The sequence below is a fragment of the Caldimonas sp. genome, assembly GCF_046291045.1.
Lineage (GTDB): Bacteria > Pseudomonadota > Gammaproteobacteria > Burkholderiales > Burkholderiaceae_C > Caldimonas.
This window is the reverse complement of record NZ_JBKBSL010000025.1, coordinates 1-52640: the sequence shown is the minus strand read 5'-3', so window position 1 is coordinate 52640 and position 52640 is coordinate 1. Positions and strand designations below refer to the sequence as shown.

The following is a 52640-nucleotide window of genomic DNA, read 5'->3' as shown; positions in this document are numbered from 1 at the left end:
GTTCGCACCGTCCTTGGCGCGCAGCAGTTTGAGGCCGATCCAGCAGAGGTAGGCGGCGCCGGCGTACTGCACCGCCTGGAAGACGCTGGGGTGGGTGGTCAGGAGCGCGGCCACGCCGGCCACGGCCAGCCACAGCAGGATCTGGTCGCCCACGATCAGCCCGGCGGTCGCGGCAGCCCCGGCGCGGAAGCCGCCCTTGCCGGTGGCCGTGAGCAAGGCAAAGGTGCCGGGGCCGGGCAGGGCCAGGAAAACGAGGATCGCGGCGCAGTAGGCGCCGAAGTCGGAGATGCCGAACATCAGGGGGCTCCGGTGGGAGAAGGGGTATCGGTTGAGCGTGGGCGCATCCAGACCAGGCAACGCTCTGCGTCCAGGCCGGGCACGGTCAACGGTTCCACGTGAAACACCTCGACATCATCCGGCAAGTCGGCGGTCTCTGCCTCCGGGGGCTTGCCTTTCATGGCCATCCAGACACCGTCGGGGCGCAGGTGCTGGCGGGTCAGGGCGACGAAGTCGGCCAGCGAGGCAAAGGCCCGTGAGGTGACCACATCGGCCTGCTGGGGTGGCAGCGCTTCGACTCGGGCGTGTTCCGCGCGGAGGTGTTTCAAGCCCAGTTCGGCCGCGACCTGGCGGATGAAGCTCGCCTTCTTGGCGACCGTGTCCACGCAGATGACCTGGGCCTGCGGCAGGGCGATGGCAATGACCACGCCCGGCAGCCCGGCGCCGGCGCCGACGTCGAGCAGCTTGAAGGGCTGCTTAGCGAAGCGGGCTGCGAGTGCAGGGACCACCGCGAGGCTGTCGAGGAGGTGGTGGGTCAGCATCTCCTCGGGGCTGCGGACGGCGGTGAGGTTGTAGACGCGGTTCCATTTGGCGATGAGGGCCTGGTAGGCGAGGAGGAGGTCGACTTGCGTCGGGCTCAGAGGGAGGCCGAGCTGGGTGAGGCCGGATTGGAGGGTGGGTTTCATGGGGCTTGTGAGTGTGCCTGAGTGGCGGTGGTGTGGCGACGGTTGCCGTTCACCCGTGCCGGGTCCCGCCCCGGCGGGCGGGTAACTTTCTTCTGTTGGCCCAGAAGAAAGTCGCCAAAGAAGAGGGCCTCAAATACAAAACCATGCGGTTCGTTCTGCGCGCTCCGGATGCACAGTCCGGTGGGCGGTTGGTCACCGCCAAGGCGGATCGAACACTGGCGCGTCCAAGCCCTTCCCAAGCGCTCTGAAGGCCCAAGCCGCCTCGTCGGTCATCAGCCGCCCGCCGGACCGCGCGTCCGAAGCTCAACGGTCGACATCGAATGGTGTTGCATTCAGGCCCTTTGCTTTGGTGACTTTCATTTGGGCCAGCAAATGAAAGTTACCCGGCTGCCGGGCCGGGACCCGGCCATGCTGAAAGGTAGCTGCCGTCCCGAGACGCGGGCTGAGCCTTCAGGCCGCCCGCTCCTCCCCAAACCCCTTGACCCGCCCCTTCTTCAGATGAATCAGCAACAGCGAGATCGCTGCCGGCGTGATCCCCGAGATCCGGGAGGCCTGGCCCAGGGTCTCGGGCCGATGCTTGCTGAGCTTTTGGCGTACCTCGTGGCTCAGCGCCGTGACCTGGGTGTAGTCCAGATCGGGCGGCAGCTTGAGGTGTTCGTAGGCCAGTGCCCGCTGCACTTCCTCGTTCTGCTTGTCGATGTAGCCGGCGTACTTGACGCTGATCTCCACCTGCTCGATCACCGCGTCGGCCAGAGCCTCGCCGAGTTCGGCGCGCAGCGTTTCACGTGAAACACCGGCCTCGGGCTTGGCGATCGCGGCCACCTCGACCAGGGTGTCGAAGCTCACACCGGGCCGGCGCAGGAGGTCGCAGAGGCTGTACTCGTGCTCCAAGGCCTTGCCGACCAGGCGCTCGGCGTCGCTGGCGGGCAGGATCTGGGGATTCACCCAGGTGGATTTCAGGCGTTCGGTTTCACGTGAAACCGCATCGCGCTTGCGGTTGAAAGCGTCCCAGCGGGCATCGTCGACCAAACCGAGCTGCCGACCGATCTCGGTGAGGCGCAGGTCGGCGTTGTCCTCGCGCAATTGCAGCCGGAATTCGGCTCGGCTGGTGAACATGCGGTAGGGCTCGGACACCCCCTTGGTGACGAGGTCGTCGACCAACACCCCGAGGTAGGCCTGGTCGCGACGGGGCACCCAGGGTTCGCGGCCCTGCGCTTGCAGAGCGGCGTTGAGGCCAGCGTACAGCCCTTGGGCGGCGGCCTCCTCGTAGCCGGTGGTGCCATTGATCTGACCGGCGAAGAACAAGCCGCCAATGGCGCGGGTCTCGAAGCTGGGCTTCAGCTCACGGGGGTCGAAATAGTCGTACTCGATCGCGTAGCCTGGCCGCAGGATATGGGCGTTCTCCAGCCCAGGCATGGAGCGCACGGCGGCCAGCTGGATGTCGAAGGGCAGGGAGGTCGAGATGCCGTTGGGGTAGAACTCGTTCGTCGTGAGGCCTTCGGGTTCCAAGAAGATCTGGTGCGAGGTCTTGTCGGCGAAGCGGTTGATCTTGTCCTCGATGCTAGGGCAATAGCGTGGGCCCACGCCCTCGATGACGCCGGTGAACATCGGGCTGCGATCGAAGCCGGAGCGGATGATCTCGTGGGTGCGCTCGTTGGTGTGGGTGATCCAGCACGGCACCTGACGCGGATGCTGCGAGGCGTCGCCCAGAAAGCTGAACACCGGCACGGGGTCGAGATCCCCGGGTTGCTCGATGAGCTTGGAAAAATCGATGGAACGGCCGTCGATGCGCGGTGGCGTGCCGGTCTTCAAGCGACCCTGTGGCAGCTTCAACTCCTTCAGCCGGGCCGACAGCGAGACGGCCGGCGGGTCACCGGCGCGGCCGGCGCTGTAGTTTTGCAGGCCCACATGGATGCGCCCGTCCAGAAAGGTGCCGGCCGTGAGCACCACGGTTCGGCCGCGAAAGCGCACGCCCACTTGCGTCACTGCGCCCACCACACGGTCCCCTTCGACCATCAGGTCGTCGACGGCTTGTTGAAAGAGCCAGAGGTTCGGCTGGTTCTCCAGTCGGCGGCGGATGGCCGCCTTGTACAGCATGCGGTCGGCCTGGGCGCGGGTGGCGCGCACCGCCGGCCCCTTGGAGTTGTTGAGAATACGGAACTGGATGCCAGACTCGTCGGTGGCCGCGGCCATCGCCCCGCCCAGGGCATCGACCTCTTTGACCAGGTGGCCTTTGCCGATGCCGCCGATGGAGGGGTTGCAGCTCATCTGACCCAGCGTCTCGATGTTGTGGGTCAGCAGCAAGGTGGCGCAGCCCATGCGGGCGGCCGCCAGTGCCGCCTCGGTGCCGGCATGGCCGCCACCGACGACGATGACGTCGAATTCCTGGGGATAGAGCATGGGCAGTCTCCGCGGGCGCGCCCCCGCGCCCGGCCCCACACCACGGAGCGCGATGCCGGCCACGCGGGCAAACCGCCAATTTTAGGCGGGTCCGGTGGCCGTCACTCAGGCAGGGTTGACCGGGCCGGCCCGTGAGCCCGGTCTCGGACGCGCTCCCCCCAAAGGGGGGGTCAAGGGTAAACCCGAGTGATCGCCGCGGATCGATGTCCACAATGGGGGGCTTTATGGTGCCCGGCCCAACCGATGGCCTGAAGATCCATGACAACGCTCCCGTCGAGTGCCTCGTCATCGTCCCTGATCCGCCAGAGCCTGGGGCAGTGGGCGGTGGGCGCCGATGAGCTGGCCCGGGCCTGGCGTGTGTTGTACGACTCGCAGGCACCCCGGCTGCCTTGGAGCCAGCGGCTGCTGGCCCTGTCCTCGCTGTTCCCGGCGCGGCCCTCGGCTTGGCTGTTGGCGCTGGAGGCCCGGCTGTGCGCGCTGGACGACCAGGTCCGCCGACTCGGCCTGGTCTTGGACGACCAGGCCTTCGTGGCGGCCGCCCAAGCCCCCCTGCTGGTGCACGAGGACGCCTATTCGTTCCCCGCGGACACCCGTTGGTGAGGCTGCGCGCTCAGCCGCGCAGGCCGGCGGGGGCGTCGGTCGGTCGAATCTGCAGCGGCCAGGGTGGGGCGCTGCCATCCTTGGCCTGGCCCGCATAGACGGTGAGGTGCGGGTAGGGGATCTCGATGCCGGCCTGATCGAAGGCCTTTTTCAGGCGGCGCAGGTATTCGCGGCGCACGCCCCATTGCTCGATGGGCACGCAGCGCAGCCGGCAGCGGATCACCACGGCCGAGTCGGCCCATTGGTCCACGCCCGCCATCTCCAGGTCGCCCAGGATGCGCGGGCCGTAGGTCTCGTCTTGGCGCATCTGCTCGGCGACTTCGTGCATCACGGCCATGACTTGGTCCACGTCCTCGCGGTAGGCCACGCCGATGTCCATCACCGCGTTGGCATAGCCGCGAGTCATGTTGGTCACGGTGGAGATGGTGCCGTTGGGGATGAAATGCACATTGCCGCTGTAGTCGCGCAGTTGCACGAAGCGCAGGGTCACTTCCTCGACCACGCCGGCGTGGCTGCCCAGCTGGACCACGTCGCCTTGGCGGATCTGGTTTTCCAGCAGGATGAAGAAGCCGGTGAAGTAGTCCTTGACCAGGCTTTGCGCGCCAAAGCCGATGGCCAGACCCACCACGCCGGCGGCGCCGAGGATGGGGGCGACCGACACGCCGAGCTCCGACAAGATGAGCATGGCCGTGATGAGCGTGATGACCACACTGACGATGTACCGGAACACCCGGCTGAGCGTTTCGGCCCGCTTGAGGGCTTCGCGGTCGTCGATGCGCGCCGTCAGGCGCTCGCGGAAAAGCCGAATGGCCCGGTGCAGCACGCCCACAGCGAGCCAGGCGACGAGGGCAATGATCGTGATGCGCACGGCGATGGTGGTGTACTGCCCCAGACTGCTCCACAGGGCGCCGGCGCTGGCGATCAGGTCTTCGTTCATGCGGGAGGATTCCTTTCGGTCGAGGTCAGTCGCCGCACTGGGCGAGGGTGTCGAGGAAGCTGCGGCGCCACCAGTGCACATCGTGTTCGCGCAGGCGCGCGAGCAAGGCCTGGTGGCGGCGCTGGCGTTCTTCCAGCGGCATGCGCAGGGCCTGCTGAATGGTCTCAGCCGTGCCGTGTACGTCGTAGGGGTTCACCAAGAGCGCCTCTTTCAACTGCTCGGCGGCACCGGCAAAGCGAGAAAGCACCAGCACGCCGGGATCGTCGGCGTTTTGCGCGGCGATGTATTCCTTGGCCACGAGGTTCATCCCGTCGCGCAGCGGGGTGACCAGGCCGACGTCAGCCGCACGGCACAGGCCGGGGATGCGCTTGCGCGCCACGGTGCGGTGGATGTAGCGCACCGGCATCCAGTCGAGGTCGCCATAGTCGCCGTTGATCGCGCCACACAGGCCTTCGAGCTCGTGGCGAATGTCGGCATAGGCGTCCACGCTTTCGCGGGTGGGCGAGGCGATCTGGATCAGCGTGGCGCTGTGGCGGTTTTCGGGGTAGTGCTTGAGCAGTTCGCGGAAGGCGCGCACGCGGTGCGGGATGCCTTTGGAGTAGTCGAGCCGATCTACCCCGATCAGCAGCCGTCGGCGCGAGTATTGCTCTCGCATCGTGTCGTAGGTCTCACAGGCTTCGCGCGCATGGGTCAGACGCATGAACTCATCCACATCGATGCCGATGGGAAAGGCTCGGGCCACCGTGGTGCGGCCGAAAGCGCGGTAGCGGTCTGCGCCCAGCACTTGGGCGTCGGCCTCGTTGCGCACGTAGCGCGAGAAGTGCTGCACGTCCACATTCGACTGGAAACCCACGAGGTCGTAGGCGAACAGGGCGCGGATCAGCCACTCGTGCTGCGGGATGGCTGCCAGCATCTGCGGCGGCGGCAGCGGGATGTGCAGGAAGAAGCCGTTGCGTTGCGTGCAGCCCATCGCGCGCAGCTCGGCCGCCAGCGGGATGAGGTGGTAGTCGTGCACCCAGATCACGTCGTCGGGCTGCAGCAGCGTCATCAGCTTCTGCGCAAACAGCCGGTTCACGCGGCGGTAGCCCGCGATGTAGCCGGCATCGAAGTCGGCCAGATCGAGCCGGTAGTGAAACACCGGCCAGAGCACGCCGTTGCTGTAGCCCAGGTAGTAGCTGTCGTGGTCCTCGCGCGAGAGGTCCAACGTGGCCAGCGTGACCCGCCCGACGCGTTGCAGTTGCGGGCCGCCGCCTTCGGACTGGCCGGGCTCGGCGATCCGCCCGCTCCAGCCGAACCACAGCCCCCCGGTGTCGTTGAGGGCCTCGCCCAGCGCCACGGCCAGGCCGCCCGCGGCACTCTTGCGCGGGTCGGCCACGCGGTTGGACACCACCACAAGACGGCTCATACGACCGAATCCCAGGGGGCGGACAGTCGCACCGCCCCGTTGATGATGCCCACCATCGAATAGGTCTGCGGGTAGTTGCCCCACAGCTCGCCGGTGCGTTCGTGGGTGTCTTCCGACAGCAGGCCCAGGTGGTTGCGCGTGGCCAGCATGGCCTCGAAGATCTCGCGGGCCTGCGGCTTGCGGCCGATGCGCGCCAGCGCGTCGATACGCCAGAAGCTGCAGATGTTGAAGGCGGTCTCGGGCTTGCCGAAGTCGTCGGCGGCTTCGTAGCGTCGCATGTAGGGGCCGTCGCACAGGTGCTTTTCCAGCGCATCGACGGTGGCGATGAAGCGCGGGTCCTTGGGGTCGATGAAGTTCACCTCGGCCATCAGCAGCACGCTGGCATCGAGGTCGCGTCCGCCGAAGCTTTCGACGAAGGCCTGGCGCTCCTGGCTCCAGCTCTCGGCCAGGATGCGCTCGCGCAGCCGCTTGGCGTGCATCGACCAGTAGCCCGCGCGATCGCTGAGCTGCAGGGTCTGCGCGATCTTGGCCAGCCGGTCGCAGGCGGCCCAGCACATCAAGGCCGAGGAGGTGTGCACGCGCGCGCGGGTGCGCAGCTCCCACATGCCGGCGTCGGGCTGGTCGAACACGCGCACCGCCTGCTCGCCCACGGCCTCGAGGTGCTCGAACTCGGCCAGGCCGGCGCGGTGCAACAGGCGCGCATCGTGGAAGGCCTGGGCGGCGCCCAGCACCACGTTGCCGTAGACGTCGTGCTGGAAGTGTTCGGCCGCCTGGTTGCCCACGCGCACCGGCCCCATGCTGCGGTAGCCGGGGAGATGGTCGAGCGTGGACTCGGGCAGCTCGCGTTCCAGGCCCACGCCGAACAGGGGTTGGATGTGCCCGCCGCGCGCTTGCGCCACGACGTTGGACAGCCAGCGCAAGTAGTCCTCCAGGGTGCCGACCTCGGACAGGCTGTTGAGCGCGCGCACGACGAAGAAAGCATCGCGCAGCCAGCAGTAGCGGTAGTCCCAGTTGCGACCACTGTGCGGTGCCTCGGGGATGCTGGTGGTCATCGCCGCGACGATGGCGCCCGTGTCCTCGAAGAGCGAGAGTTTGAGCGTGATGGCCGCGCGGATGACCGCGTCCTGCCACTCCAGCGGGATGTGCAGGCGCTGGCTCCAGTGGCGCCAGTAGGCGGCGGTCTCCTGCTCGAAATGCCGCGCAGTGTCGCCGATGCCCTCGGCCAGGGTCTCGTCGGGGCCGAGCAGGAAGTTGTACTCGCGCGTGACGATGAAGGGCTGTTGTGACAGCACGTAGGCCAGCGGCGCGTCGGTGGTCAGGCGCAGCGTCAGGGCCTCGCCCACGAAGCGCAGGTGGTTGCTGCCCTGGGTGAGCCCGGGTGCGCGCCGGCCCCAGTCGAAGCGCGGGTTCAGACGCACGCGCAGGCGCGGCGCACCGATCAAGGGGCGCACGCGGCGCACCATCATCATCGGCCGGAAGTAGCGCGAACGCGACTGGAAGCGCGGCGCGAAATCGGTGATCTCCAGGCGCTGGCCGTGGGTGTCGGTGAGCACGGTGCGCAAGATGGCCGTATTGCGCACATAGGCCTGCTCGGCCGAGGCAAAGTCCTCGATGTCCAAGGCCCAGTCGCTGCCGCGCTCAGAGGGGTCGAGCAGGGCGTTGAAGACCGGGTCGCCGTCGAAGCGCGGCAGGCAGCACCACACCACGCGGGCGCGCTCGTCGATCAGTGCGCTGTAGGCGCAGTTGCCGATCACGCCCAGGCGCAGCGAGGGCGGGGCCGGAGGGGCGAATCCGTTCATGCGGGGCTCCCTTCGGAACGGCCGGCCAGGTGCTGCGACCACTGGGCCAGGGCCCGGTGGAGCTCGGCCGGGCCGGCCAGGCGCTGGGGCGCGCAGGTCGGGCCTTCGCCGACCTTGCATGCCTGGCCGCCCAGGCGCAGCACGGTCTCGAAACCAGCCTCGTCGGTGACGTCATCGCCGGCGAACGCGGGCTCGCGGCCGGCAAATGGCGGTTCGGCCAGGAATCGCTCGATCGCCTGCCCCTTGTGGACACCCGCGGGCTTGACCTCGAGCACGCACTTGCCGTGCAGCAGCTCCAGCCCGGGCTGGGCGGCGACCGCCTCGGCCAGGCGCTGCCGGCAGGCGTCGGCGGCCTGAGGGGCGTGGCGGTAGTGCAGGGCCAGGGCCCCGGCCTTGCGCTCGAGCTGCAGGCCGGGGTGCTCGGCTTGGAGGGCCCGAGCGACGGCCTCGACCAGGGCCAGCGGCGGGGCGGCCAGCTGCCAGCGTCGCCCATCGGCCCGGCGACCCTGGGCCCCGTGGATGCCGGCCACCGGCAGGCGCAACGGGGCCAGGAAGCGGTCGATGTCGTCCACCGGGCGGCCGGTGACGATGGCCAGGGCGCCGTCGAGCTGGTCGAGCAGCCGGCGAAGCAGCGCCACCAAGCCAGGCTCGACGCGCACGTCCTGGGGCTGGGCGGCCAAGTCGGCCAGCGTGCCGTCGAAATCGAGGAAGAGGGCGACTGCGCGCCCATTGAATTTGGGCCAATGCATCGTCCCCAACCTTAACAGACCTTGCCGGGCCAGCCCGTCAGTGTTCGACTGACAGACCTTGCCAGGCCTCAATGGGCCTCGGCCGGGATCCCTTGCCGCGACCTGGTGCGCTTGAAATAGAAGTATGTCCTTGCTCTCTCGATGAGCTGGCGCCACAGCGGATGGCCCCAGTAGCGATCGAAGAAATAGAACGCCACGGTGTTGGCCAGGGGCTCGAGCAGGCTGATCGCCCCGGCAATGGCCACGTTCCCGGTGAGCGCATAGCCGACACCAAAGGCGACGGCCAAGTGCAGGACGCCGAAGCTGACGGTCTTGATCATGGGCATCTCCGTTGCGAATGGTTCTCGTTTGATAGTTTGCAACTTTGAGAGCTCACCAACCAATTGGTTCGATCAATGTTCAAGATAGGGCGCTGCCGGCAGGTCCAGGGTGAAGGTGCTGCCCTGGCCGGGCTGGCTGTCCACGCGGATCTCGCCGTCCATCAACCGGGCCAGGCCTTGGGACAGCGCCAGGCCCACGCCGGCACCGTCGATGCGTCCGTGCTCGCGGCCCAGGCGGTTGAAGGGGGTGAAGAGCTCGCCCAGGCGCTCGGGCGCGATGCCCGGCCCGGTGTCGCGCACCGACACGGCGACGCGTTGAGGCCCGGCTTGCGCGCGCACCCAGACCTGGCCGCCGGGATGGTTGTACTTGATGGCATTGCCCACCAGGTTGAGCAGCACCTGGCGCAGGCGCTGGCGGTCGCCTTGCACCATCAGACCACCGGGCGGCGGGGCGTGCAGGAGCACGCGCGCCGCACCCGCCTGGGGCCGCAGCATGCTCAGGCATTCGTCGAGCACCTCGTCCAGCGGCACCGCGTCCCGGCGCACCAGCAGGGCGCCGGCCTCGATGCGGGTGAGGTCGAGCAAGTCGCTGATCATGCCCAGCAGGTGCTGGCCGGCGGCGTGGATGTGGTCTACCCACTGGCGCCGCGACGGCGGCAAGTCCAGGCCCGGGTCGTCGCGCAGGAGCTGGGCAAAGCCCAGCACGGCGTTCAGCGGGGTGCGCAGCTCATGGCTCATGTGCGACAGAAACAAGGTCTTGGCCCGGTTGGCGGCTTCGGCCGCCGCCCGTTCGCGTCGCATGTCCTCGAAGCGGGCGAGCTCGGCTTGCATGTGCTTGCGCTCGGTGATGTCGGTGAGAAAGCCGTGGAAAAGCACGCTGCCGTCCGCCTCGCGTTCCGGGCTCGAATGCCCCTGCACCCAGCGTATCGAGCCGTTGGGGTGCAGGTAGCGAAACTCGCGCATCCAGGGCTGCACGCCGCGGCTGGCCTCGAAGATGGACTCGATCAGGCCCGGGCGGTCCTCGTCGTGCACGCGCTCGATGAGCCGCAGCACATCGTCCTGGACCTCGGCCAGCGGCACGCCGAACAGGGCCTCGAAGTTCTCGCTGGCGTAGGGGAAGCTCATGCGGGCGTCGGGGTGGAGACGGAACTGGTAGAGCACGCCCGGGGCCTGGCGTGCGAGCTTGCGCAGCCGCGACAGCGCCTCCTCGGTGGCGGCCTGCTGGGCCAGCGTGGCGCTCATGTCGGTGATGATGCCCACCGAGCGGCGGGCGCGGCCCTCGGGCCCGCGGTCGATCACCTTGCCGCGCAAGAGCACCCAGCGGTAGCTGCCATCAGCCGCGCGCACGCGGTGGCGGCTGAGCATCATCGGGGCTTCGCCGCGCAGGTGGCGCCGGATCGCGGCGCGGCAGCCGGCCAGGTCGTCGGGGTGGATCAGGGCCTCCCAGTCGGCTATGCTGGGGCCCACGTCACCCTCGGCGTAGCCGAGCACGGCCAGGCCCACGCGCGAGTAGTACACGCGGTCGTGTTCGAGATCCCAGTCCCACACGCCGTCGCCGGCGCTTTCCAAGGCAAACTGCCAGCGCGCCTCGCTCAAGCGCAAGGCGTCCTCGGCCCGGCGCCGGCCTGCCTCGCTGCGGGCGGCCACGGTCAGCGCCGCACAGGTGGACAGCAGGGGCTGCAGGATCTGGATCAGGCTGTCGTCGTAGCCGCCAGGGCGGTTGGCCACGCCCACCATGCCCAGCAGCTGGTCGGCACGGAAAAAGGGCAGGCCTAAGAAGTTGTCCATGGCCCGGTGGCCCGCAGGCAGGCCGCCGGCGCGAGGATCCCGGCCCGGGTCGTTGGACAGCACCGGCTGGCCGGTGGTCACGACCCGGCCGACCAAGGTGTCGAGGTTGCGAAAAAACAAGCCCTCGGCGCTGGCTCGCCGCGCGTACATCGCCCGCGAGGCCTCATCCCAGGCGATGTCCGAGAGGGCCAGCATGCGCACGACGGGTTGGTCTGACTCATCGCGCAGCACTTCGCCGATGAAGCCGTACTCGCTGGCGGTCACGTCGAGCAGCACGCCGAGCAGCCGGTCGAAGGCCCGCGGCAGGTCGGCCTCCTCGATGAACTGCCTTTGCACTTGGCCGATGGCCCCCAGCAGCGCTTGGGCCGAGGCCGCAGCGGCAGGAATGGGGCGGTGGGGCCCGGACTTCACGGGGACGACTCGCAGGCAGCCGATCTGCGTTGCACTGTAGCGGGCCAGGCGGCCGGCCGGGCAGGCGGCAAAACCCCAGGACACCCCCCGCCGTCCGTGAGATCCGGCCGCCGGCAGGGTGATTTGATCGCCGTCAAGCCGACCGATCGGGGCGCGCGCACACTGGAAGGCCCGGGTCCGTGGGGACCACCGGGGGTGACAAGAGGTGGTTTCATGAAAGTCAATGAGGGTGGTTTCGATCGCATCGCGCGCATCGTGGTCGGCCTGGTGCTGATCGTCCTGGCCTTGACCGGGACGGTGGGCCTGTGGGGCTATATCGGAGTGGTGCCGGTTCTGACGGGCCTGGTCGGCGTGTGCCCGCTGTACAGCCTGATCGGCGTCAACACCTGTTCCGCGCCGCGGCGAGACTGACGGCGCGCGCCCGGGTGGCGCGACATTTGCTAAGCGCGACGGGACCTCTCACGCAAGGAGACCCGTCTTGAGCCTGTCTGAGAATGAGCGCATGGCCATCGCGGCCCATCTGCATGTCTTGTTGCGACGCAAGCTGGGGCGCGTGACCGATACGGAGTGGATGGCCACCAACTGGGAGTATGCGCAGGAGATTCTGCGCAGGTGTCGCGCCGAGGGCGATGCCGAGCTTCAAGGCTGGGCGGACAAGCTCGAGCAGGCCATGCAAGCATCGCGCCCCAAGCCGGTGCACGCGCCGAAGCCCTGGGCCCACGGCCCCTTGCCCGGCGATGGGGCAGGCCCCGCCGACGCAGGCGGCCGCGGCGCGGTCGGGCTTGCGCAACGCTACGTCGGTCGCCTGCGCTGACGCCAGTCCCCAGGGGGCGCCATCCGCGGGCACCCGACCGTAGGGTCGCCGGGCTCCCCGGCCCGCTCAGATCGCCATGTTCTGCGGCGTCAGCCGCGTCTTTTTCACGTGCACGCTGATGACGGCCAGCACCTCGTCGGGCTGGGCCGGGCGCAGGAGCTGCTCGGACTCCACCGTGACCTTGGTCACCAGCGAATCGTCTTCGAGCAGGCAGAAGAAGGGGGCGGGGTCGGGCACGTCGGGGCGCTCCTGGCGCCCCTCGTTCGCGCCGCGCGGGATGCGCAGACCATCGAGCAGGGTCTTGAGCCGGTTGTCGATGTCGCCGCCGTCGGTGATGAGTGTGCCGCGCGGCTGCTGGCGAAACAGCAGCACCGAGATCTCGGCGTAGAGATCCAGGGTGCGGGTGACCAGCGGCGCAAAGCGTAGCCCGTCCTTTTCCATCACCACCGAGGCCTGCCCTGCACGCGCCGGGAAGGCCAGCAAGGTGTCGGCCACGTCCTTCAGCGGCGGCGCGCGCCACAACTGCTGCAACTGCGGATGCAGGGCGCGCCGAATCTCCCATTTGTGCGGCGCTTTGGCGCCCTGGCCGTGCAAAGGGCCTTCGTAGAGCAGTCGGAATTCCATGGCGAGGGTCGGCGTCAACAGAAGACCCTAGCTTGCCATGCCGCCGACCGGACAGCCGCTGGCCGTGACGACATGGATGAACTTCCCATTCAGGGCTGACATCCGCGGGCGCTTGCTCGGTGTCGTCCCGTGGGTGGTGCCGTGGGGCTGACGGCCTTGGTCGCCCTTGTTGCCAGTTGCAACTGCGCGTCCAGGGAGTGGTGAGGCCGAAGGGTGCGGATTTGTGACCGATTGAAAAGCTTGTCGCAGCCGGCCGGCTCTGGGCTACGTGGCCTGGCGGGTGCTCCCTAAGATGAGCTGAAACCCAGGCTCGGCGCGGCCTGCGGGCCGGGCGACCGCCGTGCTCGGCCCCGGCGGCGTGCGGGCCGGGGACGAGGGGTTGCGCCGCGGGGGCGGCGGGCGATGGCACGCCGCTTGCCTTTCCCCGGCCGTCACGAGGGGGAGTTCGATGTCCACCGGCTTGCTCAGTGCCAGCCATCGCCAACGCTTGGGCGCCTACGCGCGGGTGCCGCGTCGCGCCGTCCGCGGCCGCTGGTGGGTGCGCGAGGCCGCCATCATGGGCACGCGGATTCGCGCCGAACTGTGGGCCGATGACGAGCGCCAGGCCGAGGCGGCGCTGGCCGCCGTGATGGCCGAGATGCATCGCATCGACGCGGCCATGAGCCCGCACAAGCCCGGCTCCGAGCTCTCGCGCATCAACCGCGAGGCCGGCGAGCGCCCCGTGCCACTGAGCGACGAGATGTACACGCTGATCGAGCAGGCGCTGGCCTGGTCGGCGCGTTCCGATGGGGCCTTCGACATCAGCTATGCCGCCGTCGGCCGCCTCTACGACTACCGCAGCGGCCGTCGCCCCGACGAGGCCTCGCTGGCGCGTGCACGCGAGGCGGTGGGCTGGCAGCACCTCGAACTGGACGCGAAGCGCCGCACCCTGCGTTTTGCCCGCCCGGGCATGTGCATCGACCTCGGCGGCTTTGCCAAGGGCCACGCCGTCGATGGGGCGGTGGCCCGCCTGCAGGCCCTGGGCATCGAGCATGCGATGGTGGCCGCCGGTGGCGACAGCCGGGTGCTGGGCGATCGCCGCGGCCGGCCCTGGACGGTGGCGATCCGTCATCCGCGCCGCACCGACGCGCCCGCGGCAGTGTTGCCGCTGCAGGATGTCTCGATCTCCACCTCGGGCGACTACGAGCGCTATTTCATCGACGCCGAGGGTCGGCGCCACCACCACCTGATCGACCCGGCCTCGGGCCGCTCACCCGAGCGCGTGCACAGCGTCACGGTGATCGCGCCGGACGGACTGAACGCCGAGGCGCTGTCGAAATGCGTGTTCGTGATGGGCGTCGAGCGGGGGCTCGCGCTCGTGCAGGCCCAGCCTGGCGCCGACGCGGTGGTCGTCGATGCGCAGGGGCGACTGCATGTGTCGGCCGGCCTGCAGGCCATAGGCCCTGACGGGCCGCCGCCCACGGTGTCCGACGGTCGATGACGCCCTCTTGCTCGGGGCCCCACGGAGAAAAATCATGCCCACCCACGAGAAACCGATGAGCCTGAAGGTTCTGGCCCTGTGGCTGCCCCTGCTGGGCCTGGCCGCCTGCAGCGGCAGCGGCGGCACGGACGGCAACGACGTCACGGTCGAGGGTGACGTGCCCATCGCCTACGTGATGCGCTCCAGCAGCGTGAGGCTGGATCCGACCAACGGCACGCCCTTCGCCCCCGGTGGCGATCTGATGCTGCGCGAGCGCTCCTCGCCCAGTGCCCGGGAGATCAACCTGACGCGCCGCTTCACGCAGGGGCAGGGCGACGTGTCCGATCCCGAGGTGTCCTACGACGGCCGCAAGATCGTCTTCTCGATGCGCTGCCCGCGCAGCAACACGTCCACGATCGACGGCCAACCGGCCTGCACCGGCCGCTGGAACCTCTGGGAATATGACATGACGACCGGGGGGCTCACGGGCGGCCGCTTCCGGCGCATCACCGCTTCGACCGACCACGACGACGTCGACCCCTACTACCTGCCGGCCGGCCGCGGCTTCGTGTTTGCCTCCAACCGCCAGGCCAAGTCCTCGCAGGACCAGGCCCTGGATCGCCGTTACTTTGCCCTCGATGAATACGAGCGCGAGCGCGTGCTCAATCTGCACACCATCGACGCCGACGGCGGCAACCTCCAGCAAATCACGTTCAACCAGAGCCACGACCGCAACCCGGTGGTGCGGCCCAACGGCGACATCATGTACGCGCGCTGGGAGCACATGGCGGACCGCAACCGCTTCGCGATCTTCCGCTCCAAGCCCGACGGCACCGACACCTTCGTGCTCTACGGCGCCCACAGTCCGGGCAACAGCTTCCTGCACCCGCGCGACATGGACCCGCGCGGCCGCTATGCCGGCTTCCTGGCCTCCTCGCTGATGCCGCTGCAGCGCACCGACGAAGGCGGTGCGCTGATGTTCATCGACGCGGCCAACTACTCCGAGCAGAACACCCCGGCCAACACCACCGTGCCCACCCAGGGCGGGCAGGTGCAGGGGACGGCGCCGGCGCAGGCGCTGAACATGGATCGCGGCTTGTCGCTGCACGGCCGCATCACCACGCCCTACCCGCTGTGGGATGGCACCGACCGCGTGTTGCTCGCCTACCGGCCCTGCGAGGTCACGCGCGCCGGCCGCACGGTGTCGTGCAGCACCCTCACGAACGAGGAGATCGCGCGGCTGTCCGACCGCAGCCGCACGATGGAGGCGGTGCAGTCCGACGAGCTGCAGGACAACGTGCCGCCCAACTATGCGATCTACATGTTCAACCCGGCCAACCAGACCTGGCGCATCGTCGCCGCGCCGCCGCCGGGCTTCATGTACACCGACCCGATCGCGCTGCAGGCCCGCCCCGAGCCTCAGGCAGCCGACCCGACCACCATCGACCCTGCCCTGGCCGAGCGCGGCATGGCCCTGATCGAGGTGCGCAGCATCTACAACACCGACGGCCTGGGCCGCATGGCCGAGATGATGCTGGTGAGCGACGACCTGCCGCCCGGTTGTGCGCGCGGCATCGCGATGACGGCCAACACCGACCCGACCAGCCCCGCCACCCAGGTGGCCGACCTGCGCCGCCTCAAGGATCCGGCCGACCCGGCCTACCACTGCACGCCGGTGCGCTTCGTGCGCGCCACGCGGGCCATTGCGCCGCCCTCCGCCTCGATGGGCCTGCGTCAGGCCATCGGCGAGACCGAGTTCGAGCAGCAGCAGATCCTGGGCTATGCGCCCATCGAGCCCGACGGCTCCTTCAAGCTCGAGATCCCGGCCGACGTGCCGCTCGCCCTCGCGGTGGTCGATGCCCAGGGCCGTGCCTTCCAGACGCATGCCAACTGGATCCAGGTGCGCCCGGGCGAGCGCCGCACCTGCAACGGCTGCCACAGCCCGCGCCGCGGCGCCTCGCTGAACTCGGGCGCCATCGTCGATCATCAGCCCCAAGCGCTGCGCCAGGCCATGGTCGCGGCCCACCAGAGCGGCCAGACCATGGCTTCCACCCGCACCCTGCTCGACCCGGACGCGCTGCGCCTGGTGGCCGACATGCTCTACACCGACGTGTGGGCCGACACCTCGCGGGGCTACACGGCCCGTCCCTCCATCCTCGTGCGCTACACCGGCAACACCGACCCGGCCGACGACCTGGCCACGCCGGCGCCGGTCAACGGGGTCATCAACTACCCCGAGCACATCCAGCCGCTGTGGGAGCGCGCCCGCCCGGCCGGCGCCTGCGTGTCCTGCCACAACGACCCGACGCGCCTGGACCTGCGCGGCACCCTGGGCGGCACCGGCCGCATGACCTCCTACGAGGAGCTGCTGGTGGGCGACCCGCTGCTCGACGGCAACGGCCGGCCCGTCACGCGCATCCGCGATGGCGTGCCCATGCTCGAACGCCAGCCGCCGCGCGTGCAGGCCAGTTCCAGCGCGGCCAACACGGCCGGCATCGCGCGCAAGAGCCGGCTCACCGAGATCCTGTGGGGCCACACGCTGCTGGCCGGCACCGGCCCGCGTACGGTCTACCCCGACCCGCCGGCGGGCGCCCCGAACCACGCCACGATGCTCAACGCGGCCGAAAAGCGCCTGCTGGCCGAGTGGATGGACCTGGGCGCCCAGTACTACAACGACCCCTTCAACGGGGCCAGCGGTGTGCGCACGGTGCGCATCCTCAGCCAGAGTGCCTTCGACGCCAGCGTCCACCCCGTGCTGCGCGCCCAGTGTGCGAGCTGCCACCAGGCCGGCGGCAACAACACCGGCGCCACGCTGGGCGAGGCCCTGGCGGTGAGTTTCGCGGGCAACCGCTACGTGCTCACCGGCGATCCCGAGGGCGACTTCAACGTCACGCTCACCCTGATCAACGACACCTGCAACCCCGCGAACAACCTGCTGCTGTCGCGTCCGTCCACCGCGCCCCATCCGGCCGGCGGCAGCGGACCGGCGGTGCTGCCGGTGGGCGGCGCGGGCTACACGGCGATCGCCGATTGGATCCGATCGGGCTGCACCCCATGAGCTGGCTTGCAAAGTCCTTGCCCCTGTTCCCCCGGTGGCTGCCGACGGGGGCCGCGGCGCTGCTGGCGGCCTGCGGCGGCGGCTCCAACCCGCTGGACAACCCCCCCGTGGTGAACAACCCGCCGGGGGCCTCGGGCCAGCGCCTGTCCTTCGTCTACTTCCAGAAGTGCATCAACCCCATCTTCCTGGCGCCGCTCACGGTCAACCAGAACGGGGTGATCTCGACCAACACCTGTGCCAGTGCCGGCTGTCACGACGACCGCGCCGGCACCGGGGGGGCCTTCCGCGTGCTGCCCGAAGCGCAGGCGGTCGATCTGAGCGATCCGGCCAACACGACCGAGGCGGTGCGCACCACGCCGATGTACCGCAACTTCTACTCCGCCCAGGGCGAGGTGGTCTTCGGTGCGCCGCTGCAAAGCCGCCTGCTCACCAAACCCATGGTGCTCAACGTGCTGCACGGTGGCGGCCTGATCTTCCAGAACGAGAACGACCCCAACGCCCGACGAATCCGCTACTGGATCAGCCGCCCCATGCCGGCCGGCCAGGACGAGTTCAGCGCCGCGGCCCACACCATGTTCACCCCGCCCGACCCCGAGACCGGCACCTGCAACACCGAATGAGACGTCCGATGCCTTTTGCAGTTCCTGGGCGCCGGATTTGCGCGCAGTGCCTTCTGACCACCCTCCTGTGCCTGACCGTGGCCCTGCCCGTGGCGGCGCAGGCCGGTGCCGCGGCGGTCGACGAAGGCCTGGAGCGCGTGCAGGTGGCCGATCCCTACATCGAGCTGCGCACCGGCCCGGGCCGCGGCTACCCCATCTTCCATGTGGTCGACCGGCATGAGTGGGTCGCCATCACGCTGCGCCACACCGACTGGTACCAGGTGCGCGCCGACGACGGCAAGGAAGGCTGGGTGCACCGCCGCCAGCTCGAGCGCACGCTCACGGCCGCGGGCAGCGCACGAACCTTCCGCGACATCGTGCTCGACGACTACCTCAGCCGCCGCATGCTGGCCGGCGGCAGTTGGGGGCGCTTCGACGGTGAGCCCATGCTCAAGCTCACGGCCGGCTACCGGCTGTCGACCTCGCTGAGTGTGGACGCCCACGTGGGCCAGGTGCAGGGCACCTTCTCGGGCACGAGCTTCTGGCATGTGGGCCTGGCCGCCGAGCCCTGGTCCGACCGCCGGCTCTCGCCCTTCTTCAGCGTGGGCGTGGGGCGGTTCTCGAACGTGCCCAACAGCAGCCTGGTCAGCGCGATCCGCACCGATGCCAACCTGGGCCAGGCCACCCTGGGCCTGCGCTGGCACCTGAGCGAGCGCTTCATGCTCACGGCCGATTACAGCCTGTACACCGCCTTCGTGGCCGACGAGCGCTCGATCGAGTACCGCGCCTTCAGCGCGGGCCTGGCCTTCTTCTTCTGAACGGATGCCCCATGCCTTCCAAGCCCACCCTCCACCCCTGGCTGACCCTGGCGCTACTGGCCACGGCCCTGCTGCTCACGCCGCTGCTGGCCGCCGCGCAGTCGACGCCGCCGCGTCCGGCCAACGAGCAGGTCATCGTCCCCGAGGTCGAGCGCCGGGAAGTGCGCCTGCCCCGCATCCCCTCGAAGGACCTCATCGCCGGGCTTTTTGCCGGCATCTACTCCACCGACAGCTTTGGCGCCAGCCCCGTGGTGGGCCTGCGCCTGGGCTACCACCTCACCGAGGACTTCTTCTTCGAGGCCGCTTACGGCCGCACCCGCGTGAGTGACGAATCCTTCCGCCAGATTCTGCCCGGCGGTGTGTTCTCGAGCGAGAAGTCCACGCTCAGCTACTACAACGTCTCGCTGGGCTACAACATCCTGCCCGGCGAGGTCTTCCTGGGCGCCAAGCGCGCCAAGGCCACCGTCACCTACCTGATCGCGGGCATCGGCAGCACCGAACTCGACGACCAGCGCAACCAGACCCTCAACATCGGCCTGGGCACGCGCTTCCTGCTCGGCCAGCGCTCGGCCGTGCAGCTCGACCTGCGCGACCACATCTTCTCGTTCGACCTGCTGGGCGAGCGCCGCAGCACCCACAACCTCGAGCTCACGCTGGGGCTGAGCTTCTTCTTCTGAGCCGCATTTTCGTGCACGCCCTGGAGTTCCGCATGCACCCGACCCCCGCCTTCCGTCGCCTGGTGGCCCTGGCTGCCTTCCTTTTCGCCGCGCCGGCCCTGGCCACCCAGCCCAACGCCCCTGCGCCCGACTTCACGCTGGGCACGCTCCAGGGCCCCAACCTGCGCCTGCAGGAGCAGCGCGGCAACGTGGTGCTCGTGAACTTCTGGGCCACCTGGTGCGGGCCCTGCCGCGAGGAGATGCCTCACCTGAACCGCCTGTACGACAAGTACCGCGCCTCGGGCTTCACGGTGCTGGCCGTGAGCATCGACGACGACCCGGCCAAGGCCGCGAGCATGGCCTCCAAGCTGGGCCTGACCTTCCCGGTGCTCTTCGACGCCGAGAAGAAGGTGAGCCGCCAGTACGACCTCAAGGCCATGCCCTACACCGTGATCGTCGACCGCGACGGCCGGGTGCGCCACCTGCACCGCGGCTACCAGAGCGGCTACGAGAACACCTACGACCAGCAGATCCGCGCCTTGCTGAAGGAATGACGACGATGCGCTGCCTTCCCGTCCTCGCCCTGGCGGCCCTCCTGTCGGCCTGCGCCACCGAGCCCTGGGTCAAGCCCTACGAGCGCGAGCGGCTGGCCGATCCGATCATGCAGGTGAACCGGGACGCGCTGTCGGCCCGCCACACCGAACACGTGCGCGAGGTGCGCGAAGGCGGCCGCGGCGCCAACGGCGTGCAAGGAGGTGGCTGTGGCTGCAACTGACACCGCGGCGCGCAGCGCCCGCTGGCTGCGTGGCTTCATGGCCCGGTGGCGTGCGCGCAGCCCGCGGGCGCTGCGTGCGGCCGCCGGGCTGGCCCTGGCTGCCGGCGCCGCCCAGGCGGTGACGCTGCCCGAGGACAAGGCCGAGGCGATGTACCACCTCTATGACGGCGGCGGCACCCGCGCCCATGGCCCGGCCCTGCTGGTGCGCAAGGGCCTGGGCGACCGCTATGCCGTCTCGGCCTTCTACAACGTCGATGCGGTCAGCAATGCCTCCATCGACGTGGTCACCACCGCCAGCCCCTACTCCGAGCGTCGCACCGAGTACGGCCTGGGGCTGGACTACGTCCACCGCGATTCGCTGATGTCGCTGTCGACCACGCGCAGCACCGAACCCGACTATGAGGCCAACTCGCTGGGGCTGGACGTGTCGCAGGACGTGTTCGGCGGCATGACCACCGTGAGCCTGGGCTTCACCCGCGCCTGGGACAAGGTGGGCCGCTCCGACGTGGGCTTCTTCGACGAGGCGCGCCACTGGCGCTACCGCGTGGGCGTCACCCAGATCCTCACGCCGCGCTGGATCGCCAGCCTCAATGCCGAGGCGGTGTCCGACAGCGGCTACCTGGGCAACCCCTACCGCGTCGCACGGGTCTTCGGCGCGGCCGTGCCCGAGCGCCATCCGCGCACCCGCACCAGCCGCGCGATCAAGGGCCGGGTGACCGGCGCCATCGGCAGCGATGCCGCGGTGCATGCGGAATACCGCTACTTCTGGGACACCTGGGACATCACGGCCCACACCCTCGAGGTCGGCTACAGCCGCTATGTGCGCGAGGACACGCTCGTCGACGGCTTCCTGCGCTACCACCGCCAGTCCAAGGCCCTGTTCTACAGCGACAACGCCACGGCCGAGACCACCTACATCTCGCGCAACCGCCAGCTCAGCACCTTCCAGTCGCCCTCGGTGGGTGTGAAGCTGAGCTACCGTGCCAAGCGGGTGCCGGGACGGTACGAGCTCAAGGCGCATGCCGCCTACGAATACAAGCTCTACGACTTCAAGGACTTCACCGACATCCGCACCGGCCGGCCGTACTCGTACAACGCCAACGTCTTCCAGGTCTACCTGTCGGCCACTTTCTGAGCGAGCGTGCCCATGAGAGCCCCCCTGCCGTACCGACACCTCCTTCGCCTGCTGGCCGCCAGCCTCGGCCTGTGCGTCAGCCTGGCCGGGGCCAGCCCCCCGGCGAGCGCCGAGCCTGCCGCGGCCGCTCCCGCTGCGGCCGCGTCGCTGGATGAGCGCGTGCAGACGCTGAAAAACGACCTCATCCAGCTCAACCGCGACCTGCTCGTGCTCGAGGAGGAGCTGCTCTTCCCCGCCAGCACCCAGGTGGCCGTGTTCGTCTCGATGGACGTGGGCAAGCTCTTCGAACTGGAGTCGGTGCAGATCAAGCTGGGCGACAAGCTCGTGGCCAGCCACCTCTACACGCCGGCCGAAGTGCAGGCCCTGCACCGCGGCGGCGTGCAGCGCCTGTATCTGGGCAACCTGCGCACCGGCACCCACGAACTCGTCGCCATCTTCACCGGCGGCGGGCCGCACCAGCGCGACTACCGGCGTGGTGCCACCGTGAAGTTCGACAAGGGCGCCGATCCGAAGTACATCGAGCTGCGCATCCAGGATGCCGCCGGCAAGCTGCAGCCCGAGTTCAACGTGAAGGTCTGGTAGTCGGGGCCTGTCCATGCGTCGTCCATTCCTGGCCTGCCGACCCCTGCGCCGCGTTCTTTGCGTCGGCTTGGCGGCGGCCCTGCTCAGCCAGGGCGCTGGCGCGCAGACCACGCGCGGCCCCGGCCCGGTGAAGGACCCGCACTACGGTGACGCACTTTTCCACTTCTTCCAGCACCGGTACTTCAGCGCGCTGAGCACGCTGATGGTCTCGCAGCACTTCGAGCGGGTGCCCCAGCATGCCGAGGAGGCCGAGATCCTGCGCGGCGGCCTGCTGCTGTCGTACGGCCTGCACCGCGAGGCCGGACGCATCTTCGAAACCCTCATCGAGCAGGGCGCCCGCCCCGCGGTGCGCGACCGAGCCTGGTACTACTTGGCCAAGATCCGCTACCAGCGCGGCCACCTCGACGAGGCCCAGGCCGCGCTCGACCGCATCGGCCAGGAGCTGCCCACCGAGTTCCGCGAGGACCACGCCTTGCTGAGTGCCCAGGTGCTGATGGCGCGCGGGCAGTACGCCCAGGCGGCCGCGCTGCTGCGCGCGCAGGTCGAGGAAAGCCGCGCCCAGGCCCGCCGCGACGATCCCGAGCCCGCGATGCGCGCCGCCTATGCCCGCTACAACCTGGGCGTGGCCCTGATCCGCAACCACGACACGGAGGCCGGCACGCGCTGGCTCGACGAGATCGGCCGCTCCGGCGCCCACAGCGAGGAATACCGTGTGCTGCGCGACCGGGCCAACGTGGCCCTGGGCTTTGCTGCGCTGCAGGCCGAGCAGCCCCAGCAGGCGCGCCAGTACCTCGAACGCGTGCGCCTGCGTGGCCCGCAGTCGAACCAGGCGCTGCTGGGCTTTGGCTGGGCCGCCGCGGCGCTCGAGCAGCCGCGCGAGGCCCTGGTGCCCTGGATGGAGCTGGCCGGCCGCGAGGGCGACGATGCCGCCGTGCTCGAAGCCCGCATCGCCGTGCCTTATGCCCAGGCGGAACTCGGGGCCCTCGGCCTGGCGCTGCAGGGCTACCAGGACGCGATCGCCGCCTACGAGCGCGAGCATGCGGCGCTGGGCGAATCCATCGGCGCCATCCGTGCCGGCAAGCTGGTCGAGGGCCTGATGACGCTCAACCCCGGCGTGGAGATGGGCTGGTTCTGGCAATTGCGCGAGCTGCCGCAGATGCCGCACGGCCGCCACCTGGCCCGGGTGCTGGCCCGCCATGAGTTCCAGGAGGCCTTCAAGAATTACCGCGACCTGCAGTTCCTGGCCCACCAACTGGCCCAGTGGCGCGACAAGCTCGCCGCCTTCCGTGACATCCTCGAACACCGCCAGCAGGCCTTTGCCGAGCGGCTGCCGCGCATCCAGGCCGCCGCGCGCGAAAGCGAAACCGGCGTGGCCGCGCTGCAGCGTCGGCGCGATGCCGCGCAGGCCGAGCTCGACCGCGTGATCGCGCAGCGCGATGCCGCCGCCCTGGCCACGCCCAAGGAGCGCGAACTGCTGGAGCGCCTGGCCCGCGTGCGCGAGACCCTCGCGCGGGTGGGCGATGCCCCGGAGGCCGCCCCCTTGCGCGAGCGCCATCGCCTGGCCGAAGGCGTGTTGCGCTGGACGCTCGATGAAGACTACCCCGTGCGCCTGTGGGAGGCCCGCAAGGCCCTGCGCAGGGTGGACGAACAACTCGCCCGGGCCCAGGCGCGCGAGGCGGCCCTGGCCCAGGCCCAGCGCGACGAACCCGCCCGCTTTGCGTCCTTCGAAGGCCGCCTGCCGGCCCTGGCCGGCCGCATCGAGGCCCTGGCCCCTCGCGTGGCCGCACTCGCCCGCGAGCAGCAGCAAGCGGTCGAGGCCTTGGCCGTGGATGAACTCACCCGCCAGCAGCAACGCCTGGCGGTGTACGCCACCCAGGCCCGCTTTGCCGTGGCCCAGTTGTACGACCACGCCACCCGGGTCCCGGGCGGTGCACAGGAGCGATCCGATGCGGCGCCGCGCTAGTGTGCTGCCCCTGCTCCTGGCCGCCGTGCTGGCGGCCTGCTCGGGGCCGCGCAAGGGCAGCCCCGACAACGAGCCCACGCTCAAGAGCCTGGCCGGGCGCAAGGTCGAGCTGGCCGCCGACCCGGGCATCCGCAGCACCGAAGAGCAGACCATCGCGGCCTACCAGAAATTCCTGGAGGTGGCCCCGAAGGCGCCCCAACGCGCCGAAGCGATGCGCCGCCTGGGCGACCTGGAGATGGACCTGGCCGACCGCCGCATGGCCGAAGGTGCCAGCGCGGGCACGCCGGCCGACTTCCGCGCCGCCATCGCCCGCTACCAGGACTACCTGCGCACCTACCCCAAGGCCCCCGACGCCGACCGCGTGCTCTACCAGCTGGCCCGCGCCCATGAGCAAAGCGGCCAGCTCGAAGAGGCCCTGGCCGTGCTCGACCGCCTGGTGGCCGCCTACCCGGACACCGCCACACGCGACGAGGCCCACTTCCGCCGCGGCGAAATCCTCTTTGCGGCCACGCGCTACCCGCAGGCCGAAGCCGCCTACACCGCCGTGCTGGCCGGCGGCGACGACACCCCTTACCGCGAGCGTGCGCTCTACATGCAGGGCTGGTCGCGCTTCAAGCAATCGCGCCTCGACGAAGCCCTGGCCTCCTTCTTCGGCGTGCTCGACCTCACCCTGGCCGGCCGCGGCGGCGAGGCCGGGCTCGATGGCATCGAAGGCCTCACGCGGGCCGAGCGCGAGCTGATCGAAGACACCTTCCGCGTGGCCAGCCTCTCGCTGGCCAACCTGCAGGGCGCGGACTCCATCCCGCCGTACATCGAAAGCGAGGTGCGCCGCGGCTATGAGTTCCGCGTCTACGAACAGCTCGCCGGGCTCTACCTGCAGCAAGAGCGCGTGAAGGACGCCGCCGACACCCTGGGCGCCTTCGCGCGCCGACAGCCGCTGCATGCGCAGGCGCCGGTGCTGCAGGCCCGCGTGATCGACATCTACCAGGCCAACGGCTTTGCCACGTTGGCGCTGGAGGCCAAGAAGGAATACGTGGGCCGCTACGGCGTGGACAGCGAGTTCCGCCGCGCCAACCCCGAGGGCTGGGAGCGTGCGCAGCCGCTGGTCAAGACCCACCTGAGCGAGCTGGCCCGCCACCACCATGCCAGCGCGCAGAAAACCAAGGCCTCGGCCGACTACCAAGAAGCCGTGCGCTGGTACCGTCTCTACCTGGTGTCCTTCCCCGACGACCCGCAGGCGCCGCAGAACCACTTCCTGCTGGCCGAGCTGCTCTTCGAGGACAAGCGCCACGCCGACGCCGCGGTCGAGTACGAAAAGACCGCCTACGGCTACCCGCCCCATGCCCGCAGCGCCGACGCCGGCTACTCGGCCCTGCTGAGCTACGCCGAGTTGCAAAAGGCCGCGCCGCCCGAGCAGGCCACGCCGCTCAAGCGCGAGTCGGTGGAAAGCAGCCTGCGCTTCGCCAAGGCCTTCTCCACCGACCCGCGCACCGGCGCCGTGCTCACGACTGCCGCCGAAACCCTGTTCGCGCTGAACGACGCCGAACGGGCCGAGGCCGTGGCCCGGCAGGTGCTGGCCCTGCAGCCGCCGGCCACCGACGCGCAGCGCCGGGTGGCCTGGACGGTGCTCGCCCACACTGCTTTCGACGGCGGCCGCTTCGACATCGCCGAGCGCGCCTACGGCGAGGTGCTGGCGCTCACGCCCGCACAGGCGGCCGGCCGCCACGAGCTGGTCGAGCGCCAGGCCGCAGCCATCTACAAGCAGGGCGAGGCCGCGCGCGACGCCGGCCGGGCCCGCGAGGCCGTGGGCCACTTCGAGCGCGTGGCCCAGGTCGCGCCGCAGTCGGCCGTGCGCGCCACGGCGCAGTACGACGCCGCGGCCGTGCTCATCGGCCTGAAGGACTGGGACGCTGCCGGACGGATGCTCGAGGCCTTCCGCCAGCAGCACCCCCAGCACCCGCTGCAGGCCGAGGTGCCCGCCAAGCTGGCCGTGGTGTACCTGGAGCAGGGGCGCTGGGCCCAAGCCGCCGCCGAGTTCGAACGCGTGGCCGCGACCCACCGCGATCCGGCCGTGGCGCGCGAGGCCCAGTGGCAGGCGGCCGAGCTGCATCACCAGGCCAGCGAGCGCGGCGCCTCGCGCGTGGCCGCCACACGCGCCTACGAGCGCTACCTGCAGCAGCATCCGCAGCCGCTGGAACGCGCGGTGGAGGCCCGCCATCGCCTGGCTCGCTTGGCCCAGGCCGATGGCAACGCGGCACGCGAGCAGCACTGGCTGCGTGAAGTGATGCTGGCCGATCAGCGCGGCGGCGCCGACCGCACCGACCGCACCCGTTTCCTCGGTGCCACCGCGGCCCTGGCCCTGGCCCGGCCGGCCGACGAGGCCTACCGCCAGGTGACCCTGGTGGAGCCGCTGGACCGCAACCTGCGCCTGAAGAAGCAGCGCATGGAAGCGGCCCTCAAAGCCTATGCCGTGGCGGCCGATTACGGCGTGGCCGGTGTCACCACCGCGGCCACCTACTACACGGCGGCGATCTACGAAGACTTCGGCAGCGCCATGCTCAAGTCGCAGCGTCCGCGCCGCCTGTCCAAGCTGGAACTGGAGCAGTACGAGGTGATGCTCGAAGAACAGGCCTACCCGTTCGAGGAAAAGGCCATGGAGTTGCACGAGATCAACACGCAGCGCGCCAGGGCCGGCGTCTACGACGAGTGGGTGCAGCGCAGCTTTGCCGCGCTGGCCAAGCTGCGGCCGGTGCGCTACGGCAAATCCGAAAAGAGCGAAGGAGCGATCGATGCGATCCGCTGACGTCGCTTCCCCCCTACGCGCTGCGCGCGTGCCCTCGAGGGGGCAACACCGGCGGCCCGGCGGAGCCGGTTCCGCGGTGTTCACTGGCACCTTGCTGACGTGGGCGGCTTTGCTGGGAGGGTGTGCCGCGGTCAGCCTCGACACCCCCCCTGTGGCGCCGGCTCCCGCGGCTGCAGCAGCAGCGCCGGCGCCTGCCCCGGCGGCCCCGCCAGCGCCGCCGGCCGTGGACCCGGCCGCGCAGCGGGCCTTCGACGAAGCCCGCCTCCAGCTCGTGGCCGGCCGCGCCGACCTGGCGCAGCGTGGCTTCGAAGCCCTCACACGCAGCCACCCCGACCTGCCCGGCCCCCACGCCAACCTGGGCCTCATCGCCCGCCAAGCCGGCCGCCTGGACGAAGCGGCCCAGGCGCTCGAAACCGCCACGCGCCTCGGCCCCAAGCAGCCGTCCTACTGGAACCAGCTGGGCATCACCTACCGCCAGCAGGGCCGCTTTGTGCAGGCGCGCGAGGCCTATGAACGGGCGCTCGACGCCAATGCAGACTACGCCCCGGCGGTGCTCAACCTGGGCATCCTGCACGACCTCTACCTCGGCAATGCGGCCCAGGCCCTGGGCCTGTACGAGCGCTACCTGAGCCTTGTGCCCGGCGGCGACGCCGAGGTGAACAAATGGGTCATCGACCTCAAGAACCGCAAGCCGGCCCCCGTGGCCGCGAACCAGAAGGAGCCGCGATGAGAACGCTCACTGCCTCGCTGCTGCTGGGCCTGATGGCCGGGTCCGCGCTGGCGCAGGATCGCGCCGAACTCGACCGCACCCAGATCATCGGCCACCGCGAACTGCCCAAGGTGCTCTACATCGTGCCCTGGAAGAAGCCCGTGCCCGGCGAGCGGGTCGGCCGCCCGGTCGAAGGCGTGCTCGACGAAGCCCTGACGCCGCTGGACCGCGATGTCTTCCGCCGTCAGCTCCACTACGAGCGCGTGCTCCAGGCCCCGGCCGCGGCACCGGATCGCTGACCCTTCAACACCCTCACCCCCTTTTAGTCGTTCCCCGGAGAGACGTCCATGAACACCTTCGAATTCATCGTCAAGTTCGTGCAGGACAGCGGTGCCTTCATCTACATCAGCATGCTGATCATGGCCCTGGGGCTGGCCATCGCCATCGAGCGCTACACCTTCCTGCGGCGCGCCCGCGCGCAGAACCGGAAGCTGTGGGCCCAGCTGCTGCCGATGCTGCAGGGCGGCCGGTTCAAGGAGGTCTACCAGCTCGCCTCCGAATCGGACGCCGCGATCGGCAAGATCGTGGCCAACGGCCTGCAGCGTATGCAAAGCCCCGGCCGCCGCGAGGACATCGACGCCGCGATGGAGGAAGGCATGATGGAGATCGTGCCGCGCCTGGAAAAGCGCACCCACTACATCGCCACCTTCGCCAACGTGATCACGCTGGTGGGCTTGCTCGGCACCATCGTGGGCCTGATCAAGGGCTTCACCGCGGTGGCGCAGGTCAACCCGGCTGAAAAGGCCGAGATGCTCTCGGCTTCGATCTCGATCGCGATGAACAACACGGCGTTTGCGCTGATGGTGGCCATCCCCTTCCTGCTCATCCACGCCTTCCTGCAGGCGCGCACCAGCGAGATCGTCGATGGCCTGGAGGCCGCCAAGATCGCCTTCCTGAACCTGGTGCAGCGCGTGCGCGCCGAGGCCGCCGCCGGTGCCTCGGGCACGAAGTGAAGCGGCCCGCCAACGCGGCCAAGGAGCCCTCATGCGTGTCAGACGCCTTCGAAAGCACCCGGCGGAGCTGGAAGTCACCGCCTTCATCAACCTCATCGTGGTGCTGCTGCCCTTCCTGCTGTCCACCGCGGTGTTCACCCGCATGTCGGTGCTCGAGCTGAGCCTGCCGGCACGCCACACCGGAGGGGTCGAGCAGCTCCAGGCCAAGGACTTGAAGCTGGAGATCGTGATCCGCCGCGAGGCCCTCGAGGTGGGCGACCGCATCGGCGGCCTGATCCAGCGCATCCCGGCCGTCAACGGCGCGCACGACCTGCGCACGCTCGCGGCCCTGATGCTCGAGCTCAAGCGCCGTTTCCCCGAGTCCACCCGGGCCAGTATCCTGGCCGAGCCCGACACCTCCTATGACCTGCTGGTGCAGGTGATGGACGCCACCCGCGCCACCTACACCGCGCAGGGCGTGAACCTGGTGCGCACCGATCTCTTCCCCGACATCGCCATCGGCGACGCGCCGCTGATCAAGCGCTGAGGGCCTGTGATGAAACTCACCCCGTTGCAGAAACGCGCGCAGCGCAAGGCCCGCCACCAGTCGAACGTCGACCTGAACCTGGTCGCGCTGATCGACATCTTCACCATCCTGCTGTTCTTCCTGCTCTCGGCCGCCTCGGGCATCGAGATCCTCTCGGCCCCGCGCAGCGTGAAGCTGCCGCAGTCCACCGCGGAGACCGCCCCGCGCGACACCGTGGTGGTGGTCGTCAGCCCCGAGGACATCCTGGTCGAAGGCCGCCGCGTGGCCACCGTGGCCGAAGCCATGAACACGCCCGGCGACCTGATCGCCCCGCTCCAGGCCGAGTTGGACCTGATCGCCAACCGCCAGGTGGTCCGCGCCGAGAACGCTGCCCAGGGCCGCACGCTCACCATCATGGGGGACAAGACCATCCCCTACGTCCTGCTGCGCAAGGTGATGGCCACGGCCGCACGGGCCAACTTCGCCGACGTGTCCTTTGCGGTGACCCGAAAGTACGAGGTGTCGTCATGAGTGCGGCCACCGCGATCTCTTTCCGCGGCCCGGTCCTCGCCTGGTCCATCCCGCCCGAGGACATCGCCCGCTTCCGGCGCGTGCTGCGCTGGGTGCTGGGCCTCACGGCGCTGCTGTGCCTGCTTTTCCTGCTGTGGCCCACGCCCCAGCCCGACCCGCGCCAGGCACCGCCCGTGCCCGAGCGGCTGGCGCGGCTGATGATCGAACGCGAGGCCACGCCGCCACCACCGCCTCCGGCGGTGCAGCGCGAGACGGCGCCCAAGCCCGAGGCAGCTCCCACCTCGGCGCCCCAGCCGCCGGCGGCCTCCACCAGCGTGCCGCGCGACCACCGCCGGCCCGATCCGTCCAAGCCCGCCACCGTGCGCAACCCCGTGCCCGAGGCGCGCAACCCCATCGAGGGCCGCCCGCCGGGTGAGGTGGGCGAAGCGCGCCGGCGCGCCGCGGGTGTGGGCCTGCTCGCGATGAAGGACGACCTCGCCGAGTTGCGAGGCGCCCCGGTGGCCGTGCAGCTGCAAAAGGACATCCAGCCCGGCCCCGGCGTGGGCAGCGGCAAGGGGGTGGGCGTGGGAGCCGGCACCGAGCCCGGCCTGCCCGAACGCTCGATGATCACCTCCAACGCCACCGGCGGCAGCGGCGGCATCAACACGGCCGCCTACAGCCGCCACACCGGCGGCGGTGGCCTCGCAGGCCGTGCCACCACCCTGGTGGAAGGCGTGGCCGGCGGCGGGGGCGGTGGGGGCCCCGGCGGGGGCGGCGTGCGCGGCGACGGCACAGGCACCGGCGTGGGCTCGGGCAAGGGCGGCGCGGGTGGCACGCTGCAGCGCGCCGGCTCGGGCAAGGCCTCGCGCTCCATCGAGGAGATCAAGCTCGTCTTCGAGCGCCACAAGGGCGCCATCTATGCCCTCTACAACCGCGCGCTGCGCGAAGACCCGTCGCTGCAGGGCAAGGTGGTGCTGCGCCTGACCATCGCGCCCTCGGGCGAGGTGGCCGATGTGCGCATCGTCTCCACCGAGCTCAACGCCCCCGATCTGGAGAACCGCCTGCTCGCGCGCGTGCGGCAGTTCGACTTCGGTGCGAAGGAAGTCGAGCAGATGGTCGTCACCTGGCCCGTCGACTTCCTCCCTTCGTGATGGACCCCTCCGCGCCCCTGCTGCAACTCAATGCCCTCGCTGGCCGGCGGGGCACGCGGCTGCTCTTTCGCGGCGTGAACCTGACGCTGGGGGCGGGTGAATTCGTCTGGCTGCGCGGGCGCAACGGCAGCGGCAAGACCAGCCTCTTGCGCCTGGCCGCGGGCCTGGGCCGCCCGGCGCAAGGTGAGGTGGTGCGCGCTGGCGGCACCCCGGTGCTGCTGGGCCACACCAACGCACTGAAGGACGAGCTCACGGTGGCCGAGTCGCTGCACTTCCTGCTGGGGGTGCAGGGCCTGGCGCAAGACGCCGCGACTGTCGATGGGGCACTCGATCGTTTTGGCCTCGCCGCCCGCCGCCACCAGCGCATCGGGCAACTGTCGCAGGGCCAACGCCGTCGGGTGGCCCTGGCGCGCCTCGCGGCCAGCCGCACGCGGCCGCTGTGGTTGCTCGATGAGCCGCATGACGGGCTGGATGCCGACGGCGCACAGGTGCTCGATGCCTTGCTTGCCGAACACCTGCGCTCGGGCGGCAGTGTGCTGATGGCCAGCCACCAGGCGCCGTCCTTGCCGGGTCGCGTGCTCGATCTCGACGCCCATTAGGTGCGGCCCATGCGCTCGCTGATCTGGAGCTTGGTTCAACGCGACCTGCGCCTGGCGGCGCGGCGGCGGGTCGATCTGCTGCTGCCCCTGGGCTTCGCCGTGGCGGCCGTGAGCCTCTTCCCGCTGGCCGTGGGGCCCGAGACGGCCCTGCTGCGCCAGATCGCCGCGGGCGTGGTCTGGGCCTGCGCCTTGCTCTCGGCGTTGATGTCGGTGAGCGCACTCTTTGCGAGCGATGCCGCCGACGGCACGCTCGACCAGTTGCTGCTGGCCGCACCCAGCCCCAGCGTCATCGCTGCCGCACGTGCCCTGGGCCACTGGCTGCTGCACGGTGCGCCGCTGGTGCTGTTGTCTGCGCTGCTGGCGGCGGCTTTGGGCCTGCAAGGGGTGGCGCTGGCGGTGCTTTTCGCTGGCCTGGCCTTGGGCACGGTGATCTTCAGTCTGTGGGGGACGGTGGCCGCCGCGCTCACGGTGGGCCTGCGCCAGGCGGGCCTGCTGGTGATGCTGATCGTGCTGCCGCTGGCCGTGCCGGCGCTGGTGCTGGGCACGGGTGCCGTATCGGCGGCGCTGGGCGGCCTCTCGCCGCTGCCGCACCTGGCGCTGCTGGCGGCCTGGATGCTGGTGAGCGCCGTCGTGGCCTTGCCGCTGGCCGGTGCGGCCTTGCGCCTGGGGCTGGATGCCGGCGGCGATGCGCCCGTGCGCTGGACGGGCCTGGCGGCACCGCCACGCTTCTTTGCCTTCACCGGCCGGCTGCTGCCGGCGCTGTGGGCGCTGGCCGCGGTGCTGGGCGCCGTGGGCCTCGTGTGGGGCCTGGGCCTGGCGCCCACCGACGCGCAGCAGGGCGAGGTCTATCGCATCGTCTACCTGCACGTGCCCTCGGCCTGGGTGGCCATGCTGCTCTACCTCGTGATGGCCTTCTGGGCTGCGCTGGGCTGGGTGGCCCAGGTGCGCACCGCCGGCGTGCTGGCGCGCGCGCTGGCGCCCACGGGGGCCTGGGCGGCGGCGGTGTGCCTCGTCACCGGCGCGATCTGGGGCCAGCCCACCTGGGGCACCTGGTGGGTGTGGGATGCGCGGCTCACCTCCATGCTCATCCTGCTGCTGCTCTACCTCGGCGTCATCGCGCTCACCGCTGCGATCGACGATGTGCAGCGTGGCGATGCGGCCGGCGCCATGCTGGCCGTGGTCGGCGTGGTCAACGTGCCCGTCATCTATTTCTCGGTGCAGTGGTGGTCCACACTGCACCAGGGCGCCACGCTGCCGGTGGGTGGCAGCCCGCGCATGGCGGCGGCCATGCTCACGCCGCTGATCATCATGGTGTTGGCCTACTGGGCCTATGCCGCGGCGGCCAGCCTCACACGCGCCCGCGCTTTGCTGATGCAGCGCGAAGCCGGGGCTGCATGGCTGAAGGCGCATCTGAAGGCGAGGGCCGCATGAGCGACCCCACACCCTTCGTCTGGGGCGCCTACGGCGCGGCCGGGGTGATGCTGCTGGTCGAGATCGTGCGCCTGTGGCGCGCGCTGCAGCGTTCCCGCGCGCAGGCGCTGCAGGCCGATGATGAGGAGACGGCATGACCGCCCGCCAACGCCGCTTGGCCGTGGTCGTGGCCGTGCTGCTCACCGTGGGCGTGGCGGCGGCGCTGGTGCTGTACGCCCTGCGCAGCGAGATCGTCTTCTTCCGCACGCCCACGCAGGTGCTGGCCGGTGAGGCGCCGGTGGGCCAGGCCTTCCGCCTGGGCGGCCTGGTGGAGGCGGGCAGCGTGCAGCGCAACGGCCTGCAGGTGCGCTTTGCCATCACCGACACCGCGCAGCGCGTGAGCGTGGTCTACCAGGGCCTGCTGCCCGACCTCTTCCGCGAAGGCCAGGGCGTGGTGGCCCAGGGCCGGCTCGATGCGCAAGGCCTCTTCCATGCACAGCAGGTGCTGGCCAAGCACGACGAGAACTACATGCCGCCCGAAGCCAGCGAGGCGGTGTCGCGGGCGGTTCGGCCGTCCGTGGAGGAGGGCGCACGATGATCCCCGAGCTCGGCCAGGTCGTCTTGCTGCTGGCCCTGGCCACCTCGGCCGTGCTGGGTGTGCTGCCGCTGTGGGGCGCCGCGCGCGGGCAGGGGCCCTGGATGGCCCTGGCGCGGCCGGCCGCCTATGTGCACCTGGCCCTCATCGCCGTGGCCTATGCCCTGCTCACCGTGAGCTTCGTGCAGCTCGATTTTTCCGTGGCCTACGTGGCCGAGAACACCAACCGCCAGTTGCCCTTGGTCTACCGTGTTGTCGGCGTGTGGGGCGGGCATGAAGGCTCGCTATTGCTGTGGCAGCTCATCCAGGCCGCGTGGATGGCCGCGCTGGCACGCTTCAGCCGCTCGCTGCCCCTGCCGCTGGTGGCGCGCAGCCTGGCCGTGCTGGGCTGGATCGCGACGGGCTTTGCGCTCTTCGTGCTCATCACCTCCAATCCCTTCACGCGCCTGAGCCCCGTGCCCCTGGACGGCCACGACCTCAACCCGCTGTTGCAAGACCCGGGCATGGTGGTGCACCCGCCGTTGCTCTACATGGGCTATGTGGGCTTTGCGGTGGCCTTTGCGCTGGCGCTGGGCGCCTTGCTGGGCGGCCGGCTCGATGCCGCCTGGGCACGCTGGATGCGCCCGTGGACGACGGTGGCCTGGCTCTTTCTCACGCTGGGCATCTCGGTGGGCAGCCTGTGGGCCTACCAGGTGCTGGGCTGGGGTGGCTGGTGGTTCTGGGACCCGGTCGAGAACGCCTCCTTCCTGCCGTGGCTTGCCGGCACCGCGCTCATCCACTCGCTGGCCGTCACCGACAAGCGCGGCGCCTTCCGCGCCTGGACGGTGCTGCTGGCGCTGCTCACGTTCTCACTCTCGCTGCTGGGCACCTTCCTCGTGCGCTCTGGCGTGCTCAGCTCGGTGCATGCCTTTGCCACCGACCCGCAACGCGGCCTGGCGCTGCTGCTCTTCCTGGCCGTGGTGGTGGGCGTGGCGCTGGCGGTGTATGCCTGGCGCGCGCCCACGCTGGGCCTGGGCGGGCGCTTCGCCCCCGCGTCGCGTGAAACCGTGCTGCTGCTGGGCAACGTGCTGCTGGTGGTGGCTGTGGCCTCGGTGGGCCTGGGCACGCTCTACCCCCTGGTGCTCGACGCCCTGACCGGCGCCAAGATCTCGGTGGGCCCACCCTACTTCGAGCGGGTCTTCGTGCCGCTGATGCTGCCGCTTGTGTTCCTGATGGGGCTGGGCCCGCTCGCACGCTGGAAGGAGACCGAGTTGCCCGCGCTGGCCCGCCGGCTGCGCTGGGCCGCGGGCCTGTCGGTGGCCAGCGCCTTGGGGATGGCCTGGTGGGCGGGGCAGCTGTCCCTCGGTGCCGTGCTGGGCCTGTGGATGGGGGCGTGGATCCTGTGCACCATCGCCACCGACATGGGCGGCCACGGCCGACGGCTGGGGCAGGCCCCGCGTGCGCTGTGGGGCCTGTGGCTGGCGCATGCCGGCGTGGCCGTGTTCGCCGTGGGTGTCACCATGGTGGGCAGCTACGAGCTGGAGCGTGACGCCGAACTGTCGGCCGGCCAGCAGGCCGAACTGGGCCCCTACACCTTCCACTTCCGTGGCGTGCGTGAAGTGCTCGGCCCCAATTACCGCGCCGCGCAGGCCTGGGTGGAAGTCACGCGCGATGGGCAGCCGGTGGCCCAGCTCTATCCCGAAAAGCGCCTCTACGCCAGCCAGGACGCCGCCTTCACCGAACCCGCCATCGTGCACGGCCTGCTGCGCGACTTCTATGCCTCACTGGGCGAAGTGCAGGCCGACCGCGCCACCTGGACGCTGCGCCTGCATGTGAAGCCCTTCGTGAGCTGGATCTGGGCCGGCACGCTATTGATGGCCCTGGGCGGCGGCCTGGCCGCCAGCGACCGCCGCTACCACGTGGCCCAGCGCCAAGCGGCTGCCAGCGCCGTGCAGGAGCCCGCATGAAACCCAGCCTCGGCACGGTGCTGCGCGCCATCGCGCCCCTCCTGATCTTCCTGGCCTTGATCGTGCTGCTCTGGCGCGGTCTCTCGCTCGACCCGCTGGAGGTGCCTTCGCCGCTGATCGACAAGCCCGCCCCGGCGTTTTCGTTGCCGCGCCTGGACGACCCCGCCGAGCGCGTCACCGGCCGCGACCTGCTGGGCCAGCCCTGGGTGCTGAACGTCTGGGCCTCGTGGTGCGGCCCCTGCACGGTGGAGCACCCGGTGTGGGTCGACTTCGCGCGCCGCCATGACGTGGCGCTGGTGGGCCTGAACCACAAGGATCGCGATGACAACGCCCGCGCCTGGCTGCAGCGCCATGGCGACCCGTACCGCCTGGTGCTGGTCGACGCCGACGGCCGCGCCGGCATCGACTTCGGCGTGTACGGCGTGCCCGAAACCTATGTCATCGACCGTCGCGGCCACGTGCGCCTCAAGCATGTCGGCATCGTCTCGCCCGAGTTCATTCGCACGCGCATCGAGCCCTTGCTGAAGGAGCTGGCCGATGGCTGATGGGCGCCACCTCCTCATCACGCTGCTGCTGCTTGCCGCGGCTTCGATGGCGAGCGCACAAACCGCCGACGATGCCATGCTCGATGCGCGCGCCCGCGCCCTGGCCAGCGAACTGCGCTGCCTGGTGTGCCGCAACGAAACCCTGGCCGAATCGTCTGCCGCGCTGGCGCAGGACCTGCGCGCCGAATTGCGCCGCCTGCTGGCCGAGGGCCGCAGCGATGCCGAGGTGCGCGCCTTCTTCAGCGAACGCTACGGCGACGTGGTGCACTACCGCCCGCCGCTGCAGCGCAGCACCTTGGCGCTGTGGTTCGGCCCCGCCGCACTGCTGGGCGCGGGCCTGCTGGTGCTGTGGCTCACCCTGCGCCGCCGCCAGCGCCTGCCCGCCGAGGCCTTCGAGCCCGAAGCCGACGACGTTGAGGCCAACGATCGCGAGGAGGTCTCGCGATGAGCCTCTTCCTCGCCGTCACAGGCGCGCTGGTGGCCCTCACCCTGGCGGCCCTGCTGTGGCCCCTGCGGGCGCACGGCCGCGCCACCCTCGTGGCCGTCAGCGCCTTCACCCTGGCCCTCACCGCCGGGGGCTATGCCTGGCTGGGCTCACCTCAGCACCTGGCGCCCGCACCCGCCAGTGCGCCCGCCGAATCCCCACCCGTCATGCAGGCCATCGCCCAGTTCAGCGCGCGCGTGCAGCAAGACCCCACCGACGCCCACGCCTGGGCCCAGCTCGCGCGCGCCCGCGCCGCCCTGGGCCGCGACGCCGAAGCCCAGGACGCCCTGGAAACAGCAGCCCGCCTGCGCCCGCGCGACGCCAACCTGCTGGCCAGCCACGCCGACTTCCTGGCCCGCCTGCACGGCGGCCGCATCGACGACCCGACCCATGCGCTGGTGCACCGCGCCCTGGCCCTGGAGCCCACCCAACCCGTGGCCCTCACGCTGGCGGCCATGGCCGCGCAGGGGCGCGGCCAGCCCGCGCAGGCGGCGCAGTTCTGGGAGCGGCTGGCGGCCACGATGAAGGACAACGACCCTTTGCGGGCCGAGGTGATGGCGCGCGCCCGTGCGGCGCAAACGGCCGCAACACCTTGAGCCGGGTGCGGCAGGGCCATCGGCCAGTCGTCTGAGCGGGTGCTGAAACCCGGCGGCTGCGGCAGGGCTGCGTGACCCGCACGAGAGCCTCCTTGCAGCCCCAGACCGTCGACCTCGTAGCCACGACTGGAACCGCTGCCTGAACCGACATGACGACCGCCCCGCACCCAGCCTCATACCCCAACGACCGCCGACGCAGTTTCCTCAAAGGCCTGGGCGGCTTGGCAGCGGCCCCCGCGTTGGCGGCGGTTCTGGTGTCTGGAGACCTCTACGTCAACAACGCCTTCGGGCTGGCCCTGCGCAAACCATCCGGATGGGGCTTCGAGCACCTGCGCACCTTTGCCGACCTGCGCAACGAGTACGAGTTTGCAACACCCAGCCAGGAAGTCTCGGAGCTGTTGAAGGCCGGGCCCTTGCCGCTGATGGTGGCGTCTCAGGCACCGCTGCTGCGCAATCTGGCCGCATCGCTCACGCTGTATGCAGAAGACAACCCTTTGGACGAAGGGCAATCGCTGATGCAAGCCAGCCCGGACATCATGCGCGCGCTTGGCATGCTGCTGGCGGACTTTCGCGTGACCACCGCACCGCACCCGGTGGACGTGCCGGGCGCTGAGGCCATCGAGTACATCGCATCCTTCACCTACCGGGACCGGCTCGGCCATCAAGGCCCGGCGCGCAACCGGGGCCTGTTGCTGCTCCGCGCGCCCCACCTGTTCACCTTGAACATGTTCGATCTGCCGGCCGACCGCATCGTGGCTCAAAAGGAGTTTGACGAGGTCCGAGCCTCAGTCGTCTTCGCATGAGCTTGGCGAGACATCGAGCCGGCAAGTTTCGGGTGTGGCAAGAGGAGTTGCGCCGACAAACCCAAGTTCACCGGCATGGGCTGGGCATGCGGCGGCTGATCGACGCTGCGTCGGCTGGACAATGAGCGAGGCCAACGGCACATCGCCTGAACGTTGCAACATCAAGTCTTGAAAGAACGGCGCCACCGGCTCGCACAATAGGCCATGCCCCAACAAGCGCGTCACCCCCCTCGCACCCCCAGCGTCGCAGCCACCGCCCTGCCACCCGGGGCGCTGCTCGCGGCCTATGCCGAAACGCAGGCCTACACCGATTGCTACTCGGTGACGGTGGGGCGCCCGGTGTCGTTCGCCGAATTCATCGAGGCCTTCTACACGACGCCCCCGTTCAAGCTCGAGCGCTGGCTTCTCGGCCGGTTCGCCGGGTTGGCGTCCACAGACGCCGAGGTCCGCCTCCTGGCACAAGGCCAGGCGAGCCGCTTCGCGGCATGGCAGGTCGAAGCCCGCGAGCCTCACCAGGCGATCCTGGCCGCCGGCAGGACACGCTCGTGGCTCATGGTGGCGCCCCACCCAGCCGAATCCGACGCAACGACAACGCTCTTCTTCGGCTCGGCGGTGGTGCCGCGCAAGCGGGGCGGCATGGGGTGGCCGTTCAACGCGCTGCTCGGGTTCCACAAGCTGTATTCCCGTGTGCTGCTCGGCACTGCGGCGCGCCGCTTTGCGCGTGGCACGGCCGAGAGCTGATTGGGCGCGGCACCTCCAAGACGAAGCCCCTGATCCCTGGCAAACACCCGCCACACCGCGAAGATCGCGTCTGTAACCTGCGGAGACGTTTGCGGGGAATGTGGGTTGGGCCATAGCACCCAGTGCATCACCGGCCAGCACCAGGAAATGACGCGAAGCCAGAAGTGGCCCCGCTTGTCTGAACAGTGTTACCCCGAGAGATAAAGAGACTGCGTGCGGGTTGAAGAGGTGCAGAGTTGTCCACGGCGGCGGTGGTCGCTGCACGACGAACTGACCGACGCGCTGGGCAACTCGGGGCGCACTGGGGTTTTCATTCTAGGCAGCCACGGCCAGCTCGGGCAGCAGCGCCCAGTAGGCCTGCTCTGCAGCAAGCGGGCCTGGCGCACCACGCTCAAGGGGTGCTCACGGTCGATCATCGCTTTGCGCTCAGCAATCCCGCCTTGGTGAGCGCGCTTTCTAAAAAATCGTTCTCCAGCGCCAACTGGCCGATCTTGGCGTGCAGCGGGGCCAGATCGACCGGCTTGGGGGCCGAGCCCGCACCGAAAACGTCGGCCGCACGCTCAAGCAGCTGGCGCTTCCAGTCGTTGATCTGTGTGGGGTGCAGCTCGAACTCCTTGCACAGCTCGGCCATGGTCTTGTCCTCGCGCAGCGCGGCCAGCGCCACCTTGGCCTTGAACGCTGCGCTGTGGGAGCGGCGCGTGCGCCGTCCCGATGCCTTCTTGTTCATCACAAGCTCCTTCTCGCCAGCCCGTCCGGGGCCAGCTCAATGCACGAAGCCTGCTTTATCCCACCTGTTCAGATTTGCGGGGCCACTTCTGACTTCGCTAACTTCAGCTTGGTACGGCTGATGGGGGGCAGGTCAGGCCGGCAATCCCCACACGTGGCTTGGATCAGCCTCTTGCTCTTCTCGGGTTGGGGCGGTGAACATCCGCCAACTGGAGTGCAGTGACGCCTGACCCCTCTACAAGGACTTCCCGGTGTGGATCTGCTGCAAGCGACAGCCAAGACGCCTTGACGAGCGTGCCCGCCTGATGGCCCGCGGCCGCGCGCCACCGCACAATGCGCCAGGCTGGCAGCATGGCCGCTGCCGGCAGCCACCCTCTACCCAAGGAAAGATCAGGAGGCAGCCCATGTTCAGTCACGTGATGGTCGGGTCCAACGACATCGAACGGTCGAAGAAGTTCTATGACGCCGTGCTGGGGGTGCTGGGCGCGGGGGAGCCCTTCCGGCACCAGAACCGCACCGGGCAGACGCGGTTGTTCTACCGGCACAACGGCGCGACGTTCTGCGTGAGCGAGCCGATCGACGGGCAGCCGGCCACCGCCGCCAACGGCGGGACCATCGGGTTCAAGTGCGAGTCGCCCGAGCAGGTGCGCCAGTTCCACGACACGGCGATCGCGCATGGTGGTACGTCGATCGAAGACCCGCCGGGGCTGCGCGAAGACAAGCTGGGCGCCATGCACCTGGCCTACGTGCGGGACCCGGACGGCAACAAGCTCTGCGCGCTGCACAGGGTGAAGTAAGCTCGCGCAACCATGCTCACCCCCGAACAGTTCTTCGGCTTCCTGCTGGCCGCCCTCCTTATCACCGCCTCGCCGGGCCCGGACAACCTCATGGTGCTCAGCATGGGCATCTCCAAGGGGCGGCGGCACGGGGTGGCGTTTGGCCTGGGGTGTGCGCTGGGCTGCCTGAGCCACACGGTGCTGGCCGTGATCGGTGTGAGCGCGGTGATCGCGGCCTCGCCCATGGCCTTCCTGGTGCTCAGGATCGGCGGGGGGCTCTACCTGGTCTGGCTGGGCCTGCAGGCGCTGCGCAGCCGCGGGGGCGCCCAGGTGGTGCGCACGGCCGCCGGCGAGGAGCGGCTGTCGAGGCTGTTCTTCAAGGGCGTGTTCGCCAACGCCGTCAACCCCAAGGTGGTGCTGTTCTTCCTGTCTTTCCTGCCGCAGTTCGTCGTGCCCGCGAACGGTCAGGTGGGCTGGCAGATGGCGCAGCTCGGTCTGGTCTTCACGATCCAGGCGGCGATCCTGTTTTCGCTGTTGGGGCTGTTCTCGGGCACCATCGGCCAGTGGCTGCACAAGACGCCTCGCATCGGCCTGTGGCTCGACCGCCTCGCCGGCGCCGTCTTCGTGGGGCTGGGGCTGCGGCTGATCGCGTCGCGCTGAAGACCGCTCGTTACAAAGCGCTCGCCCCCGGTTGTCGAAACCGCCGGTCGTCCTTCGTCGTGGACTTGGCAACCCTGTGTTTTCCACCAAAGGAGCAACGACATGCGTGTGATGGTGATGATCAAGGCCACGGCCGAGACCGAGGCCGGCGTGATGCCCAGCGAGGAGCTGCTGGCCGAGATGGGGCGCTTCAACGACGAGCTGGTGCAGGCCGGCGTGATGCTGGCCGGCGAGGGCCTGCACCCCAGCGCCAAGGGGGCGCGGGTGCGGTTTTCGGGCGCGAAGCGCTCCGTCGTCGACGGGCCCTTCACCGAAAGCAAGGAGCTGATCGCCGGCTTCTGGCTGTGGCAGGTGAAGTCGCTCGACGAGGCCATCGAATGGGCCAAGCGCTGCCCCAACCCCACCGGGGCGCAAGGCGAGATCGAGCTGCGCCCGGTCTTCGAGGCCGAGGACTTCGGCGACCTGCTCACGCCCGAGCTGCGTGAACAGGAGGCGCGCCAGCGCGCCGAGATCGAGCGCCGGGCCGCGGCGGCGGCCGCGGTGCCTGTGCCTCATGGCGCCACACCCTACCTGACGATCCGGGGCGCGGCCGATGCCATTGCCTACTACCAGCGGGCCTTTGGCGCCGAGCTGCTGTACCGCCTGGACGGCCCGGGCGGCGTGGTGGTGCACGCCGAAATGCGCGTGGGCCCCGCCCAGTTCATGCTCAGCGAGGAGCAGCCCGACGACCAGGCCCTGAGCCCGAAGACCCTCGGCGGCTCGGGCTCCACCACGCTGATCTACGTGCCCGACGTGGATGCGGTGGTGGCGCGCGCCGTGGCCGAAGGCGCCCAGGTGACGATGCCCGTGGCCGACCAGTTCTGGGGCGACCGCAGCGGCGCGATCATCGACCCCTTCGGCCACCGCTGGATGATTTCCACCCACCGCGAGGACCCGTCGCCCGAGGAGATCGAAAGGCGCTTCCAGGCCCTGATGGCGCAGGTGCCGGCGGGCGGCTGAACCGGGGAGGACGGGCTGCGCCGACGACGGCGTCGTCAGGTGACGACCCCGCGCACCGGCAGAGGCTGCACCGTGTCGGGCGGGGCTTGGAAGTCCTCGGCCGTCGCGAAGGCCAGGGCCAGGCTCGATGCGGCCAGCAGCAGGGTCAGGGCATAGCGCATCAGGCGGCTCAGGCGCGCGGGCAGCGGCGCGTGCCGGCGGCGCACGGCCCACCAGTCGCGGGCGGCCAGCGCGGCAAAGCCGGCCAGCGCAAACAGCGTCACCGCCAAGGACCACAGCGACCAGCCGGCAAAGAGCGTGCCGGCCGTGGGGTGCACCTTGGCCGGCAGGAACAGGGCATCCTGGGCCAGCAGATAGCCCCCGGCTCCGCCGAGGGCGAGCGCCAGTGCGATGTTGACGATGATCCGGCCGAGCATGTCGCCTTGTCTCCTGGGGCGGTGGGCCTGGTTCCGGGCCTCATCGTGCACCAGAGCGGGCAAGTGTGCAATATGTCACACCCTGGCGGGCCGACCTGGGGGCGGGCGAGCGCGGTTCCCCAGGGGGCTACAGCCGACGCTCCAGTGCGGCGGGCGAGGCGGCGGGCGGTTGACCGGGCGATGCCAGCAGATCGCGCAGCGAGGCCAGGGCCAGCGCCAGGAAGGCCAGCGCGCACAGCCGGTAGGTGATGCGCGCCCAGCGTGCCCCGGCCCGACGGAACAGCCGGTCGACGATGGCGGCGCAGACGAAGCACCACAGCACCGACGAGGCCATGAAGCCGGCGAGGAAGAGGCCGTAGTCGGCCGCCGTGGGCTGCTGCACGCCCACGGCGCCCAGCGCGCTGCCCAGGGCCGCCCAGAAGGCGATGTTGTGGGGGTTGGTGAGCGACAGCGTCACGCCCGAGCGCAGCGCCCGCGAGGTGCTGGCACGCGGCGCGCCGGCCACGTCGAGGTGGAGCTCGTGGCTGGCCGAGCGCCAGGCCTCCCATGACAGCCAGGCCAGATAGGCCACGCCGGCCAGGCCGATGGGCCAGCGCAGCGCATCCACCTGCAGCAGCACGCCCACGCCGGCCAGGCCCAGCACGGCCCACACCCCGTCGCCCACCAGCGAGCCCACCTGCACCGCAAAGGCCGGGCGGAAGCCGCCGCGCACGCCCTGGCGCACGGTTTCGGCAAAGACGGCGCCGGGCGCGGCGTTGAAGACCAGGCCCAGCACGAAGGCAGCGGCAAACAGCGTGAACATGGGGGGATGTTAGCGGTTGGCCTCGGCGATCCACTGCGCGGCACGCTCGGCGATCATCAACGTGGGCGCATTGGTGTTGCCGCTGGTGATGGTGGGCATCACGCTCGCGTCCACCACGCGCAGGCCGGCCACGCCGCGCACGCGCAAGCGGGCATCGACCACGGCGCCGGGGTCGTCGGCCGCGCCCATGCGGCAGGTGCCCACCGGGTGGAAGATGGTGGTGGCGATGTCGCCGGCCAGGCGGGCCAGTTCTTCATCGCTTTGGAACTGCACGCCGGGCTTGACTTCCTGCGGCCGGTACTTCGCCAGCGCCGGCTGGGCCACGATGCGCCGCGTCAGGCGCAGCGAGTCGGCGGCCACCTGGCGGTCTTCGGGCGTGGAAAGATAGTTCGGCGCGATGCGCGGAGCGTCCTCGAAGCGCGGCGAGCGGATGCGCACGTGCCCGCGGCTGGTGGGGTTGAGGTTGCACACGCTGGCGGTGAAGGCATCGAAGCGATGCAGCGGCTCGCCGAAGGCCTCGAGCGAGAGCGGCTGCACGTGGTATTCCACATTGGGCCAGTCGTGCGCCGGTGACGAGCGCGTGAACGCGCCCAGTTGCGAGGGCGCCATGCTCATCGGCCCGCTGCGCTTGAAGGCGTATTCCAGGCCGATGCGCAGCCTGCCCCACGGCGAGTTCGCCAGGGTGTTCAGCGTGGTCACGCCCTGCACCGAGAACACCGCGCGGATCTGCAGGTGGTCCTGCAGGTTCTCGCCCACGCCGGGGAGCTCGTGGCGCAGCTCGATGCCATGTTCGCGCAGCAAGGCGCCGGGCCCGATGCCCGAGAGCTGCAGCAGTTGCGGCGTGCCGATGGCGCCGGCGGTGAGCAGCACCTCGCGCGCGGCCTGCACCTGCTGCACGCCATGACGGGTGTGCACCTCGACGCCCCGGGCGTGCCAGCGGCCGTCGGGCCTGCGCTCCAGCAGCAGGCGGCTGGCCTGGGCGTGCGTCCACACCGTCAGGTTGGGGCGGCGCAGCGCCGGGCGCAGGAAGGCCTTGGTGGTGTTCCAGCGCCAGCCGCGGCGCTGGTTCACCTCGAAGTAGCCCACGCCCTCGTTGGTGCCACGGTTGAAGTCGTCGGTGGCCGGGATGCCGGCCTGCTGCGCGGCCTGCGCGAAAGCGTCGAGCACCTCCCAGCGCAGGCGCTGCCTTTCCACGCGCCATTCACCGCCGTGGCCATGCAGTTGCCGGAACCCCGGGTGGCCGGGATCGGGCTCATCCAGCCGCCAGTGGTCCTCGTGCAGCTTGAAGAAGGGCAGGCAGACCTCCCAGCGCCAGGCGTCGTCGCGGGTGAGACGGGCCCACAGGTCGTAGTCGCGCGACTGGCCGCGCATGTAGATCATGCCGTTGATGCTGGAGCAGCCGCCCAGCACCTTGCCGCGCGGGTAGCGCAGGCGGCGGCCATTCAGGCCGGCGTCGGGCTCGGTCTGGTAGAGCCAGTCGGTGCGCGGGTTGCCGATGCAGTGCAGATAGCCCACTGGGATGTGGATCCAATGGTAGGAGTCGCGCCCGCCGGCTTCCAGGAGCAGCACGCGCTTGGAGCCATCGGCGCTGAGCCGGTTGGCCAACAGACAGCCGGCCGTGCCGGCGCCGACGATGACGTAGTCGAACTGCAGCCCGTCCGTCGTTGGCCTCATGCTCCATCCTCCTGCCGCAGGGGCCTGGGGCCCCGAGCGGGAGGCTCCCCATAGCCGTTGACGGGCCCTAGTCTAGTGCGTGGCACCCGGCAGCGGCCCCGCCGCGCAGGGCCGGATGGCTGACCTCATTGTTCACGAATGCGAACAATGAAGGAACCTCACCAGGAACACCCGCACCGCGGGACAATCGCGCCTGCCATGCCCTTCGTTCAAGACCTCCTCCGTTTGGGCCGCCCCATCCTTGCGATGGCGGCCGTGATCGTGCTCTCCAACGTGCTTGTCCAGTTCGTCATCAACGACTGGCTCACCTGGGGCGCCTTCACCTACCCGCTGATCTTTCTCGTCACTGACCTCACCAACCGGGCCGTGGGTCCGGCGGCAGCCCGCCAGGTGGTGGGCGTGGGCTTCGTCGTGGCGGTGGCCGTGTCGCTGTGGCTGGCGCCCTGGCGCATTGCGCTGGCCTCGGGCACGGCCTTCCTGGTCGCCCAGGCGCTGGACATCGCGGTGTTCAACCGGCTTCGCCAGGCGAGTTGGTGGAAGGCGCCGCTGATCGGCTCGCTGCTGGCCTCGGTGATCGACACGGCGATCTTCTTCTACATCGCCTTCGCCGGCAGCGAATTCGACTGGCTGATGCTGGGTGCGGGCGACCTTGCCGTGAAGTGGGCCATGGCCCTGGTGCTGCTGGCGCCGTATCGCGCGATGCTGCCTCACCTGCAGACCTGGGTGCCGATGGCGCGCTAGAATACTCCTTGCAGTATGTGTTCCGTGCTGCTCCGGAGTGCGCCATGAAGCCCAACGTCCAAGCGTTCTTCGACCCGGTCACCGGGACGGTGAGCTACGTCGTCTTCGATCGCCCGGGCGGTCATGCTGCGGTGGTCGACTCGGTGCTCGACTACGACCCGAAGTCCGGCCGCACCCGCACCACCTCGGCCGACCGGGTGATCGGCTTCGTGCGCGCTCAGGGTCTGACGGTGCAGTGGATCTTGGAAACCCACGCCCACGCCGACCACCTCTCTGCCGCACCCTATCTGCGCCGCGAGTTGGGAGGACGCATTGCCATCGGGGCTGCCATCACGCGGGTGCAAGACGTGTTCAAGCGCATCTTCAACCTGGAGCCGGAGTTCCGCGCCGACGGCGCGCAATTCGATCACCTGCTGCACGACGGCGAAGCCTTCCGCATCGGCGAACTGCAGGCCACGGCGATGTCCGTGCCCGGCCACACGCCGGCGTGCATGGCCTACCAGGTGGGCGATGCCGTCTTCGTGGGCGACACCCTGTTCATGCCCGACGTGGGCACGGCGCGCTGCGACTTCCCCGGCGGCGACGCCCACGCGCTGTACCGCTCGGTGCGCAGGTTGCTGAGCCTGCCGCCGGCGACGCGCCTGTTCATGTGCCACGACTATCCGCCCGAGGGCCGCGAGCCGGCCTGGGAATGCACGGTGGCGGATCAGCGCGCCCGTAACATCCATATCCACGATGGCGTGAGCGAAGATGCCTTTGTCGAGATGCGCACGAAGCGCGACGCCACGCTGGAGATGCCCACCCTCATCCTGCCCTCGGTGCAGGTGAACATCCGCGCCGGTGAGATGCCGCCGCCCGAAGCCAACGGCGTGTCCTACCTGAAGATCCCCGTCAACGCCTTGTGAGGCCTACCATGAGCGAATCCCAGGTTACCGTGCACCTGCAACAGCAGCAGGACTACCGCTTCCAGATCGAGTTCGGTGCCACGGTGCCTGACCTGATCGGTGACGAGCCGCCGCCCCTCGGTGGGGGCGCCGGACCCTCGCCGGTGCAGTTGCTGGCGGCGGCCGTGGGCAACTGCCTCACCGACTCGCTGCTCTTTGCGCTGCGCAAGTACAAGCAGGCGCCCGAGCCGCTGGCGGGTGACGTGACCGCGGAGGTGGGCCGCAACGCCGAGGGCCGGCTGCGTGTGCTGGGGATGCTGGCCGTGCTGCGCCTGGGCGTGCCGGCGGCGCAGCTGCAGCATCTCGACCGCGCGCTGTCGCAGTTCGAGGCCTTCTGCACCGTCACCCAGAGCGTGAGCGCTGGCATCCCCGTCGAGGTACAGGTCTTCGACGTCGAGGGCACCCGCCTCAAGTAGCTCAGCCCAGCGCCGGAAAGAGCTTGAGCAGCCCGTCGGCCATGATCTCCACCGCCAGTGCGGCCAGGATCAGGCCCATCAGGCGCGTCATCACGTTGATGCCGGTCTGGCCGAGCAGCTTGGCGATGCGCCCGGCGGCCGACAGCGCCAGGAAGGCGGCCGCACCGATCACCAGGCCGTAGCCCATCAGCACGCCCACCTGCCACCAGGCCGTGGTCTGCTGCGAATAGATCACCATGGTCGAGATGGTGGCCGGGCCGGTGAGCAGGGGGATGGTCAGCGGCACCACGGCGATGCTTGCGCCCGCATCGGCCTTCGACTCGCCCTCGTCCACGTCTTCCTTGCGCGTTTCGGCCTGTTGCGCCTGCAGCATCTGCAGCGCGCTGATCAGCAGCAACATGCCGCCGCCCACCTGGAAGGAGGCGATGGAGATGCCGAAGAACTCGATGATGCGCAGGCCCGCCAGGGCACTGATCGAGACCACGAGAAAGGCCGTGAAGGCGCTGACGCGGATCGTGCGGCGCCGCTGCGCCTCGGTGAAGCCCTGGGTGAAGTGGATGAAGAAGGGCACCACGCCAATCGGGTTGACGATGGCCAGCAGGGCGATGAGGGGTTTGAGGAGGTCCATGGTGGTTCAGCGCCGCCCGCACGCTTGCGCCCTCCGGCTCGCACCGGTGATGAGCGTCGAGGGTCGGGCCATGCGATGCATTGTGCCGCGCAGGCGCTGTGCGCGCACCGCACGGCCATCTCCGGACAAGCACGTACGGTGTCCGCGACACCGTGACGTTACATTGATCCATTCCCAGATGCTTGGGATGTGAACGATCCACCGACAGGAGACATGCCATGAAGCGCCGCAGTTTTCTCGCTGCCTCCACCGCAACAGCGGGGGCCCTGGCCTTGCCCGCGCTGGTGCGCGCGCAAGGACTGGAAAAACCCAAGATGACCATCGCCGTGGGCGGCAAGAACCTGCTGTACTACCTGCCGCTGACGGTGGCCGAGACCCTGGGCTACTTCAAGGACGAGGGCCTGGACCTGACGATTGCCGACTTCGCCGGCGGCTCGCGTGCGCTGCAGGCCGTGGTGGGCGGCAGCGCCGACGTGGTCTCGGGCGCCTTCGAGCACACCATCAACATGCAGGCCAAGGGCCAGCGCATGCGCGCCTTCGTGCTGCAGGGTCGCGCCCCGCAGATCGTGCTGGGCGTGAACCCCAAGACGATGCCCAACTTCAAGTCGGTGGCCGACCTCAAGGGCAAGAAGATCGGCGTCACCGCGCCGGGCTCGTCCACCAACGTGATGGTCAACTTCGTGCTGGCCAAGGCGGGTCTCAAGCCCAGCGACGTGTCCATCATCGGCGTGGGCGCGTCCAGCGGCGCGGTGGCGGCCATGCGCTCGGGGCAGATCGACGCCCTCTCCAACCTCGACCCGGTGGTCACGCTGCTGCAGCGCTCGGGCGACCTGAAGATCGTCACCGACACCCGCATCGTGAAGGAAGCCGACCAGGTCTTCGGCGGCCCCATGCCCGCGGGTTGCCTGTATGCGCCGCAGGCCTTCATCGACAAGAACCCCAACACGGCCCAAGCGCTCGCCAATGCCATCGTGCGCGCCAACAAGTGGATCCAGGCGGCCGGCCCCTCCGACATCGTCAAGGCCGTGCCCGAAAGCTACCTGCTGGGCGATCGTGCGGTCTATATCGACGCCTTCCTGGCGGCCAAGGGCGCGCTGTCGCCCGACGGCAGCATCCCAGAGGCCGGCGCCGAGACCGCGTTGCGCGCCCTGCGCAGCATCGACGAGTCGCTCAACAACGTGCAGTTCGACCTCAAGGCCGTCTACACCAACGACTTCGTGAAGAAGGCCAACGCGAAGTACCCGAAGGCATGACGGCGCCGGCGCTTTCGCTGCAGGACATCACCTGCACCTTCGTCAGCCGCGAGGACAAGTCCCAGCGCTACACGGCCGTGCGCGATGTCACGCTGACCATCGCGCCCGGCGAGTTCGTCTCCGTCGTTGGCCCCACGGGCTGCGGCAAGAGCACGCTCTTGAACGTGGGTGCGGGCCTGCTGGCACCCAGCAGCGGGCGCGTCGAGGTCTTCGGCCAGCCGCTGGAAGGCATCAACACGCGCGCCGGCTACATGTTCCAGGCCGACTCGCTGATGCCCTGGCGCACGGCGGTGCAGAACGTGATGGCCGGGCTGGAGTTCCGCGGCGTGACGGACGCGCGTGAGCAGGCCGAGCTCTGGCTCAAGCGCGTGGGCCTGGGCGGCTTCGGCGACCGCTATCCGCATCAGCTCTCGGGCGGCATGCGCAAGCGCACCAGCCTCGCGCAGACGCTGGTGCTCGACCCCGACATCATCCTGATGGACGAGCCCTTCTCGGCCCTGGACATCCAGACCCGCCAGCTGATGGAAAACGAGGTGCTGCAGCTCTGGGCCGAAAAGAAGAAGGCCGTGCTCTTCATCACCCACGACCTGGACGAAGCCATCGCAATGAGCGACCGCGTGGTGGTGCTCAGCGCCGGCCCCGGCTCGCACCCCATCGGCGAATTCACCATCGACCTCGACCGCCCGCGCGACGTGGCCGAAGTGCGCGTGACCCCGCGCTTCATCGAGCTGCACCAGGCCATCTGGGACGTGCTGCGCGAGGAAGTGCTCAAGGGCTACCGGCAGCAGCTGGCGGCATGAACGACATGTGGCATCTCATCAAACCCAGCCCCCGGACCCTGCGTGTGTGGCAGGTGGGTGTGCTCGTGGTGGTCTTCGGCTTCTGGCACGTGATGACCAAGCCGGGCCTGCTGCCCACCTTCATCTTCGACAACGACCAGCAGGCCGCGTTCTTCTTCGGCGAGCCGCTCAAGATCTTCGGCCGCATCTGGAACTGGTTCTTCGTGGCGGCCGACATCTACCAGCACCTGTGGATCACCTTGGTGGAGACCCTGCTGGCCTTCGGCATCGGCACCGTGCTGGGCCTGGCCATGGGCCTGTGGCTGGCCCTCAGCCCCATGGCCGCGGCCATCCTCGACCCCTACATCAAGGCCGCCAACTCGATGCCGCGGGTGATCCTCGCGCCCATCTTTGCGGTGTGGTTCGGGCTGGGTATCGCCTCCAAGGTGGCGCTGGGGGTGACGCTGGTCTTCTTCATCGTCTTCTTCAACGTCTACCAGGGCGTGAAGGAGGTGAGCCCGGTGGTGCTGGCCAATGCCCGCATGCTGGGCGCCAGCCAGAAGCAGCTGCTGCGCCATGTGTACCTGCCCAGCGCGATGAGCTGGGTCTTCAGCTCGCTGCACACCTCGGTGGGCCTGGCCTTCGTGGGCGCGGTGGTGGGCGAATACCTCGGCTCGGCCCGTGGTGTGGGCTATCTCATCCTGCAGGCCGAGGGCAGCTTCGACATCAACACCGTGATGGCCGGCATCCTGGTGCTCACCGCCTTTGCGCTGGTGCTCGACGCCCTGGTGGGCGTGATCGAGAAGAAGCTGATGAAGTGGCAGCCGAAGAGCGGAGAGACGGAGAAGCTGTAGTTTTGGCGTAAATCAAGAAACTTGGCGAAAGGCACCTTTTACATGACTGGTTCACTGAGTTCTTTGGAAACAACTCTGCGCAACGAGCGCCAATACGAGGTCTTGGTGCAGGCTAACGGGCATGCCAACTCTGACTCGATGCCCCTACGGTACGGCCTGCACTTCAGAGCGGACACTATACTCAAGCTCAACGGAGTCGAGTTTCTACATCGTGATCATCAGCATCCCGATCGATTCCACGTTGAGGCCTGCTTTGAACCTCCAGCGGGGCGACTAGCCGCTGGCCATTTTGTCCTCGCGGTCAAGCCTGGATACCAGCACCCAATTGTCGTCACTGTTTGGCGTCACGACATGAAGACAGAGACTCACCTGTCTGAGGTCATGATGCTATTGCGAAGAAAAGGGTTTTTGGATTCTGAACAGCTACTTGAGATGCATCCTCTTTACGATCGGGGAGAGGTGCGAACACACGCAGATCTGGTTCATCAACTGACTTTAAAGTTGTCTGGTGAAAAGCTTGCCGCTATGGAGGCAGCCCTCAAAAATGCCATTGAACGCAGCGATGCGCTTGAACAGGAGATTGAAGTGCTGATATCAAAGGTCGAAGAGTTGGAGGCTGAGAAGGCACGTATTGAGGCGGAAAAGGCTGCCGCTCTGAAAGAGCGCAGCGAAGCGACGCTTTCGTCGGCGGACACCCTCCTCGAGGTTCTTGAGAATCAAATGCACAGGGGCTCTCTCTGCACGATTCTGGTGTTGGGTGACGGAAGTCGTAGACACATGAAGACGGCAACGTTTGACCCGAACGGAGAAGTCACTAGGAAGGCAAGAAGTCTGATCGGCCATCGGGTAAGAGTCTCGTGCTGGGATCCCATCGGTCAACCAGGGAAGTGGAGTAGCCAAGGCTACTTCCGAAACATCTATTTGGCTGAATAATGTTAGCCTCTGGGAGAAAAATAATGATCCTGAAATATATTATCAAGAACAATACAAGCGGTGATTTTCCGCTTGATCCTGGCGAGGCATGGCAATTCATTGTGGACGTGACTGATCCAGAGGAAGCCTGCACGCAAATAGAGAAGGTGAAATCCTCCGCTGCTCAATTTGGGCACGACATCATGAACGTGTATCTTGACGGCGAGCCCTTCGACGCCAAGGCGCACTGGACGTCAGGGGCTGACGCGGACGCTTTTCCGTACGATGACACGATCGCGGTGAGCCAAGTTCGGGATGAGACACAGAAGTAGCGGCGGCGACCTACATCCTTTCCCCGCCAAGCGCCTACGTCCGGATGCCACAAGCTCAAGCAAATTAGGGAGCTTATTCGGATGATGTAAACCTGCTAATTCCTGTATATTTGCGCCATGGACCCCATCCGCAACCCCTTTGCGCCCGGGGCGGGCGCGCCCCCGCCCGAACTGGCGGGCCGCGATGCCTTGCGCCAGGAGGTGCACATTGCGATGGAGCGTGTGCGCCTGGGGCGGCCCGCCAAGAGCGTGATGCTCGTGGGCCTGCGCGGTGTGGGCAAGACCGTGCTGCTCGACCGCATGCGCGAGGACGCCGAGGCCGCAGGCATCCACACCATCCGCGTCGAAGCGCCCGAGGAGCGGTCCCTGCCGGCCCTGCTGGCGCCGCAGTTGCGCCAGGCCCTGCTGCGCCTGAGCGCGCTGGACAACGCCAAGGACCTGGCCATCCGCGGCCTGCGCGCCCTGGCGGGTTTTGCCCGCAAGCTGAAGGTCACCTACAAGGACATCGAGGTGGGCCTCGACTATGAGCCCGAGCCCGGCCTGGCCGACAACGGCGATCTCGAGCACGACCTGCTGGCCCTCATGGAGCAGGCCGGCCTGGCGGCGAAGGCCGCGGGCACCGCGCTGGCCCTGTTCATTGACGAACTGCAGTATGTCGAGGAAGCCCAGCTTGCCGCGCTGATCACGGCCCTGCATCGCACCGCCCAGCGCCAGCTCCCGGTGGTGCTGGTGGGGGCGGGCCTGCCGCAGCTGCGCGGCCGCATGGGCAACGCGAAGTCTTATGCCGAACGGATGTTCGACTTCCCCGAGATCGGGGCCCTGCCGCCCGATGCGGCACGCCTGGCCATCGTCAAGCCCATCGAGGACGAAGGGGCCGCCATCATGCCCGACGCGGTGCAGCGCATCCTGGACGTGACCCAGGGCTATGCCTATTTCCTGCAGACCTGGGGCAGCCACGCCTGGAATGCCGCCCCACAGTCGCCGATCACCCTGGCTGACGTGGAGCGGGCCTCGACCACGGCGCGTGCGGAACTGGATGAGGGCTTCTTCCGCGTGCGCTTCGACCGCTGCACCCCGAAGGAAAAGCGCTACCTGCGTGCCATGGCCGAACTGGGGGCGGGACCGCATCGATCCGGCGACATCGCCGACACCTTGGGCGAGAAAGTCACGACGCTCGCGCCCGTGCGCAGTTCCCTCATCAAGAAGGGCATGGTCTGGAGTCCCAACCATGGCGACACGGCTTTCACGGTGCCGATGTTCGACCAGTTCATGAAGCGCATCATCCCGGATGCGAGCTGGCGCTGAACGGCTGCAAAGAAAAAGGGGCCATGGAGGCCCCTTTGCTTGTGCGCCCAGCATGGGCGCGATCTTCGGGGTGTGAGTCCCCGGCCGAGTTGGCCACAGCGAGGCGAGCGAAGCGCAACTGCGTGAGGGTGACCGAACGTGGGGAGGAAGCGTGGAGCG

56 protein-coding genes and 2 pseudogenes are annotated in these 52640 nt (G+C 69.3%); 43 read left to right on the top strand and 15 right to left on the bottom strand.

Features of this window, described 5'->3' with window-relative positions; all coding sequences use genetic code 11:
- The 3 genes from ACK4ZD_RS10625 to mnmG form a co-directional block, all read right to left on the bottom strand.
- Positions 1–297: LysE family transporter (locus ACK4ZD_RS10625; RefSeq protein ID WP_409661504.1), on the bottom strand; the 297-nt coding region annotated here is incomplete at its 3' end.
- Positions 297–962: a 16S rRNA (guanine(527)-N(7))-methyltransferase RsmG gene (rsmG, locus tag ACK4ZD_RS10620; protein WP_409661501.1), complete on the bottom strand. Its 666-nt coding sequence runs from the start codon at positions 960–962 to the stop codon at positions 297–299. The genes ACK4ZD_RS10625 and rsmG, both read right to left, overlap by 1 nt.
- 450 nt (positions 963–1412) lie before the next feature.
- Positions 1413–3362, bottom strand: a complete 1950-nt coding sequence (gene mnmG, locus ACK4ZD_RS10615) for a tRNA uridine-5-carboxymethylaminomethyl(34) synthesis enzyme MnmG (protein ID WP_409661498.1) — start codon at positions 3360–3362, stop codon at positions 1413–1415.
- Between the two features lie 258 nt (positions 3363–3620).
- On the opposite strand from mnmG, the gene ACK4ZD_RS10610 reads away from it, so the two are divergent.
- A complete protein-coding gene (locus ACK4ZD_RS10610) occupies positions 3621–3962 on the top strand; it encodes a hypothetical protein (protein ID WP_409661495.1) in 342 nt (113 codons plus the stop codon).
- Positions 3963–3972: 10 nt separating this feature from the next.
- Here the strand turns inward: ACK4ZD_RS10610 and ACK4ZD_RS10605 are convergent, their stop codons facing one another.
- The 6 genes from ACK4ZD_RS10605 to ACK4ZD_RS10580 all read right to left on the bottom strand — a co-directional run bounded on the left by ACK4ZD_RS10605 (position 3973) and on the right by ACK4ZD_RS10580 (position 11455).
- Entirely contained in the window at positions 3973–4899 is a 927-nt protein-coding gene (locus ACK4ZD_RS10605) for a mechanosensitive ion channel family protein (RefSeq protein ID WP_409661492.1), read from the bottom strand.
- A gap of 25 nt (positions 4900–4924) precedes the next feature.
- Positions 4925–6304, bottom strand: a complete 1380-nt coding sequence (otsA, locus tag ACK4ZD_RS10600) for an alpha,alpha-trehalose-phosphate synthase (UDP-forming) (protein ID WP_409661489.1) — start codon at positions 6302–6304, stop codon at positions 4925–4927.
- Positions 6301–8103 carry a glycoside hydrolase family 15 protein gene (locus tag ACK4ZD_RS10595; protein WP_409661486.1) on the bottom strand — a complete coding sequence of 601 codons (1803 nt, stop codon included), beginning with the start codon at positions 8101–8103 and terminating at the stop codon, positions 6301–6303. The genes otsA and ACK4ZD_RS10595 overlap by 4 nt, the downstream gene beginning before the upstream one ends.
- Positions 8100–8852 carry a trehalose-phosphatase gene (gene otsB, locus ACK4ZD_RS10590; RefSeq protein WP_409661483.1) on the bottom strand — a complete coding sequence of 251 codons (753 nt, stop codon included), beginning with the start codon at positions 8850–8852 and terminating at the stop codon, positions 8100–8102. The genes ACK4ZD_RS10595 and otsB overlap by 4 nt, the downstream gene beginning before the upstream one ends.
- A gap of 68 nt (positions 8853–8920) precedes the next feature.
- Positions 8921–9172, bottom strand: coding sequence for a DUF2061 domain-containing protein (locus tag ACK4ZD_RS10585; protein ID WP_409661480.1), 252 nt, complete (start codon positions 9170–9172; stop codon positions 8921–8923).
- Between the two features lie 72 nt (positions 9173–9244).
- Positions 9245–11455 (bottom strand): PAS domain-containing protein, encoded by a 2211-nt coding sequence (locus tag ACK4ZD_RS10580; protein WP_409661477.1) that lies wholly within the window; start codon positions 11453–11455, stop codon positions 9245–9247.
- Positions 11456–11584: 129 nt separating this feature from the next.
- On the opposite strand from ACK4ZD_RS10580, the gene ACK4ZD_RS10575 reads away from it, so the two are divergent.
- Together ACK4ZD_RS10575 and ACK4ZD_RS10570 are read left to right on the top strand one after the other, a co-directional pair.
- Positions 11585–11782, top strand: a complete 198-nt coding sequence (locus ACK4ZD_RS10575) for a DUF2892 domain-containing protein (RefSeq protein WP_409661474.1) — start codon at positions 11585–11587, stop codon at positions 11780–11782.
- A 67-nt stretch (positions 11783–11849) separates the two neighbouring features.
- The gene (locus tag ACK4ZD_RS10570; protein WP_409661471.1) at positions 11850–12185 is read left to right on the top strand and encodes a hypothetical protein; all 336 of its coding nucleotides are present in this window, start codon (positions 11850–11852) and stop codon (positions 12183–12185) included.
- Positions 12186–12251: 66 nt separating this feature from the next.
- Here ACK4ZD_RS10570 and ACK4ZD_RS10565 read toward each other — a convergent pair whose 3' ends face one another.
- Entirely contained in the window at positions 12252–12809 is a 558-nt protein-coding gene (locus ACK4ZD_RS10565; RefSeq protein WP_409661468.1) for a hypothetical protein, read from the bottom strand.
- Positions 12810–13257: 448 nt separating this feature from the next.
- Here ACK4ZD_RS10565 and ACK4ZD_RS10560 point away from each other — a divergent pair, with 448 nt between their 5' ends.
- From ACK4ZD_RS10560 to ACK4ZD_RS10430, 27 genes are all read left to right on the top strand, one after another.
- Positions 13258–14289, top strand: a complete 1032-nt coding sequence (locus ACK4ZD_RS10560) for an FAD:protein FMN transferase (protein WP_409661465.1) — start codon at positions 13258–13260, stop codon at positions 14287–14289.
- Positions 14290–14323: 34 nt separating this feature from the next.
- Entirely contained in the window at positions 14324–17326 is a 3003-nt protein-coding gene (locus tag ACK4ZD_RS10555; RefSeq protein WP_409661462.1) for a hypothetical protein, read from the top strand.
- Entirely contained in the window at positions 17323–17946 is a 624-nt protein-coding gene (locus ACK4ZD_RS10550) for a hypothetical protein (RefSeq protein WP_409661459.1), read from the top strand. Before ACK4ZD_RS10555 ends, ACK4ZD_RS10550 begins: the two co-directional genes overlap by 4 nt.
- An 8-nt stretch (positions 17947–17954) precedes the next feature.
- On the top strand, positions 17955–18743 hold the full coding sequence (locus ACK4ZD_RS10545; protein ID WP_409661456.1) for an SH3 domain-containing protein: 789 nt from the start codon (positions 17955–17957) through the stop codon (positions 18741–18743).
- 11 nt (positions 18744–18754) lie between these two features.
- Positions 18755–19420: an outer membrane beta-barrel domain-containing protein gene (locus ACK4ZD_RS10540; RefSeq protein WP_409661454.1), complete on the top strand. Its 666-nt coding sequence runs from the start codon at positions 18755–18757 to the stop codon at positions 19418–19420.
- 32 nt (positions 19421–19452) lie between these two features.
- Positions 19453–19953 carry a TlpA family protein disulfide reductase gene (locus tag ACK4ZD_RS10535; protein WP_409661451.1) on the top strand — a complete coding sequence of 167 codons (501 nt, stop codon included), beginning with the start codon at positions 19453–19455 and terminating at the stop codon, positions 19951–19953.
- Positions 19954–19958: 5 nt separating this feature from the next.
- The gene (locus ACK4ZD_RS10530; RefSeq protein ID WP_409661448.1) at positions 19959–20174 is read left to right on the top strand and encodes a DUF4266 domain-containing protein; all 216 of its coding nucleotides are present in this window, start codon (positions 19959–19961) and stop codon (positions 20172–20174) included.
- Complete coding sequence (locus ACK4ZD_RS10525; protein WP_409661445.1) at positions 20161–21309, top strand: DUF3570 domain-containing protein; 1149 nt, start codon at positions 20161–20163, stop codon at positions 21307–21309. The genes ACK4ZD_RS10530 and ACK4ZD_RS10525 overlap by 14 nt, the downstream gene beginning before the upstream one ends.
- 12 nt (positions 21310–21321) lie before the next feature.
- Positions 21322–21891, top strand: coding sequence for an AraC family transcriptional regulator (locus ACK4ZD_RS10520; protein ID WP_409661442.1), 570 nt, complete (start codon positions 21322–21324; stop codon positions 21889–21891).
- Between the two features lie 13 nt (positions 21892–21904).
- The gene (locus ACK4ZD_RS10515) at positions 21905–23854 is read left to right on the top strand and encodes a hypothetical protein (protein WP_409661439.1); all 1950 of its coding nucleotides are present in this window, start codon (positions 21905–21907) and stop codon (positions 23852–23854) included.
- Positions 23838–26657: a tetratricopeptide repeat protein gene (locus ACK4ZD_RS10510; protein WP_409661436.1), complete on the top strand. Its 2820-nt coding sequence runs from the start codon at positions 23838–23840 to the stop codon at positions 26655–26657. Before ACK4ZD_RS10515 ends, ACK4ZD_RS10510 begins: the two co-directional genes overlap by 17 nt.
- Positions 26658–26733: 76 nt before the next feature.
- Positions 26734–27387 carry a tetratricopeptide repeat protein gene (locus ACK4ZD_RS10505; RefSeq protein ID WP_409661433.1) on the top strand — a complete coding sequence of 218 codons (654 nt, stop codon included), beginning with the start codon at positions 26734–26736 and terminating at the stop codon, positions 27385–27387.
- A complete protein-coding gene (locus ACK4ZD_RS10500; protein WP_409661430.1) occupies positions 27384–27665 on the top strand; it encodes a hypothetical protein in 282 nt (93 codons plus the stop codon). Before ACK4ZD_RS10505 ends, ACK4ZD_RS10500 begins: the two co-directional genes overlap by 4 nt.
- Positions 27666–27713: 48 nt before the next feature.
- Positions 27714–28379, top strand: a complete 666-nt coding sequence (locus tag ACK4ZD_RS10495; RefSeq protein ID WP_409661427.1) for a MotA/TolQ/ExbB proton channel family protein — start codon at positions 27714–27716, stop codon at positions 28377–28379.
- A gap of 31 nt (positions 28380–28410) precedes the next feature.
- A complete protein-coding gene (locus ACK4ZD_RS10490; RefSeq protein ID WP_409661424.1) occupies positions 28411–28905 on the top strand; it encodes an ExbD/TolR family protein in 495 nt (164 codons plus the stop codon).
- Between the two features lie 9 nt (positions 28906–28914).
- Positions 28915–29415, top strand: a complete 501-nt coding sequence (locus tag ACK4ZD_RS10485; RefSeq protein WP_409661421.1) for an ExbD/TolR family protein — start codon at positions 28915–28917, stop codon at positions 29413–29415.
- Positions 29412–30545, top strand: coding sequence for a TonB family protein (locus ACK4ZD_RS10480; RefSeq protein ID WP_409661418.1), 1134 nt, complete (start codon positions 29412–29414; stop codon positions 30543–30545). Before ACK4ZD_RS10485 ends, ACK4ZD_RS10480 begins: the two co-directional genes overlap by 4 nt.
- Positions 30545–31144: a heme ABC exporter ATP-binding protein CcmA gene (gene ccmA / locus ACK4ZD_RS10475; RefSeq protein WP_409661513.1), complete on the top strand. Its 600-nt coding sequence runs from the start codon at positions 30545–30547 to the stop codon at positions 31142–31144. The genes ACK4ZD_RS10480 and ccmA overlap by 1 nt, the downstream gene beginning before the upstream one ends.
- Positions 31145–31153: 9 nt before the next feature.
- Complete coding sequence (gene ccmB, locus ACK4ZD_RS10470) at positions 31154–32575, top strand: heme exporter protein CcmB (RefSeq protein WP_409661415.1); 1422 nt, start codon at positions 31154–31156, stop codon at positions 32573–32575.
- Positions 32572–32712, top strand: a complete 141-nt coding sequence (gene ccmD, locus ACK4ZD_RS10465; protein ID WP_409661412.1) for a heme exporter protein CcmD — start codon at positions 32572–32574, stop codon at positions 32710–32712. Before ccmB ends, ccmD begins: the two co-directional genes overlap by 4 nt.
- Positions 32709–33152, top strand: coding sequence for a cytochrome c maturation protein CcmE (ccmE, locus tag ACK4ZD_RS10460; protein WP_409661409.1), 444 nt, complete (start codon positions 32709–32711; stop codon positions 33150–33152). Before ccmD ends, ccmE begins: the two co-directional genes overlap by 4 nt.
- Positions 33149–35095: a heme lyase CcmF/NrfE family subunit gene (locus tag ACK4ZD_RS10455; RefSeq protein WP_409661406.1), complete on the top strand. Its 1947-nt coding sequence runs from the start codon at positions 33149–33151 to the stop codon at positions 35093–35095. The genes ccmE and ACK4ZD_RS10455 overlap by 4 nt, the downstream gene beginning before the upstream one ends.
- Positions 35092–35640 (top strand): DsbE family thiol:disulfide interchange protein, encoded by a 549-nt coding sequence (locus ACK4ZD_RS10450; protein ID WP_272867977.1) that lies wholly within the window; start codon positions 35092–35094, stop codon positions 35638–35640. The genes ACK4ZD_RS10455 and ACK4ZD_RS10450 overlap by 4 nt, the downstream gene beginning before the upstream one ends.
- Entirely contained in the window at positions 35633–36088 is a 456-nt protein-coding gene (locus ACK4ZD_RS10445) for a cytochrome c-type biogenesis protein (RefSeq protein ID WP_409661403.1), read from the top strand. The genes ACK4ZD_RS10450 and ACK4ZD_RS10445 overlap by 8 nt, the downstream gene beginning before the upstream one ends.
- Positions 36085–36720: a tetratricopeptide repeat protein gene (locus ACK4ZD_RS10440; RefSeq protein WP_409661401.1), complete on the top strand. Its 636-nt coding sequence runs from the start codon at positions 36085–36087 to the stop codon at positions 36718–36720. Before ACK4ZD_RS10445 ends, ACK4ZD_RS10440 begins: the two co-directional genes overlap by 4 nt.
- Positions 36721–36869: 149 nt before the next feature.
- Positions 36870–37523: a hypothetical protein gene (locus ACK4ZD_RS10435; RefSeq protein ID WP_409661398.1), complete on the top strand. Its 654-nt coding sequence runs from the start codon at positions 36870–36872 to the stop codon at positions 37521–37523.
- A 204-nt stretch (positions 37524–37727) separates the two neighbouring features.
- Positions 37728–38264: a hypothetical protein gene (locus ACK4ZD_RS10430; protein WP_409661396.1), complete on the top strand. Its 537-nt coding sequence runs from the start codon at positions 37728–37730 to the stop codon at positions 38262–38264.
- Between the two features lie 362 nt (positions 38265–38626).
- Here the strand turns inward: ACK4ZD_RS10430 and ACK4ZD_RS10425 are convergent.
- Positions 38627–38991: pseudogene (locus tag ACK4ZD_RS10425) on the bottom strand (transposase); the annotation flags it as partial.
- Positions 38992–39394: 403 nt separating this feature from the next.
- Between ACK4ZD_RS10425 and ACK4ZD_RS10420 the strand changes: the two are divergent.
- The 4 genes and pseudogenes from ACK4ZD_RS10420 to ACK4ZD_RS10405 all read left to right on the top strand — a co-directional run bounded on the left by ACK4ZD_RS10420 (position 39395) and on the right by ACK4ZD_RS10405 (position 41425).
- Complete coding sequence (locus ACK4ZD_RS10420) at positions 39395–39787, top strand: VOC family protein (protein WP_409661393.1); 393 nt, start codon at positions 39395–39397, stop codon at positions 39785–39787.
- Positions 39788–39799: 12 nt separating this feature from the next.
- Positions 39800–40426, top strand: a complete 627-nt coding sequence (locus ACK4ZD_RS10415; RefSeq protein ID WP_409661390.1) for a LysE family translocator — start codon at positions 39800–39802, stop codon at positions 40424–40426.
- A 102-nt stretch (positions 40427–40528) separates the two neighbouring features.
- Positions 40529–40948, top strand: a pseudogene (locus ACK4ZD_RS10410) (YciI family protein); the annotation flags it as partial.
- Between the two features lie 18 nt (positions 40949–40966).
- Positions 40967–41425, top strand: a complete 459-nt coding sequence (locus ACK4ZD_RS10405; protein WP_409661510.1) for a VOC family protein — start codon at positions 40967–40969, stop codon at positions 41423–41425.
- A 35-nt stretch (positions 41426–41460) separates the two neighbouring features.
- On the opposite strand, the gene ACK4ZD_RS10400 is transcribed toward ACK4ZD_RS10405, so the two are convergent.
- From ACK4ZD_RS10400 to ACK4ZD_RS10390, 3 genes are all read right to left on the bottom strand, one after another.
- On the bottom strand, positions 41461–41841 hold the full coding sequence (locus tag ACK4ZD_RS10400; protein ID WP_409661388.1) for a hypothetical protein: 381 nt from the start codon (positions 41839–41841) through the stop codon (positions 41461–41463).
- A gap of 127 nt (positions 41842–41968) precedes the next feature.
- On the bottom strand, positions 41969–42643 hold the full coding sequence (locus tag ACK4ZD_RS10395; protein WP_409661386.1) for a LysE family transporter: 675 nt from the start codon (positions 42641–42643) through the stop codon (positions 41969–41971).
- 9 nt (positions 42644–42652) lie between these two features.
- A complete protein-coding gene (locus ACK4ZD_RS10390) occupies positions 42653–44317 on the bottom strand; it encodes a GMC family oxidoreductase (RefSeq protein WP_409661383.1) in 1665 nt (554 codons plus the stop codon).
- A 198-nt stretch (positions 44318–44515) separates the two neighbouring features.
- Between ACK4ZD_RS10390 and ACK4ZD_RS10385 the strand changes: the two genes are divergently transcribed.
- The 3 genes from ACK4ZD_RS10385 to ACK4ZD_RS10375 are packed head-to-tail and all read left to right on the top strand — an operon-like array spanning position 44516 to position 46418.
- The gene (locus ACK4ZD_RS10385) at positions 44516–45058 is read left to right on the top strand and encodes a VUT family protein (RefSeq protein ID WP_409661380.1); all 543 of its coding nucleotides are present in this window, start codon (positions 44516–44518) and stop codon (positions 45056–45058) included.
- Between the two features lie 44 nt (positions 45059–45102).
- Positions 45103–45963: an MBL fold metallo-hydrolase gene (locus tag ACK4ZD_RS10380; protein WP_409661377.1), complete on the top strand. Its 861-nt coding sequence runs from the start codon at positions 45103–45105 to the stop codon at positions 45961–45963.
- A gap of 8 nt (positions 45964–45971) precedes the next feature.
- Positions 45972–46418, top strand: a complete 447-nt coding sequence (locus tag ACK4ZD_RS10375; protein WP_409661374.1) for an OsmC family protein — start codon at positions 45972–45974, stop codon at positions 46416–46418.
- Between the two features lies 1 nt (position 46419).
- Here the strand turns inward: ACK4ZD_RS10375 and ACK4ZD_RS10370 are convergent, their stop codons facing one another.
- Positions 46420–47046, bottom strand: a complete 627-nt coding sequence (locus ACK4ZD_RS10370) for a MarC family protein (RefSeq protein WP_409661371.1) — start codon at positions 47044–47046, stop codon at positions 46420–46422.
- 218 nt (positions 47047–47264) lie between these two features.
- Between ACK4ZD_RS10370 and ACK4ZD_RS10365 the strand changes: the two genes are divergently transcribed.
- The 6 genes from ACK4ZD_RS10365 (at position 47265) to ACK4ZD_RS10340 (ending at position 52481) form a co-directional block, all read left to right on the top strand.
- Positions 47265–48299 (top strand): ABC transporter substrate-binding protein, encoded by a 1035-nt coding sequence (locus ACK4ZD_RS10365; RefSeq protein ID WP_409661368.1) that lies wholly within the window; start codon positions 47265–47267, stop codon positions 48297–48299.
- The gene (locus tag ACK4ZD_RS10360; protein ID WP_409661366.1) at positions 48296–49099 is read left to right on the top strand and encodes an ABC transporter ATP-binding protein; all 804 of its coding nucleotides are present in this window, start codon (positions 48296–48298) and stop codon (positions 49097–49099) included. Before ACK4ZD_RS10365 ends, ACK4ZD_RS10360 begins: the two co-directional genes overlap by 4 nt.
- A 5-nt stretch (positions 49100–49104) precedes the next feature.
- A complete protein-coding gene (locus tag ACK4ZD_RS10355; RefSeq protein ID WP_409661507.1) occupies positions 49105–49932 on the top strand; it encodes an ABC transporter permease in 828 nt (275 codons plus the stop codon).
- Positions 49933–49953: 21 nt separating this feature from the next.
- Positions 49954–50865 carry a hypothetical protein gene (locus ACK4ZD_RS10350; protein WP_409661363.1) on the top strand — a complete coding sequence of 304 codons (912 nt, stop codon included), beginning with the start codon at positions 49954–49956 and terminating at the stop codon, positions 50863–50865.
- A 23-nt stretch (positions 50866–50888) separates the two neighbouring features.
- Positions 50889–51176 carry a hypothetical protein gene (locus ACK4ZD_RS10345; protein ID WP_409661360.1) on the top strand — a complete coding sequence of 96 codons (288 nt, stop codon included), beginning with the start codon at positions 50889–50891 and terminating at the stop codon, positions 51174–51176.
- 117 nt (positions 51177–51293) lie between these two features.
- Positions 51294–52481, top strand: a complete 1188-nt coding sequence (locus ACK4ZD_RS10340) for an AAA family ATPase (protein ID WP_409661357.1) — start codon at positions 51294–51296, stop codon at positions 52479–52481.
- The last annotated feature ends 159 nt before the right edge of the window (positions 52482–52640 follow it).

Excerpts from the sequence above, each read along its gene's own strand:
- ACK4ZD_RS10530 (WP_409661448.1), top strand. The coding sequence starts at position 19,959 with ATGCGCTGCCTTCCCGTCCTCGCCCTGGCGGCCCTCCTGTCGGCCTGC.
- ACK4ZD_RS10430 (WP_409661396.1), top strand. The coding sequence starts at position 37,728 with ATGCCCCAACAAGCGCGTCACCCCCCTCGCACCCCCAGCGTCGCAGCC.
- ACK4ZD_RS10520 (WP_409661442.1), top strand. The coding sequence starts at position 21,322 with ATGAGAGCCCCCCTGCCGTACCGACACCTCCTTCGCCTGCTGGCCGCC.
- ACK4ZD_RS10435 (WP_409661398.1), top strand. The coding sequence starts at position 36,870 with ATGACGACCGCCCCGCACCCAGCCTCATACCCCAACGACCGCCGACGC.
- ACK4ZD_RS10345 (WP_409661360.1), top strand. The coding sequence starts at position 50,889 with ATGATCCTGAAATATATTATCAAGAACAATACAAGCGGTGATTTTCCG.
- ACK4ZD_RS10395 (WP_409661386.1), bottom strand. The coding sequence starts at position 42,643 with ATGTTCACGCTGTTTGCCGCTGCCTTCGTGCTGGGCCTGGTCTTCAAC.
- otsA (WP_409661489.1), bottom strand. The coding sequence starts at position 6,304 with ATGAGCCGTCTTGTGGTGGTGTCCAACCGCGTGGCCGACCCGCGCAAG.
- ACK4ZD_RS10610 (WP_409661495.1), top strand. The coding sequence starts at position 3,621 with ATGACAACGCTCCCGTCGAGTGCCTCGTCATCGTCCCTGATCCGCCAG.
- ACK4ZD_RS10480 (WP_409661418.1), top strand. The coding sequence starts at position 29,412 with ATGAGTGCGGCCACCGCGATCTCTTTCCGCGGCCCGGTCCTCGCCTGG.
- ACK4ZD_RS10545 (WP_409661456.1), top strand. The coding sequence starts at position 17,955 with ATGCCTTTTGCAGTTCCTGGGCGCCGGATTTGCGCGCAGTGCCTTCTG.
- ACK4ZD_RS10450 (WP_272867977.1), top strand. The coding sequence starts at position 35,092 with ATGAAACCCAGCCTCGGCACGGTGCTGCGCGCCATCGCGCCCCTCCTG.
- mnmG (WP_409661498.1), bottom strand. The coding sequence starts at position 3,362 with ATGCTCTATCCCCAGGAATTCGACGTCATCGTCGTCGGTGGCGGCCAT.
- otsB (WP_409661483.1), bottom strand. The coding sequence starts at position 8,852 with ATGCATTGGCCCAAATTCAATGGGCGCGCAGTCGCCCTCTTCCTCGAT.
- ACK4ZD_RS10360 (WP_409661366.1), top strand. The coding sequence starts at position 48,296 with ATGACGGCGCCGGCGCTTTCGCTGCAGGACATCACCTGCACCTTCGTC.
- ACK4ZD_RS10555 (WP_409661462.1), top strand. The coding sequence starts at position 14,324 with ATGCCCACCCACGAGAAACCGATGAGCCTGAAGGTTCTGGCCCTGTGG.
- ACK4ZD_RS10415 (WP_409661390.1), top strand. The coding sequence starts at position 39,800 with ATGCTCACCCCCGAACAGTTCTTCGGCTTCCTGCTGGCCGCCCTCCTT.
- ACK4ZD_RS10560 (WP_409661465.1), top strand. The coding sequence starts at position 13,258 with ATGTCCACCGGCTTGCTCAGTGCCAGCCATCGCCAACGCTTGGGCGCC.
- ACK4ZD_RS10385 (WP_409661380.1), top strand. The coding sequence starts at position 44,516 with ATGCCCTTCGTTCAAGACCTCCTCCGTTTGGGCCGCCCCATCCTTGCG.
- ACK4ZD_RS10515 (WP_409661439.1), top strand. The coding sequence starts at position 21,905 with ATGCGTCGTCCATTCCTGGCCTGCCGACCCCTGCGCCGCGTTCTTTGC.
- ACK4ZD_RS10550 (WP_409661459.1), top strand. The coding sequence starts at position 17,323 with ATGAGCTGGCTTGCAAAGTCCTTGCCCCTGTTCCCCCGGTGGCTGCCG.
- ACK4ZD_RS10585 (WP_409661480.1), bottom strand. The coding sequence starts at position 9,172 with ATGATCAAGACCGTCAGCTTCGGCGTCCTGCACTTGGCCGTCGCCTTT.
- ACK4ZD_RS10365 (WP_409661368.1), top strand. The coding sequence starts at position 47,265 with ATGAAGCGCCGCAGTTTTCTCGCTGCCTCCACCGCAACAGCGGGGGCC.
- ACK4ZD_RS10440 (WP_409661401.1), top strand. The coding sequence starts at position 36,085 with ATGAGCCTCTTCCTCGCCGTCACAGGCGCGCTGGTGGCCCTCACCCTG.
- ACK4ZD_RS10485 (WP_409661421.1), top strand. The coding sequence starts at position 28,915 with ATGAAACTCACCCCGTTGCAGAAACGCGCGCAGCGCAAGGCCCGCCAC.
- rsmG (WP_409661501.1), bottom strand. The coding sequence starts at position 962 with ATGAAACCCACCCTCCAATCCGGCCTCACCCAGCTCGGCCTCCCTCTG.
- ccmE (WP_409661409.1), top strand. The coding sequence starts at position 32,709 with ATGACCGCCCGCCAACGCCGCTTGGCCGTGGTCGTGGCCGTGCTGCTC.
- ACK4ZD_RS10575 (WP_409661474.1), top strand. The coding sequence starts at position 11,585 with ATGAAAGTCAATGAGGGTGGTTTCGATCGCATCGCGCGCATCGTGGTC.
- ACK4ZD_RS10420 (WP_409661393.1), top strand. The coding sequence starts at position 39,395 with ATGTTCAGTCACGTGATGGTCGGGTCCAACGACATCGAACGGTCGAAG.
- ACK4ZD_RS10340 (WP_409661357.1), top strand. The coding sequence starts at position 51,294 with ATGGACCCCATCCGCAACCCCTTTGCGCCCGGGGCGGGCGCGCCCCCG.
- ACK4ZD_RS10355 (WP_409661507.1), top strand. The coding sequence starts at position 49,105 with ATGTGGCATCTCATCAAACCCAGCCCCCGGACCCTGCGTGTGTGGCAG.
- ACK4ZD_RS10495 (WP_409661427.1), top strand. The coding sequence starts at position 27,714 with ATGAACACCTTCGAATTCATCGTCAAGTTCGTGCAGGACAGCGGTGCC.
- ACK4ZD_RS10380 (WP_409661377.1), top strand. The coding sequence starts at position 45,103 with ATGAAGCCCAACGTCCAAGCGTTCTTCGACCCGGTCACCGGGACGGTG.
- ccmB (WP_409661415.1), top strand. The coding sequence starts at position 31,154 with ATGCGCTCGCTGATCTGGAGCTTGGTTCAACGCGACCTGCGCCTGGCG.
- ACK4ZD_RS10400 (WP_409661388.1), bottom strand. The coding sequence starts at position 41,841 with ATGCTCGGCCGGATCATCGTCAACATCGCACTGGCGCTCGCCCTCGGC.
- ACK4ZD_RS10390 (WP_409661383.1), bottom strand. The coding sequence starts at position 44,317 with ATGAGGCCAACGACGGACGGGCTGCAGTTCGACTACGTCATCGTCGGC.
- ACK4ZD_RS10500 (WP_409661430.1), top strand. The coding sequence starts at position 27,384 with ATGAGAACGCTCACTGCCTCGCTGCTGCTGGGCCTGATGGCCGGGTCC.
- ACK4ZD_RS10510 (WP_409661436.1), top strand. The coding sequence starts at position 23,838 with ATGCGGCGCCGCGCTAGTGTGCTGCCCCTGCTCCTGGCCGCCGTGCTG.
- ACK4ZD_RS10535 (WP_409661451.1), top strand. The coding sequence starts at position 19,453 with ATGCACCCGACCCCCGCCTTCCGTCGCCTGGTGGCCCTGGCTGCCTTC.
- ACK4ZD_RS10540 (WP_409661454.1), top strand. The coding sequence starts at position 18,755 with ATGCCTTCCAAGCCCACCCTCCACCCCTGGCTGACCCTGGCGCTACTG.
- ACK4ZD_RS10595 (WP_409661486.1), bottom strand. The coding sequence starts at position 8,103 with ATGAACGGATTCGCCCCTCCGGCCCCGCCCTCGCTGCGCCTGGGCGTG.
- ACK4ZD_RS10490 (WP_409661424.1), top strand. The coding sequence starts at position 28,411 with ATGCGTGTCAGACGCCTTCGAAAGCACCCGGCGGAGCTGGAAGTCACC.
- ACK4ZD_RS10565 (WP_409661468.1), bottom strand. The coding sequence starts at position 12,809 with ATGGAATTCCGACTGCTCTACGAAGGCCCTTTGCACGGCCAGGGCGCC.
- ACK4ZD_RS10375 (WP_409661374.1), top strand. The coding sequence starts at position 45,972 with ATGAGCGAATCCCAGGTTACCGTGCACCTGCAACAGCAGCAGGACTAC.
- ccmD (WP_409661412.1), top strand. The coding sequence starts at position 32,572 with ATGAGCGACCCCACACCCTTCGTCTGGGGCGCCTACGGCGCGGCCGGG.
- ACK4ZD_RS10445 (WP_409661403.1), top strand. The coding sequence starts at position 35,633 with ATGGCTGATGGGCGCCACCTCCTCATCACGCTGCTGCTGCTTGCCGCG.
- ACK4ZD_RS10370 (WP_409661371.1), bottom strand. The coding sequence starts at position 47,046 with ATGGACCTCCTCAAACCCCTCATCGCCCTGCTGGCCATCGTCAACCCG.
- ccmA (WP_409661513.1), top strand. The coding sequence starts at position 30,545 with ATGGACCCCTCCGCGCCCCTGCTGCAACTCAATGCCCTCGCTGGCCGG.
- ACK4ZD_RS10605 (WP_409661492.1), bottom strand. The coding sequence starts at position 4,899 with ATGAACGAAGACCTGATCGCCAGCGCCGGCGCCCTGTGGAGCAGTCTG.
- ACK4ZD_RS10455 (WP_409661406.1), top strand. The coding sequence starts at position 33,149 with ATGATCCCCGAGCTCGGCCAGGTCGTCTTGCTGCTGGCCCTGGCCACC.